The sequence below is a fragment of the Chryseolinea soli genome, from assembly GCF_003589925.1.
Classification (GTDB): domain Bacteria; phylum Bacteroidota; class Bacteroidia; order Cytophagales; family Cyclobacteriaceae; genus Chryseolinea; species Chryseolinea soli.
On the sequence record NZ_CP032382.1, the window covers coordinates 6,685,987 to 6,743,657 of the forward strand.

Consider the following 57,671-nt stretch of genomic DNA (forward strand, 5'->3'; position numbering starts at 1 on the left):
CTGTGACAAGCACCACGTCATCGCCAAGCTTCTGCGCCCGCGTCGTAACCGGCATGGGGCTGCCATAGCGAACGTGGGTGAAGAACACCGGCTTCTCCACATACCGGCGCACCTGCTGGTCGATGTCCATCATCTCGTCGTCTGAGATTTCGGGGGGACATTTGGTGACCACCACCACATCGGCCCGCGTGGCGCCGTGACGTGATTCCCTGAGTCGGCCAGCCGGTAAGAGCAGGTCCTCATAAAACGGACGGCTATAGTCCGACAGGAGAATGTTCAGGGAGGGTCTCACCTTCCGGTGCTGGTAGGCATCGTCGAGCAGGATGATCTCTGTGTCGGGATGATCTTGAAGAATGTTGGGGATAGCCAGCGCGCGTTCTTCGCCTACGGCAACGGTGACGCGGTCGCCATATTTTTGGTAGAACTGTGTGGGTTCATCGCCCAGGGTGGCGGCGTTGTCGCTGGGGCCGGCGATGCGAAAGCCGGTGGTCGTCCGACCATAGCCCCGGCTTAGAGTGGCCACCTTACGGTTAGGGGCCAACAACCGGATGAGGTATTCGATCAGCGGCGTTTTGCCCGTACCGCCAACGGTAAGGTTGCCCACATTGATCACGGGCAGCTCGAAGGTGACGGAAGGCTTTAGCCCGCGATCATACAGCCGGTTGCGCAGACCGGTGATGAAGTTGTAGGCCATGGCCATGGGATAAAGCAAAATGCGGAGAAGGATCATGGCAGTCAAACTGATTTTTTAGAATTCATCACTGCTTACTTATTGACCGGAAGAAGCTATTTTTAACCCCTAACCCATGGCGTCCGAGTGTCGAAATTCATGAACGCAAGTATAAAAATAAAAGACGTAACCATAACGCTCGAGGCCCTGGCACCCCGCGGATACCAGGAAAACTATGACAACGCAGGCCTCCTCACCGGCAACGCGAACGCCGATTGCACGGGGATCCTGGTCACACTCGACTGCACGGAAGCCGTCGTGCAAGAGGCCATCCAACAGGGATGCAACCTCATTGTGGCACACCACCCCATCGTCTTCAAAGGATTGAAAAAGCTCACCGGCAACCACTATGTGGAGCGGGTGATCATCGCCGCCATCAAGAACGATATCGCCATCTATGCCATCCACACCAACCTCGACAACGTCATGGACGGGGTGAACCGGAAGATGTGCGAGCGCATTGGCCTGAAAAACCTGAAGATCCTGGTTCCCAAGACCGACACCTTGAAAAAGCTGGTCACCTTCATTCCCAAAGAGCATGCCGACGCCGTGCTGTCGGCCCTCTACCAGGCTGGGGCGGGCCAGATCGGCAACTATCAAAATTGCAGTTTCCAGGTGGCGGGCATGGGCACGTTTATGCCCGGCGAGGCGGCCACACCGCACATCGGAAAAACGCACGTCCAGGAAACGGTGGAAGAGATACGGGCGGAGGTGATTTTCCCCGTGCCGCTGGAGGGTGCGGTATTGGCGGCTTTGCGAAAAGCGCATCCCTATGAAGAAGTGGCTTATTATTTGAGCGTGCTAACCAATGAAAATCAAGAAGTTGGCTCGGGGATGACCGGAGAGTTGGAGACGCCCATGGAACCTTTGGAATTCCTGCAAGGTTTAAAAGTACGTATGGAAGCCCAAGTGATCCGCTACACCGCATTCTCCCGCCCTTTGATAAAAAAAGTGGCCGTTTGCGGAGGATCAGGCAGCTTTCTGCTTTCGAAGGCCATTCAGGCCGGGGCGGACATTTTCATCACTGCCGACTTTAAATATCACGAGTTTTTTGATGCCGACGGGAAAATTATCATAGCCGACATCGGGCATTATGAGAGCGAAGCTTTCACCAAAGAACTTTTGCAGGAGGTTTTACGGAAAAAATTTCCTACTTTTGCGATCAATTTTTCAAAGACTGTCACGAATCCAATAAGCTACCTATAAAGAATGGAAAATCAATCAGTTGCACAGAAGCTCGAAGCGCTTGTTAAACTCCAATTCATTGACACAAAGCTAGACGAACTTAAAAAGCTCCGGGGCGACCTTCCCGACGAAGTCCAGGATTTGGAGGACGAAATTGAGGGGTACAAGACGCGCCAAACGCGATACGAAACTGATCAGAAGGACATTGAAGAAGGTATCAAAAAGTACAAAGAAGGTATCAAGGAAGCCGAAAAGCTGATCAAGAAATACACCGAACAACAGAAAAACGTTAGAAACAACCGCGAATTCGACGCCATCACCAAGGAAATAGAGCTTCAGGAGCTGGAAATCCAGATCTGCGAGAAAAAGATCAAAGAAGGCAAAGACCAGATCGGCGACAAAAAAGACGAGATCGAAAAGATCAACAACCAGATCAAAGAACGCGGCGAACACCTCGACAACAAGAAAAAAGAACTTGACGGCATCCTGGCCGAAAGCCACGAAGAAGAGAAAAGACTGTTAGCAGAACGCGAAAAGGCTACCAAGAAAATCGAAGACAAACTCCTCAAATATTACGAACGCCTCCGTACCAGCCTCACCAACGGCCTTGCCGTAGTGCGCGTGGTACGCGGTGCCGCCGAAGGATGTAACATCGTGATCCCTCCTCAAAAGATCGCCGAGATCCGCGAGAAAAAGAAAATTGTGATCGATGAGCATTCCGGTCGTATCTTAGCGGACGTTGACATGGACTCTCTCGATGAAGGTGACAAGCCAAAAACTGCTAAAGTGGCTACTCCAGCCCCTACCAGAAGAAAAAAAGTTGAATAACCTTTTCATATCTCATTGCCAAAAGGCAGGCGCTCTCGTCTGCCTTTTTTTGTGGTGTGCCACCGCCGTCGCCGCCCCTCCCGAGGAATGGAAGTTTGATGCCATTTCTCAAAAGGCCTACGACCTGGTGCTCAATCTTCAAACGGTAGAGGCCTATGCCATGCTGCCCAATCCCAAAACCCCCCAGGAGCATTATGTGCTGGCCCTGGGTGAAGCGCTGGAGTTGCTCATCACCGAAGACGGTGAAAAATACACCGAATACGAAGACCACTTCGAGGAGCGCCTGGAGCGCAAGATCAAACTGAACTCACCCGACGAGCTGTTGTTGCTGGCCGAGATCCGCGTGCAATGGGCCTTCGTCTATTTAAAATACGGTCACGAATTCGATGCCGGCCTCAACCTGCGCCAGGCTTTCCTCACAGCGAAGGAATTGAAGAAACGTTTCCCGGAATATCAAGCCATCAAAAAAACGGCGGGCATGCTCGAGGTGATCATCGGCTCGGTGCCTGAGCAATATAACTGGGTGCTGAGCCTGCTCAGCATGGACGGCTCTATTGGCGAGGGCATGGCCGAGTTGGAATCCTTCACCAAAGCGGGCCATCCACTGAGCTTTGAAGCCGGCATGATCTCGGCGCTCGCCAAGGGCTTGTTGTTGCAGCAAACCGACAGTGCCGTAACCGAGGCACGCCAGTTGTTGGCCGGTCATCCAGGCAACCGGCTTGCCTTGTTTCTGGGTGGTGCCCTGGCGATAAAAAATTCACAAAGCGAAGAGGCCTTGTTCCTTCTGAACACCTTGAGTACGAAACACTCGGGGTTGCCCATCTACTACGCCGAATATCTGAAAGGTGAGATCTACCTGCACAAAGCAGAATATATGGAGGCCATGGCCGCTTATCGTTGGTTTATCAACCACTACAAGGGACAGAATTTCATCAAAGACGCTTATTATAAAGTGGGGTTATGCTACTACCTGAACGGGAGCAACAACGATGCGCTGCAGGTCTTCAAACAAGCCCGAACGCTTGGCAAAGAAGCCAGCGAGGCCGACAAATACGCTGCCCGCAGCCTGGCCGACAGTGAGCTTCCCCACATGCAACTCACAAAAGCCCGCTATGCCACCGATGGCGGCTACTACGACAATGCCCGCAAGATCCTGGAATCTATAACGCCGGCGCAAGTTCCCAGCAAGCGCGACCAGGTTGAATTGATCTATCGCAAAGCACGCCTGGAGCATAAAACCAACCATCTTTCTCAGGCCAAGGAATTATACAAAGAGACCGTAAAACAAAACGGCCAGGAGCCCTGGTACTATGCACCCAACGCCTGCCTGCAGCTGGGCTATCTCGCCTGGGCCGACAACGACCTGGAAGGCGCGAAGACCTTTTTCACACTCGCCCTCTCCTACAAGAAGCACGAATACAAGAACAGCATCGACAGCAAAGCAAAGTCTGCCCTCGCGCAGTTAAAACGCAATAGTGGGATTGGGTTGGTTGATCAACGCAGGTGAGCCGTATCGTTGTATAACTCAACGGTAAAGAACGAACCACTATAATGCAATAAGTAGAGCCCGAGGTTCTCGTGCTCGAACATGTCCATCGATTTCAGGGGATAGTTCAGGATGATGCACATCAGGATGCGGATGGCGCGGCCGTGCATGCAGATGAGCACCGTCTTTTCGTCGGGTTGGTTCATGATGTGCTGGAGCACAGGCTTCATGCGCTTGACCACTTCGTCCGGGCTTTCGCCTCCTTCAATGCGCAGCGTGGTGTCGCCCAGTTGCCATTGTTTGAGCATGTAGTGATAATACTGGTCTTCTTCGGGCGTGATGGGAAAGCCTTCCTTGGTGCCCCAACTGATCTCGTTCAGCCCCGCAAATGACTCTACGGGTAAACCCAGATCGATGAAGGATTGCACCGACTCGCGGGTGCGTTTCAGGGCCGACGTATAGACCTTGTCGAACGGGATATCCTTGTATTTGTTAAAGAAAGCCTGGGCCTGGGCGCGGCCCCGGTCGTTTAAGCTGCTGTCTACCCCGCTGCCCTGGACGATGTTCTGGAGGTTGAAATCCGTCTGGCCGTGGCGGACGAGGTAAATTTTTTTGCTGCTCAATTTTGCGTTATTTTGGGCGCAAAAATAAAGAAATAGTCCACCTTCGGACCCGCCTTTCATGGGAATTTTCAAAACTACTACCACCGTCGAAGCCTTGAACAAATGGTCGGCCAATACCCTGGCCGAGCAACTGGGCATTTCTTTCACCGTGATCGGCGAAGATTACCTGGAGGCCACCATGCCCGTAGACCGCCGTACGCACCAGCCGTTGGGCTTGTTGCACGGAGGCGCCTCCGTGGCCCTGGCGGAAACCATGGGCAGCGTGGCCGCTACTTTGTGCGTGGATGGAACAAAACACTACTGCGTGGGGTTAGAAATCAATGCCAACCACATCAAGAGCGCACGCGAAGGTTTTGTGACCGGGGTGGTGAAACCCATTCACGTCGGAAGAAAAACTCAGGTTTGGGAAATCCGTATTAGTAACCAGATCGGTGAATTGGTGTGCATCAGCCGGATCACCATGGCAGTGTTGGACAGACAAAATTGAGGCGAACCCGGATTTAGCATGGATACTACGACATCAGTTTCATCACCCAGGATTGTTGAAACTGACTATCTTTCTTTTCTCATCAACTATGCCGTCGACCAGAATTTTTCCGTAGCCGTCTGGCGGCTTCCCAACGACAACACCAAGCACCTCATCCTCTCGCGCGAACACGAGCTTCTCAAGCCCGACGCCGCGCTGGAAGAGCTTCCCACCGGGTTTATCTTTGCCCCCTTCGACACGGCAGGCGACCGGATCTTTCTGAAAGCTGATTATTCCTTCTCCTTTACGGACGATACGCTGAAGCCTCCCGCGACAACGCTGGAAACCGCATCAGCCACCTGGCTTCAATCGAAGCTCGGTGACATCAAAAGAACCAAAGCAAGACATTACGCCCAGGAACATGCCCTGGGCAATCCTGAAAAGGATGCCTACATCGCGCTGGTATCCAAAGGCATTGCCGAGATCGAGCAGGGCGTGTTCGAAAAAGTGGTTCCTTCCCGTAGCAAGTCCGTTGATCTTCCGTTGGATTTTGACATCGTGACCTCGTTCCTGAAACTGTGCCACGCCAACCCGAACGCGCTCATCTCATTCGTGAGCTCGCCGGAAACCGGAAGCTGGCTGGGCGCTACACCCGAGTTGCTGGTGAATGTCGAAGATGGAACCACATTCAAAACCATTGCCCTGGCCGGCACACAGCCCTATCGTGAGGGCATGAACCTGAAGTCGGTGGCCTGGACCCAGAAAGACATCGAGGAGCAGGCTTTGGTTGAGCGCTATATCATCAGCTGCTTCAAGCGCATCCGCTTGCGCGAATATGACGAGCACGGGCCAAAGACCGTGGTGGCCGGCAATGTGCTCCACCTCAAGTCGGAGTTCACGGTAGACATGCAGGCCACGGATTTTCTGCAATTGGGCACCATCATGCTGCAGTTGCTCCACCCCACCTCAGCCGTTTGCGGCATGCCGCTGAATCCGGCCGTGGATTTTCTGCGAAAATATGAGGGCTATGACCGGCAATTTTACGCTGGCTTCCTGGGACCGGTAAATTTTAAGAACAACATTCATATTTTTGTCAACCTCCGTTGCGCGCAACTGATGGAAACAAAGGCCATTCTGTATGCGGGCGCCGGGGTCACCATCGACTCCGTGCCGGAGCAGGAATGGGAAGAAACAGAAATAAAAATGAACACGCTCTTAAACGTTATCAGTCCTTCAAAGAACGCATGACCCAACCCCGCCAGCAGCCCCTCTACGACATTGCCGAGCTTTGCGCAAAAAAGCGTTTAACACAGGCGGTCCTGTGTCCGGGTTCCCGGTGTGCGCCGCTCACGTTGTCGTTTGCACGGCACCCGAAAATTCAGACACGAACCATCAGCGATGAACGCAGCGCAGGGTTTATTGCGTTGGGCATTGCGCAGCACACCAAACTTCCTACCGTGCTGGTTTGCACGTCGGGAACGGCGGCCTATAATTTTGCTCCCGCCGTTGCAGAAGCTTATTTCAGTGAAACTCCCCTCCTGATCTTTACCGCCGATCGCCCAGCAGAATGGATCGCCCAGCAGGATGGACAAACCATTCACCAGCCAGGGATCTACGGACAGCACGTAAAGAAAACATTTCAGCTTCCACAGGAATATGAACACGCCGATAGTAAATGGGCCATCAATCGGATCGTGAATGAAGCCATCAATCTTTCTTTGCAGGAGCCGCAGGGTCCGGTGCATATCAACGCGCCGTTTCGCGAGCCGCTGTATCCTCAAAAAGATGAAGTCATCGCGTTTAGCGGGAACGTTCGGGTGATCGAAGATTTCGCGCCGTCATTTGGTTTAACGGAAGAACAAAAGAGAACTTTGTCGGCCGCCTGGCCTACGTTCAACAACGTGCTGATCGTGGCGGGACAACAACACGACGACACCAACGGGGTGAGCTCTCTGGCGAATTTCTTTCATACGCATAACATCCCCATCGTGGGCGACATCATCTCCAATGTTCACGTCATCGAAAAGGTGGTGCGGCATGCGGATGTGTTTCTCGGACAAGCGTCTGCTGCGGTGAAGAAAACGTTGCAGCCCGATTTGCTCATCACCTTCGGGCAGTCGGTCATATCAAAAAATCTGAAACTTTTTCTTCGCGACTTCGCACCAAAAGCGCACTGGCACATCCAGCCGGCGGGGATCGTGGCCGATTCGTTCAAGAGCATCACGCAAGTATTTCATACCACGCCTCCCTCCTTCTTCAATTTCCTCAGCACGCTGCAGTCGACGGATTCTTTCAAGCAACAAAAGCAAGAGAACTTCAACAAGTTTTGGGAAGTGGAAGAGCGACGTGCCGTCCGGACGCTGGACGAATTCTTTCCGCAGCAAGAGTTAGCCGAATTGGAAGTGGTTCGCGAGGTCATCCAGCAACTCCCGCCCGATGCCAACCTGCACCTGGCCAACAGCATGAGCGTGCGCTACGCCAACTTCATCGGCTTGACGGCGGCGCAAAAAGATATCCACGTGTTTGCCAACCGCGGCACGAGCGGTATCGATGGGTGCACCAGTACGGCCGTGGGCCATGCGCTGGTGAGCGCGCGACCCAATGTGCTCATCACCGGCGACCTGGCTTTCTTTTATGACCGGAATGCCTTCTGGCATAATTATGCATTGCCTAACTTGCGCGTCGTGTTGTTGAACAATCACGGCGGCGTGATCTTTAAGATGATCGACGGACCGGGCACCATGCCGGAGTCGGACGAATATTTTATCACCCAACAAAAACTCAACGCCCGCAAACTCTGCGAGGAGTTTGGGTTCGAGTACCTGAAGCTGGACAACAAGCGCAAGTTCAAAAACCTGTTGAAGGATTTCTTTGAGCCTGACGGAAAAACCAAAGTGCTGGAACTGGAAAGCGACGGCGTGTTGAACAAGGCCATCTTCGACCATTTGAAACAGAAAATACACAAGAGCTATGAGCTATAAATTTCCATGGAAGCCCGTTAAGGAATACAAGGACATCTTGTTCCACAAATACGACGGCATCGCCCGCATCAGCATCAATCGCCCGCACGTTCACAATGCCTTCACCCCGTTGACCGTACAAGAAATGATCGACGCCATGCACCTCTGTCGCGAAGACAACGACGTGCGCGTGATCATTCTCACCGGCGAAGGCGGCAAAGCTTTTTGCAGCGGCGGCGACCAGAGCGTGCGCGGGCATGGCGGCTATGTAGGCGAAGACACGACGCCCCGCCTCAACGTACTCGACCTGCAAAAAATGATCCGCTCCATTCCCAAGCCTGTGATTGCCGCCGTGGCAGGATGGGCCATTGGCGGAGGGCACGTGTTGCACGTAGTGTGTGACCTGACCATTGCAGCCGAGAATGCGCGCTTCGGCCAGACCGGCCCTAAAGTGGGCAGCTTCGACGGAGGCTTTGGTGCATCGTACCTGGCCCGCATCGTGGGTCAGAAAAAAGCAAGGGAGATCTGGTTCCTGTGCGATCAATACGACGCCCAGGAAGCCATCGACATGGGTCTTGTGAACAAGGTCGTTCCCTTGGAAAAATTAGAGGAAACCTATGTGGAGTGGGCCCGCAAGATCATCGCCAAGAGCCCGTTGGCCATCCGCATGCTGAAGAGTTCGTTCAATGCCGAATTGGATGGACAGGCCGGGATACAGGAATTGGCCGGCAACGCCACCTTGCTGTATTACCTCAGCGACGAAGCCAAAGAAGGCAAGAACGCCTTCCTCGAGAAACGCGATCCGGATTGGTCAAAATATCCCAAGTTCCCTTAAAAACAAATCCAATACATCGCGGTATTATTTCTATATGGACATCGAGAAAAGAGAAATCTACAGATCCATCGCCGAGCTGGCGTATGTCATCGCCATTGCCGACAAGGGGTTGAGCGCGGAAGAACGTTTTGCGTTTACCAAGATCGCCGAAGAGGAACTCGACTTTGAATCGTGGGCGGCCCAAAGCCGCTTTGAGTTGCTGGATGAGGTGATACAGCCTTCGATCGAGAAAGCCTACAAAGACGCGCTTCATGATCTGAAGAAACACAAAGATCATTTCACACCGGAGATGAAAGAAACGGCCATCCGCGTGATGCACAAGGTGGCCAAGGCCTGCAGCGGCTTTAGCCCTAAGGAGGCGACCATCATCGACCGGTTCAAGAAAGACCTGGAAACGCTCTAAGCCCACAAGCGGAACGCATCATGAGCCCCTACCCCTTCGATACATTACTGGTGAATGCGAGGGAGGTGAGTCTGAACGATGTGTTGCAACAGCAGGCGACATTCCACGACGCCTTTGAAGACGCGTTGTTTTCATTTATCCGCGAATGGCATTCCGGTGTGGAACAATTTTCACAACACACCAGCGGGTCTACAGGAACGCCAAAAACCATTTCCGTGACCCGCACGCAAATGACCACCAGCGCGCAGCTCACGGCCGAAGCCCTGGGCTTGAAGGCGGGCGACACCGCTTTGCTTTGTCTGAGCCCTGATTTTATTGCGGGCAAAATGATGGCCGTGCGCTGTTTTGTTAGCGGAATGAAAATGATCGCCGTCACACCTTCTGCGAATCCGCTTGAACACCCGGGCCCAGAAACGATCGATTTCACGGCCATGGTTCCCTACCAGGTGCACGACATTTTACGTTCCGCTCATCCCGAAAGACTTCAACAAATTGGTGCGCTCCTCATCGGCGGCGCGGCCCTGGATGACGAAAGCCTGGCCATGCTCCAGCCGTTTCGTTGCCGGTGCTATGCGACCTATGGCATGACGGAAACCGTATCGCACATCGCCCTGAAGCGATTGAACGGCCCCGATGCCATAGACGATTACAAGACCCTGCCCGGCATCGTTATCTCGCAGGACGAACGGGACTGCCTCGTGATCGAAGCACCCCATTTCGAGGGCAAGATCGTGACCAACGACGTAGTGCAGATCAAGGATGCGCATACCTTTGCGTGGCTCGGGCGCTGGGATAACATCATCAACACCGGGGGCATGAAGGTGATGCCGGAAGACCTCGAGGCGGAGATCGGAAAATTGTTCCGGGGTCAAAAAATTAACAACCGCTTCTTCGTTGGCAGCCTTCCGGATCGTAAATTGGGGAGCCGGATCATCCTGATCGTAGAGGGCCATGTGCCAGCACCTTTGCGCGAGACGCTCATGACCCGTTTGCGGGAGCAACTGCCGGGCTATAAAACGCCAAAGGAGATTTTTGTGGTGCCGCGTTTTCAATATACCGGGAGCGACAAGATCAATCGAAAAGAAACCCTGAAAGGGCTTGCCGGATTGTAACGATCGCAGTGCTATCTTAGCATTCAACCCAAACCAACCAAAACCGTGTCCGAAATCCACCCCGAAATCATCAATGCGTCCGCTGCCGACATTGCCCTTATTCAGGACATTGCCGAAAAGACCTGGTGGCCGACTTACTCCCCTATCATCACGGATGTGCAGATCCGCTATATGCTGGATGCCATCTATTCTACCGAGACCCTGTTGAACGTGATCCAGGGCGGATCGCAGCATTTCATCTTGATTAAGGATGAGGCTGGTGTGCAGGGGTTTGCCTCCTATGGCCCGCGCCCGGACGAGCGCAACGTCTACAAGCTCCACAAGATCTATGTGCTGCCCGACAACCACGGAAAGGGCTATGGCGCCCAACTCGTCGCGGAGGTCAAAAGAAGACTCAAGATGCAGGGGATCCACACCCTGGACCTGAATGTGAACCGGCATAACAAAGCCCGGGAGTTTTACGAAAAGCTGGGCTTCACGGTGATCCAGGAAGAAGACGTTCCCATTGGCCCCTATTGGATGAACGACTATGTGATGCGCCTCACTTTTTAGTGTCCGGGCCAACAATATGAGCAACCGCCGGTTTGTACAGAATAGGTATTGCAGAAACCCTTTGTGAAGTGTTAATTGCCATTTATAAACTGACGGAATAGTGCTTTGGTATCGTGAATTTGGAGTAACAGAATTGATCTTCATCGCGGCATTCGCCGTGTTGTATATCCTGTATTTTATCCGCATCATCCGCATCGCCACCCGGTTGAAGTCGTCCTACAGCCATGTGTTCATCAAGCTGTTTTTCAGGACGTTTTATTTTGCCCTGTTCATCGTGGCGTTGCTGGGACCTTCGTTTGGAGGATCGAAGAAAGAAGTGAAATCGGTGGGCAAAGACATCATGATCTGCGTGGACCTGTCGAAGTCCATGGACGCCTTCGACATTCAGCCTACGCGGTTGGAGAAAGTGAAGTACGAAATGAAGAAAGTCGTGGCCGCCTTCAACTCCGATCGCATCGGCATCATTATCTTCTCATCGGAAGCCTTTATGCAATGCCCCCTGACCTATGATCAGAATGCGCTCAACCTCTTTATCGAGACCATGAACAGCGGACTTGTCCCCGCCTCGGGCACCGACTTCGGCCCGCCCCTGCGGCTGGCCCTGAAAAAATTGGAGGAGGATGACACCGCACCCAATGAGCAGGCCAAATCCAAAGTGATCATCCTCATCAGCGACGGCGAAGATTTTGGGGAAGACACCGACGACGTGGTCAACGAAATCGAGAAGCGAGACATCAAGCTTTTCACACTCGGTGTGGGCACGGAAAAAGGAGGAAATATTTATGCGGGCAATACGTTAAAGACCAACCGCAATGGCCTGATCGTAGTGACCAAACTAAACCCAAAAGAGCTGGTGAACCTGGCCGACAAAACCGGGGGGCAATATTTCGAGATCAACGACTCGAAGAACGACGTTACCCGCCTTATCAACACCATCGGCAAAATTGAAGGCGAGCTGCGCGACGCGCGCTTTATTGACGTGACGGCCAACAAGTATTTTTACTTCCTGGCGTTTGCCGCCTTGCTTTTTCTGCTGGATGTTCTCATTAACGTACCGACCGTGAAAATATGAAGTACCTGCTGGCTGCCCTTCTTGCTGCATTGCTCATCGATCCGGGAAAGATCGCACGCGAAAATCGCGCGAAGTCCGAAGCGCGCGAGGCCTACACGTCGGGCGACTACAAGAAGGCACTGGAAAAATATAAGTACCTGGCCGATTCCCTGGGTGTGCGCGAAGACGAAGTGCTGCTGAACCTGGGCCACACCTATTTTCAAACTAACGACACGACCAACGCCATCTCCACCTACCAATCGCTGGTGGGCAGCATGAACGTGGCCGTGCGCTCCAAGGCCAACCAGCAGCTGGGTATCCTCCACCACCGTCAAGGCAAAATGGAAGCCGCCCTGGCCGATTTCAAGGCCGCCGTAAAGGCCGATGCCGCCAACATCGACGCCCGCTACAACTACGAGATGCTGAAGCGCAAACTGGACGAAAAGAAGAAGGAAGACGAGAAAAAGAACCCTAAAAACAAGCCCCCGGAACCTTCTGCCTATGCAAAGAAGTTAAAAGCACAGGCGGATGCCCTCGTGGCCCAATTCCGCTTTGGGGAAGCCAATACGCTCATGACCGAAGGGGCCAAAAAGGACCCCACCGTCATGCATTACCAGGATTTTATGACACGCCTGCAAGACGTGACCACCATAAACAAACCGAAATGAAAGCAACGCTCTGTACGCTATTTTTCCTCATCTGCGTGGCCATAACCGGCTTTTCGCAAGGAGCCCAGACGTATTTCAACACCTCGGCCAACCTCTACGTGAATGGAAAGAACCCGGAAGCCCTGGCCTCCGTGACCGCCGGTCTGAAAAAATTTCCCTCCGATGCCAAACTGAAAGCCCTCTATGACAAGCTGAACCAGGAAAAGAAAGACCAGGAGAAGAAGGATCAGCAACAGAAAAAGGACCAGCAAAACAAAGAGAAGCAAGACCAGGAGAAAAAGGATAAAGAAAAGCAGGAACAGGACCAGCAGAAAAAAGATCAAAAGGACCAAAAAGAGGATCAAAAAGATCAGGAGCAGAAGGACAAAGAGCAGAAAGAAAAAGAACAAAAAGAAAAGGAAGGCAAAGAAAAGAAGGATCCGCAGGACGAGCAGCAACAAAACGAAGACAAGAACAAACCCAAACCTGAAAAGTCACCCCAACTTGACGAGAAGCTTCGCGACATGAAGATCAGCGAAGAAAAAGCCAAGATGATCCTCGAAGCGATGAAGAACCAGGAGGTTCAATACCTCCAACAAAACAAACGCAAAGCCACCAAACCCAAAGACAAAAGCAAACCCGACTGGTAGTGGTTTGCATTTCTTTGCTTATCCGTCGTAGCTTTAGCGAAGACGGGTGCCCTTGGGATTAACACATTTGAACAACTACAACACCATGAAAGAAGTATACATCGTCTCCGCCGTACGCACCCCCATCGGAAGCTTCGGTGGCAGCCTCAGCTCCCTCACCGCGGTGCAACTCGGCGCCATCGCCTTTAAAGCCGCGGTACAAAAAGCAGGCATCGACCCCAAGCTGGTACAGGAAGTTTTCGTAGGCAATGTCATCGCCTCCGGCCTCGGCCAGGCACCCGCCACGCAAGTAGCGGCCGGCGCGGGACTGGGTTTCGAGATCCCCTGCACCCTGGTGAACAAAGTCTGCGCTTCGGGAATGAAGGCCGTGATGCTCGGGGCACAATCCATCATGCTGGGGCAACAAGACGTGGTACTCACCGGCGGCATGGAAAGCATGAGCAACATCCCTTACTACCTGGCCAAAGCCCGCACCGGTTACAAATTCGGCAACGGCGAACTGTTGGACGGCCTTACCTACGACGGCCTCACCGACATCTACAATCAGGTAGCCATGGGCGTTTGCGCCGACAACACCGCGAAGGAGATGAACATCTCGCGTCAAGATCAAGACAACTATGCGATCAACTCCTACAAACGTTCCGCTGCTGCGTGGAGCGCAGGCAAGTTCAAAGACGAAGTCGTGCCCGTAGAGATCGTTGACCGCAAGGGAAACAAGACGATCTTTGCCGAAGACGAAGAATACAAGAATGTGAACTTCGACAAGATCCCCAGCCTGAAACCCGCCTTCACCAAAGACGGCACCGTGACCGCCGCCAACGCCTCCACGCTGAACGACGGCGCATCTTCTATCCTGCTGGTGAGCAAAGAAAAAGCGGAGGCCCTGGGGCTGAAACCCATCGCCAAGATCCTCGGCTTTGCCGACGCTGCACAAGATCCCATGTGGTTCACCACAACGCCGACGATTGCCATTCCCAAGGCGATGAAGAACGCCGGTGTGGACAAAAAGGACGTAGGCTACTATGAGATCAACGAAGCTTTCTCGGCTGTGGCACTGGCCAACAGCCAGAACCTGGGTCTCGACATCAACAAAGTGAACGTGAATGGTGGCGGCGTGGCTCTGGGGCACCCGCTGGGGTCGTCAGGGTCGCGCATACTGACCACGCTCATCAACGTGCTGAAGCAAAACAACGCCGGCATTGGCGTGGCTGGCATCTGCAATGGTGGTGGCGGCGCCTCAGCGATTGTGATCGAAAATGTTTGAGTCGTTTCTGAACAACATCGAAAATAGCCTTGCGTTATCTGCAAGGCTATTTATTTTTATAACGTGAAGCATCTTATCGCTATTTTATTCCTTCTCGCTACCTGCGTCGTTGCGCATGCACAAAAAGAAGTGCGCACCTACTACGACGCTCCCAAGCAACATGTACAGGAAGTCTACTTTGTCTCAAAAGACGATCCCGAAAAATATGTGGGCCACTATCAGCGCTACTACGAGAACGGCAACATCATGGTCGACGGCACCTTCAACGACGAGGGCGAGAAATCGGGACTCTTCACCGAATACCACGACAACGGTAAGGTTGCCCGCAAGATCACCTTTGTGAACGGGCTGCGTCACGGCGTGGTGCAGATCTATGATGAAGATGGCAAACCGTTTCAAAAGGCTTACTATCAAAACGACATCCTCACCGACAGCATCCAACTCTATTTCGACAACGGCGTGGTGAAGCGCGAGACCTTCTTCGTGAAAGGCAAACCCGAAGGCATGGTGCGCGAATATTACCCGAACCACAAAGTAAAAAAGGAGCAGCAATACGAAAAAGGCAAACCCAATGGCATCGCCCGTTCCTTCTACGCCGACGGCAAAATTGAAACTGAAGCCAACTACAAAGACGGCATCCTTACGGGCTTCTATAAAACCTACTATACCAACGGCCAACTGCAAACCGCCTCCACCATGGCGAACGGCACCAAGAACGGCCAATTCAAAAGCTACGACGAACAAGGCCACCTCGTGCTGGACGGCAACTTCCTCAACGCCAAACTCCACGGCAACAACACCGGCTACTTTGCCGATGGCACGGTGCAACACAAATACCAATACAAGGAGGGCAAGAAGGTGGGCACCAACTATGACTACTACCCTTCCGGAAAGATCAAGATCAAAGAACAGGCATCTTCCAGTGGCGTGGATGCCTCGATCGAGGAGTATGACGAGAACGGCGCTGTTCTGTCGGAGAAGAAATTAAAAAATGGGGTGCTTGCAGGGACCAGTGTTTACTACTATCCCGGTGGCAAGCCAGTGAAACTGAAAGAGACATTTGAGGCGGGGAAGCTTAGTGGGATTCGGTATAGTTATTATCCCTCCGGGAAAATCCAAAAAGAGGAGACTTTTAAAGTGAACTTGCTGGCAGGGCCGGTGAAGACGTACTATGAGACAGGGACTTTAGAGTCTACTACAGAATACAAAAATAATCGGCGTCATGGGCCTTTTGTGGCTTATCATGATAATGGGAAGATGAAAGAGCAGGGAGAGTATATTTCGGATAAGAAGTATAAGGAATGGAAGACGTTTGATGCGAATGGGAATGTATTGAGTAGTGTTATTTACAAAGCAGGCGTACCCGTGAAGAATTGAGATTCGTTCACAAATAATCCGCATCTGCATGATCTCCACCGAAAAAATTACCAACAAACTTTAACCATCACCAATCTAAATCTCATGAAAAAGCTGTTACTCCCCTTCCTGTTGTTTTCTTCCATGGCAACCTTTGCCCAAAGCGAACCCCAAAGAATAATTGACGAGTTTTTCTACCGTTATAAATACAAAACTCCCGACGAGGCAGTAGACTACCTCTTTGGCACAAACAAGTACATGGCCAAATCCACCGAGCAAGTCGAAAACGTCAAGTATAAATTAAATAGCGCCATCACCCTGATGGGGAAGTACTACGGTTACGACCCACTCAGGAAGAAGACCGCAGGGGAGAATCTGGTCATCTACACTTTCCTGGTGCGCTATGACCGGCAGCCCATTCGTTTCAATTTTACCTTTTACAAGGCCAACGATCAATGGGTCATTTTCCACTATAGCTTTGACGACAGCATCGCCGAGGAGTTAAAAGAGGCTACCAAAATTACGTCCCTAAAAGATAATCTGGATCGATAGTCCATTGAATTCTCTCTGAGAATCCATGGTCAGCATTATTGGACGAAGGATTGGCTAGGGCAATCCTCGTCCCTTTCGTTGTGTTTTAAGATTTGATTCACGGCTGGCACCTATGTGATCGAGCATCTTAGTTAAAGCATAGAATTGTATTCGGACTATCACTGCAAAGTCCCTGCCCCGGACGCTTTGTATATTGATCTATCTCACCATCTATCTCAGCATATCCATATTGCAGTAACCTCAAATCTGCACCACTAAAGTCGGACTTTCTGATAAAGTTGAAATACAATTCGGCACTATCAAACCTCGCACCGCGAAAATTATAATCATACAAAGAGTCGTACCTGAAATCGTGCTCTGACTTTCCTTTCACTAGTGCGATCAGTACTTTTTTGCTCAGATCCATACACTCAGCATTCCGGGTTTGCTGGATGCGCTCCAAATCAAACGCATTATAGCCCACCTTTCCGCTGCAACTCTCGCATTTGCCCGTGGCAGAATTGTAACTAAACTGATCCTGTGCGCTATCAGAACAGGCGTGATCTTCCTGGCAAGACAAACAGAGGACAAGAAGTCCAATGCATAAAAACAATAACTTGGGATGCTTCATACTTTTGCATGGGTTTGACCATCTTTTATTTACTCGCTCTTCCGGCAAGGATATATACACTACCCTGACTGCAGAACCAAAAAAAATTAAAGTGACGCATAATAATTAAACACCAAGATGTAATCCTTTACATCGCTCTTGAGTTTAATACCATTCGTTTTCATATAAGCCTTCACTTGATCCGATTTGCTTTTCATCAGCGCCATAGCTTCCGCTTCGTTGAGCTCCCGAAGGGTGCCGGTATGTACATCCAATAAAAAATTCAAATCTACTGGCACAACCTCTGTGAGCGAGTTGAACAGGTTGCCCCCCAAGCGCACAACACGCCGGCTGAGAATGGCCATGTCGGCATTTTCGTAAACATGCTCCAGGAAGTATTCCCGGGTTATCGATGCGTTCTCATCATGGACGGGCATGCTATAATAGCGCCGGGTTTTACTTTTCTCGGTGTCGAAATAGAAAAAACTCGTTACGTCCTTCACGGAAAGGGTTAGCATACCTTCGCCATCTTTCACCTGGAGCAGGCCTTCCTCCACGGCGGGATTGTAGCTCATTTCACAGGGCACAGTATCGCCGGTCACCAGCACGACTGAGCCCTGCACCCAATGTTCCAGATTCTTTGCCAATCGGACTCCCGATGAAAGGCCCGGCGTACCCGACAGTGGCGGTGTGGAATAGACCTGCGCGCATACACCGTGCGAGATGCCCATTATCAGCCAGAGCACAATATTGCACAACCCGTTTTTCCGGACCATAAGCCTAAACATTAGATAACAATTTATAGAAATTTCAAATGACTTAAAAGCCCAACGCCTTCTGCTCCTAATTCCCAAATTCGCCTGTTATCGAGGCATGATAACGATCACCCCGAATCGTCTCCTGACCCAATGTATAGTCGATAACGATCTCGTCACGTGAAAATTTTCGTGGGCCTGGATCAAAACCTGTCGCCCCTTCGTTTATCTGTCGTTTATAGGCCTCCTCAAAACCTCTCGATTTGTTGATCAGCAAATAGGCCTCGTTCATGGAGATACCCGGAATAAAATAAAAATCGGTATACCATGCTTTTTCCTGGCCACGCTCGAACTCGTGCACTATCCCTGTTTTATAAATAATCCTTCTATACTCTGTCTGGTTGTCAGAGTGTTCCATGGTTTGGAGTTGTCCATATGCTCTGTTAAAGTAATCATCCAGTGGCTCTTTATTGTGCATGGGAACTAACCGGGAAAGGAATCCATCAAAAATAAATCCCTCCAGGCCTTTGTATCGAACCTTCACAAATTTTCCAAACACGCTAATTCCAGGTCTCGTTATCCTGCTACCCTGTATTTCATTCGTCACTACAAACTCCAATTCATTGCTGAGCGTCTCCATCACGACAATTGCCGTCCCATAGTCCAACTTCTCAATGGCTGGCGACGCAAATCCCGGCTCCTTCCTCATGCGCAATCCGTCATTGGCCCAAACATACAATGTATCACCACGGAAAAACTCTCTTGCGATTGCAGATGTACTAGGGCCTTGCAGTAAAGTCAATAAAGCTGTTACCAAATATCTCATTTATCAAAAATTTTTAAGGGAAATGGGCAGGTTAAAGTCTAATCGGCTTGGTCAAGAATTGTTCGGCACAAGTCAAGGCCGCCCTCATGCCTGAAAACTCAACATCTTTTCGTCTTAATTTCCAAATTCGCTTAGTATAAATACGTGACCGTGATCAACGCGAATGGTCTGTTGACCTAATTCATACCCGATAACGATCTCGTCAGGCGCAAATTTTTCGGGTCGTTGATCGAAATAGGTTGAGCCTTCGCTTATTTGCCGTTTATAATTTCTCTCAAACCCTGTCGCTTTGTTTATCAACAAATAGGCCTCCTTCAAAGAGATGCCCGGGATAAAATACAAATGCGTAAACCAATTTTCCGGACCTCCTTCAAACTCAGAAACTATCCCTGTTTTATAAAAAATTCTTTTAAATCTATATTCCGAATCCGGCTTTGATCGGTCTATCGTCTGCAACTGTCCGAATACTCTGCCGAAATAATCATCCAACGACTCCTGGTCATGGAGGGGAGCGAGGCGGGAAAGAAATCCATCAAAAATAAATCCTTCCATCCCTTTATAGTGGATCTTCACAAATCCTCCAAATATACTAATCCCGGGCAATGACCTTTGATTGTGTTTCATGGCGCGCGCCACCACAAATTCCGCCCCAACTCCCGTCCTTTCCATTACCACAATGGCCGTCCCATAGTCTAACTTCATGAGCGAAGGAGATTCAAATTTCGGTTCCTTTCGCATCAGCAAACCATCATTTGCCCAAACGTATAACGTGTCGCCAATGGAATTTTTTTTTGAGGCTGCATAGGCATTGAGGCCTTGCATCAAAATAATCAAAGCTATTACCGGATATCTCATTTATTAGAATTTCTAAGGGGATTGATAGGTTGCGGGCTATAACGTTAATTAGAATTGTTCACTACGGGTGCCCTTATCGAAAAAAAAACCTAGGAAGGGTATGAAACTAATGGCTGCGATCGTCTTTGCTAGTCTCTTTCGGCAGCCCAAAGGCATCCAATTCCTTTTGGGGTATCTAGCCTTTTCTATTGCATGGGGGTCGTTTTCAATATTCCAAATCCAGTCCCGAATAAACTCGTTCGTGACGTTTCTTTTTCGCTTCTTGTTTGACTTGACGGTACCCATATCCCACCAAGGTCTTATAAAGTTAAATCATTTTTCAGAATGGAGCACTAAAAAATCTTGCAGTTGACCCCGAATCACACCGGATCCACATCCACAATCACCCGCGTATTCCGATGCTCCTTCTCCTTCAACAACTGCTGTATGCACTGCATCAACGCCTGCTTCAACGCCCCCAACTCACTACTTCCCCGGGGGATCTTCACCAAAATGCTCATCAAAAACTGATTCCGTATTTTCGAAACCATCGGCTCACCCGGCCCGAGCAACTTCGTACCTGGCATAGCACTCCGAAACAATTTAAACAACGCATCAGCCCCTTCCCGACACACCTTCTTATCCACGTGCTTGATCGTAACATCTATCAAGCGGCTAAACGGCGGGTAACTGTGTTGCCGGCGGTCTTCCAACTGATCACCATAAAACTTCTCCATGCTGTGATTCAAGATCGTTAGCAACAACGGATGATCCGGACTGCTGGTTTGTATCACCACCGTACCGGGCACCTCCCGCCTACCCGCACGACCACTCACTTGCGTGATGAGTTGATACGCTCGCTCATAACTCCGAAAGTCAGGAAAATGAATCATACGATCCGCATTGAAAATACCCACCAAACTCACGTGATCGAAGTCGAGACCTTTCGTCACCATTTGGGTACCTACCAGGATGTCGGTTTCTCCTCGCTCGAAATGATCGAGGATGGATTCGTAACCGGATTTAGAACGGGTAGTATCCAGATCCATACGTTGAATGCGGGCGTCAGGGAAATGAAGCATAAGTTCCTCCTCTAGTTTCTCCGTACCATAGCCCACCGTCTTCAGCCGCGTAGATGAACACGTGGGACAGTTCTGCGGCAACGCCTCACGATAGCCACAATAATGACACACTAAAGCATGACGATATTGATGATAGGTAAGACTCACCGCACAATTCACACACTTCGGCACCCAACCACAGTCCTCACAGTTCACCATCGGCGAATAGCCCCGGCGATTTTGAAAGACAATGACCTGTTCTTTTTTAGAGAGCGCATCGCCAATGTTCTTCAACAACAATCCGGAGAACTCTCCCTTTACCGTTTTCTGCTTGCGCTCGCGACCCATATCGGCCAACACAAGTGTAGGCAGCCGGGCTTCGCCAAAGCGTTTATCTAGTTTCACAAAACCGTATTTCCCTTGCAGCGCCTGGTAGTAGGTCTCCACAGCCGGGGTAGCCGACCCCAGCAGCACTTTGGCGTGATGCAACTGCGCCATCACCACGGCCACATCACGGGCGTGGTAGCGCGGGGCAGGCTCCTGTTGTTTGTAGGACGAATCGTGCTCCTCATCCACAATGATCAACCCGAGGTTGTCGAACGGCAGGAAGATGGAGGAGCGAACGCCCACCACAAATTTGAAACGGCCGTTGAGGATGCCGTTCCAAACTTCCACGCGCTCGTTGTCGCTGAACTTGGAGTGGTAAACGCCCATGGTCGTGCCGAAGATCTTGCGTAGCCGTTGCACGATCTGCGTGGTCAACGCAATTTCGGGGAGCAGATAGAGCACTTGCGAGCCGCCCTCAATGGCCTGCTTGATCAGGTTGATATAGATCTCTGTCTTGCCGCTGCCGGTCACACCCTGCAATAGTGTGGCACTATGCTCCTTGAAGCTGGCCAATATCTCCTGTTGCGCCTGATGTTGTTCTTCACTCAGTTGAATAATGTGCTGATCCGGCAACGGCTCTTCCTCAAAGCGCGACACCACTACCTCGAACTCTTCGAACACGCCGTTCTTGATCAGCGTGCGCAACGAAGACTCCGACAACGTATCGTCGTTCATCAACTGCTTCTGCGCCAGGCCATGTTTGTTCGCCTCGACATGACTCAACACCGGCACATCCTGCAGATATTTTAGCACAATGGCTTCCTGCTTTGGCTTCGTACCGATCGTTTCGAACAACCCCTCCAACGCGGACGCTACCGCATAGACTTCTGTTAACCGGATGCGCCGCTCCGTGCGGGGTTTATATTTTTCTTTTACTTCCTCATACAAAATAATAGCACCCTTCCCCACCAACGACTTCAGCAAGCTGTACACCGTCTTCACGCCCAGGAACTTGCTGATGGCCGAATACTCCATCGACTCCCCCACCAACCGCTTCAGCAACATCCGCTCCTTCTCCGAGAAATCAAAATCCGACTCCTCCAGGTTAAACGCCGGGTTCAGTTGCACCATCGACTCGCTGGAGAGCTTCAGACCACTGGGAAGGGCTGCGTTCATCACCTCGCCGGTGGAGCAGAGATAATAATCGGCCATCCATTGAAAGAGCTTGAACTGCAACTCGGTGACGGACGGGAAGTCGTCGAGCAGTTCGAGGATGTATTTCGCTTCGTACTGTTTCGGTGGTTGATCCGTAACAGACACCACCACACCGGTAAGGATCTTGCGATCACCAAAGGGAACGATAGCGCGCTGCCCCACCATGATCTTGTCATTCAGCGGAAGGGGCACGCGGTAGGTGAACAGTTTGGGCACAGGAATAGGCAACATCAACTCTGCGAAGAGCGTGATGCGTGATTCCGTACCGGGTTGTTCGAAAAGTTCCACTTTGTTTTAGAGTTGGTCGTATAAAAAACATTTAACCGCAAAGGCGCAAAGGCGCAAAGAAGACGCAAAGCACTGGAAGCCGAAGGCCTTTGCGCTGACTTTGCGCCCTTTGCGTCTTTGCGGTTCAAAAAACTTAGATGGGATCCTTCTAAAAGAACCCCTTACTCCCATGCGAAGCCTCCTCCGAAATACGCTCAGCATACTCCTTCCCCAGATACCGGTCAATGAGCCCATGTCCAAAATAAATCAAAGGCGTCAATGCAATGGCCACGACGAACTTATAGATATAATTGGTGATCCCAATAGCAACGATCTGATCATTAGTAAACGTTCCCGCGAAAGCGATATAAAGCACCACAAAGCTATCCACAAACTGCGACACCAACGTAGACCCTGTAGCCCGCAGCCACAGCATCTTGCTCCCTGTCACTTTCCGCAGTTGCTGAAACACAAACACGTCCACCAACTGGCCGAGGATGAAGGCCGTGAGCGATCCGAGGATGATGCGCTGTCCTTGCCCGAATATCTTGTTGAAAGCGTGGTGCATGTTCACGGCGTTGCCTTCCGAGTCCGTGCCGTTCACCCAGAAGTCGGCGGGTGCAAGCCGAATAGAGATGAAGATCACCACAAACGCATACGTCACCAGCATCGCCGTGAAGTAGCTGATGCGCTTCACGCCGGGTTTGCCGAAGTACTCGTTTATCAAGTCGGTGGTGATGAACACCACGGGCCAGATCACCACCCCAGCCGTGAGGTTGAAGTCCATCGTGAAGCCGAGGATGTTCAGGTGGGCGGGCTGCAGCCCCAATGTGGCTTCGGCGCTGAAGATCTTCACCCCGATCATCTCGGCCAACACGGTGTTGGTGATGAAGATGCCGGCCAGAATGATAAACAAACGGTGGCGTTTGTCGGGTTGCGTATTTTCCATGGCGATAAAAATAAAGGATTAATCCGAAAGCGTGAACACATCGCCCTCCACCGCCAGGTGCGCGTTCTCGAAGGTGGCGTGGGCTTCTTTCAAGATCGGCGACAGATCTTTGTAGCGCGCGCTGAAGTGGCCCAGCAACAGGCCTTTGGCGTTGGCCTTCAGGGCAATGGTGGCCGCCTGGCGGGCTGTGCTGTGGAAAGTTTCGGCCGCCTTCTGTGCTTCTTCTTCCTCGAAGGTGGCCTCGTGATAGAGCATGTCCACATCGCGGATCTGGTCGATCATGGCTTCATTGTAGGCCGTGTCTGAGCAGTAGGCATAGCTGCGCGACTTCCGCGGGTCGAAGGTGAGCTCGGCGTTTTTGTAGAGGATGTTGCCGTCGGCGTCGGTGATGTCGTGGCCTTTCTTGAGGTTGGCCACCTGCAGCAGCGGCAGGCCTTCAGGCAATTTGGTCTTGTCGATGCGCCGGGGTTTGATCTTCTCCTTGAAGAGGAAGCCCGAGCAGCGGATGCGGTGTTTCAGGGGAATGGTCTCCACCGTGAGCACGTCGTCTTCGAAGATGACCTCGCGCACGTCCTTTTCCAGGCGGTGGAACACGATGTTGAAGTTGGGCACCGACCGCGAGTAGCGAAACTGGGTGGTGATGATCTCGTCCAGGCCACGGTGGCTATAGAGGTGGAGTTCGTTAGTGCGCCGTTGCAGATGCATGGTGAAGATGAGGCCCATCAGCCCCAGGAAATGGTCGCCGTGCAGGTGACTGATAAAGATGTGGTCGATGCGGTGGAAGTTGGCCTGCAGCTTCATGAGCTGCATCTGGGCACCCTCGCCACAGTCCACCAGGAAGTGGCGGTTCTGGATCTCCACCAACTGGCATGACGTGTAGCGACCATAGGCGGGCAATGCGCCACTGGAGCCGAGAATGGTGATCTTAAAACTCAACGTTTACAGGGGTTTGACATATTAAAAATAAAAAAAACCAAAGCTGGAGGGCTTTGGTTTCCGGTTATGTAACCTTCGTTTAATTTCCGTCAGAATCTTTCAGGTCCTTTTCGATTTCGTGCATGAACACGGCGTCGATGGCCTCTTCCACCTTGGGAAGGATGTTGAGCACGCTGTCCAGCTGCGAGATCTTGATGAGCTTCAGCGTGTGGTCCGACAGTGTGGTCAGGATAAATATGCCGCCGTCCTCCTGGACAATGCGGTTGCCTACCAGCAGGGCGCTGAGGCCGGAGCTGTCGGTGTATTTCACTTCGCCCAGGTCCAGCACAATGTTGCGCACACCCTCGGCATGGAGGGTGATCAACTCGGACTTCAGGCCAGGAGCCACGCTGGAATCCAGCTTCTCTTCGTGCAATCGCAACAAACTGTATTTCTCCTGCTTGTCAATCGTATACTTCATAGGTCAAATAGGTCAGTTTTTCTTGGCTTGTAAGTTAGCGGAATTTATCGAATTCAGGATGCTTTGCTCGATTCTTTGGGATAGCCGGCCATAGTCCACCGCCCCCAGCGCCTCCCCCCGCACGTGCTCATAGAGCTCTTTATAACGGGCCGAAATCTCGCCCACCTTGCTCTCGGTCATTTCGGGCACTTTCTGCCCTTCTTTGCCCTGGAACCCGTTCTCGATCAGCCACTGGCGCACAAATTCTTTCGAAAGCTGCTTCTGCGTCTCCCCTGCCTTCTGCCGCGCCTCGTAGCCCTCGGCATAGAAGTACCGCGACGAGTCCGGCGTATGCACCTCGTCAATCAAATAGATCACACCGTTGTGCCTCCCAAACTCATACTTCGTGTCAACGAGAATCAACCCCCGCTCGGCGGCCAATTCGGTACCTTTTTTATAGAGCTTCAGGGTGTATTCTTCCAGTTTCTTATAGTCCGCCTCCGAAACAATGCCCCGCTTCAGGATCTCCTCCCGGCTAATATCCTCGTCGTGGCCTACTGCCGCCTTTGTTGTAGGGGTAATGATCGGGTTGGGAAGCTTGTCGTTCTCTTTCAGTCCCTCAGGCAGCGCCACACCGCACAGGGTGCGCTTGCCCGCCTTGTATTCACGGGCCGCATGCCCAGCCAGGTAGCCGCGCACGACCATTTCCACGGCAAAGGGCTCGCATTTGAAGCCGATGGTCACATTCTGATCCGGGGTTTCCAACACCCAGTTGGGCACCAAATCCCGGGTAGCCTGCAGGTTAAAGGCCGCGATCTGGTTCAGCACCCGCCCCTTGTCGGGGATGGCCTTGGGCAGGATCACGTCAAAGGCCGAGATGCGGTCGGTGGCCACCATGGCCATGAGGTCGCCGAAGTAATATACGTCCCGCACCTTGCCGCGGTAGAACCCGGTTTGGCCGGGGAAGTTGAAGTGGGTTTCTTTGATGGCCTGCATGAAATGGGTTTGAGGGTGCAAGGTAAGGGATGGGAGGGTTTTGGCAAAGGGGCTTTTAGGGCAAAAGTTTATTCCCCTTGGGTACACTTGGCGGCCGCCCTCGGAGGCCTCGGGCCCGGGCTATCCATTCCAAGTCCGGCTGCGCGCGAGGCCGGCGCACTTCGGGCTTTCCATTGCTATCCCTGGCCGGGACTCTCTTGAATATCTCCCAACAAAATAACAGTCTGTTCCGGCAACAAAATGTACGGGCGTCATAGTTTAGTGTTTGCCTGTATCGTTAGCCTCGCTACTCGACACCGTAACAGCAAATACAACTTCCTTGTCTTTGATCCTGTACTCTCTAATCTCTCTTAGTACATAGTTTTTGACAAATTCAAAATGATCGCCCTTCTTGGGAATATACTTGAAATCAATGATGGAAGATTTCGCAGCAAGCAATTTCTCACTTGACGATGTAATGTCCCAACTATAATATATGTACCCCTCTTTCTTTTCAATTGTCATCCCCCCCGTAAAACTTCCTTCTTCATTCTCCATTTTATAACTTCCTGAGACACTGAACCTAGCATAAGTTTTCGATCGCAATTCTTCGGGGTTCAACGCTTCCGGCTCCAACGGGTAGGTTTCCGTCCATCTGATTTCGTTGTCCAAAAACTTAAGAAACACAATTATAGCGGAGTCGGGCGGCAAACGCCGCCCGCCGTCGTTTTGCTCCATACTAAATCTCTCAATTTCAACGTCAAAAACTTCATCATTCCTGTTATCGACAAATGACGCTGCCATGTAGTTCGGCTCGTCCATTTCAATTCTCTTGAGGGTGTTTATGTAATCGAAGAGATCGTCAACCGTTTGTCGGCCGACAAATGAATAGGCCTTGTAGCGAAAGCGTGCATGTGCAAAGTTTGTCCTTGTGAATACATAGCAGCCCTTTTTCTTTTTCAATATGAAGGTATAATATGTCCACAAAGGACCTTCAGGTCCAAATTGAAATGCGAGTTCCGTGTTGTCTGAGTTTTCGTAGAAACTTTTGAAGTCGGCGTGTGACGTATGGAAATTATTATCATGATAGTCATCCCAGAGTCGAGTAAATTGCGTTGAGTCTATTCTCTCGATTTCAGCAAACCAACGTCGCCGATTTTCTGCTTCATTCTCTTTGTAAAAATTAGCGACTTCAGCGGCAGGAGTAGACACAATAGGACGCAACTGCGATTTAAGCTTCACGGTATCACAAACACATTCTGCATTGGTATTTTTTTTCACCTGGCAACAAAAGGCCAGCAAACACACATTGATAAGTAAAAAGGCTCTCATCATCAGATAACGGGTTTTATTTTGTCCTGGTATTGTAAGAATTGATGAATATTTTGTAAGAATCTAATAAAATAATCATCCGTCTAAATTATCTATTTCATAGGCCGGTCTATAAAGTCACCCTCACCACCGCCGACGACAGGCTTGAACTCGGATGGTTGAGCGCGGGAATTTATTTCTTCGAGGCGGTTCAGGCCGATCAAAGGGGAAGATCGTTCAATTTGTCAAAACCAACTAACTCAAAGATCAGCATCTTTCTGTTAAAGCTGCGATGGTTAATCCGGCAAAATCACTGAAAGACGAGTAAGCTTCAAAAGCCAAGTTACAACGCCGTGCGAGATGAAGAGCACAAATCGTGCGGTAGGCGACGCAGGTAGACACGTTCCCGATTGCGCACGGATGCAGTGTGAAGGTGCGCGCCAGACTGCATTCCTCACGCTTATTTCCCCTCCTTATAGGATTTACAGGTGTCGCCTTGTCCAATGAGAACGATGTCCCAGAAAAAGTTACAATAGAATACGTTGTAAAAGACCTCAATAATGCGTTGATTAGTTTGCCTTTTACCGACGTAAACCACAATACCACTCGCGATGAATCGCTTTCAATTCCTGTCGTTAACTTTTCAGGCAACATGGCTTGGTTCTTTAGCAGTGACCCATGCGTATCCGGCGTTCAAACCTGTTCCGCAAAAGCAAGGCGATCCCGACCTCGATCAACTTCTCCCCCAACTCTTAAAAGATTGGAAAACACCTGCCGTATCCGTAGCCATCATCAAAGATGGAAAGATGTCTTGGAACAAAGCCTTTGGTGTAAGGGATACCACTACGAACGAGAAGGTTGATGTGGACACAACTTTTGAAGCCGCCTCGATAAGCAAAACGGTATTCGCCTATGCGGTGATGAAGTTATGCGAGAAAAAGATCATGAATCTCGATACTCCATTGGCCACGTATTACCCCGAACTATTCGCTAAAGGCGATGCGCGACTTCAGGTGATCACTGCGCGACAAGTACTTTCCCATCAATCGGGGCTGACCGAATGGCGACAGTCTCCATCACCCACTTTTCAATCCGATCCCACGAAGGAATTCAACTACTCTGGTGAAGGATACTATCTGTTGCAGACCGTCTTGACCCATCTTGTTGGTAAAGCATTTACACAACCTTGTGAAACGTTCGAGTCAGACTATCCGGTATGTGCCACCGACTTTGCCGATTATATGCAGCGAACGATCCTCGATCCGTTTGGCATGACTTCAAGCAGCTATCTGTGGAGTGAGAAACTGGCCAGGAATCACGCCAGTGCGCATGATGTGCAGGCCAAATCGTTCGTCAAGAAACATCAGCAGGCTGTTGACATGGCACGCTACGGGTCCGCCGGTGGACTCCTTACGACGGCGAAGGACTACGCCAAATTTTTGATAAGTCTTTTCGAAGGGAAAGACAACGATCCGTATCGACTAAACTCGTCGAGTCTTCAGGAAATGCTTCGTCCACAGATAAAACTTCGCGACGATCAAAAGGTTGACGAATGTAACGCATGGGCGTTGGGCTGGGGAATTCGTGACTTACCCGCGGGCAGGGTAGTTATACACTCCGGTGGCCAATCGGGATTCAAATCCCTTGCCATCGCATCTATTGACAAGAGATCCGGTTTCGTCGCGCTAACGAATGGAGACAACGGTGGACACGTGATCTATCGATTGGCGGACGCATTGGGATACCCTTATTCGTGATCAGCTAGGCAGTCCAATCGCTCTTGGCGCAGCGCACCGATACACGCCAAAAAGCCCGAAGCATCGCTCCTGACTTTCCAATGACGCGTGGTCTACGCTGCTCCGTAACCCCTTACGGAATTCCAATTGAAGGTATCTTCCGCCGGTGCATGCATAGACTACAGGCATCATCGCCGCGAGAACGTTTTGGCTATTTGGCAATTGCGGAATAGACGAATGGCTATAGCGTGCGCCCGTACCTATTCAAAAGTTCATCCAGCCTATTTGAAATTTAATTACCCCCAGTGTAACCATTTCAAAAACGGCAAGTTGTCCCTAAAACTAACCCTCCGCCACATGCTACAACACAACATCCTCCTGATCTGCAGAAGTTTCAAGAAGTATTACGGCACGTTCTGCATCAACTTAATCGGCCTCTCCACCGGGCTAACCGCCGCACTTTTCATCTACCTCTGGGTACACGACGAGCTAACCGTTGACACATTTCACGAAAAAGACCGTCAACTTTTCCAGGTATTGAAAAACACTCCTACCGAATCCGGGATTTTTACAATGGATGGCACACCCGCCCGATTGGCGGAGGCCTTGGCGAAAGAAATACCGGAAGTGGAGTATGCCGCGTCCGTTACAAACTCGGATTGGTCTTCGGGGAAAGGCCTCATTTCCTACAACGGCACGCGGATCAATGCGGAAGGTCAGTTTGTGAGTAAGGATTACTTCAATGTATTTTCCTATAGTTTTATTCAGGGAGATCAGAAAACAGCACTTTCGGATAAGTATAACATTATCCTTTCGGAAAACTTGGCGATGAAGCTCTTCAACACAACAGACGATGTCGTCGGCAAGATCGTTGAATGGAAGCATGAAGGACTCGACGGGCTCTTTACGGTTTCCGGGATCTACAAACAGCTCCCAGCAAATTCATCCATCAAGGCTGATATGCTACTTAACTATGAATTGTTCCTCGAGAAAAATCCGAAGCTGGAGGACTGGCGTAATAGTGATCCCAGTACTTATTTGGTGTTGAGAAAAGACACCGATGTCGATCGGTTCAATACTAAAATTTCCGGGTTCATAAAGAGCAAGAATAAAAATTCAGAGGCGACTATTTTCCTTCAGCACTATTCCGAAAAGTATCTCCACAACCGGTATGAGAATGGGAAACCCGCGGGCGGGCGAATGGCATATGTAACGTTATTTTCCATTGTTGCCGTGTTCATCCTGCTCAATGCCTGTATCAATTTTATGAACCTGTCGACGGCGAAGGCCATGAGGCGATTTAAAGAAGTCGGCGTGAGAAAAGTGATGGGAGCCAAACGAAGGACGCTGATCTTTCAATTTCTCCTGGAATCGATGTTGATGACTTCACTGTCCTTTATCGCGGCCGTTGTTCTGATCAGATTGCTTCTCCCCTGGTTTAATGAAATTACGGCAAAACAACTCTCGCTTAGTTTTGATCCAAGACTGATCATGGGCGCTTTCGGGATAGCCATTCTCACGGGAGTGGTTTCTGGCAGCTATCCATCGCTTTACCTATCAAATTTCAATCCGGTGGCGGCACTGAAAGGCAAGTTGAACTCGCACATCGGGGAGCTTTGGACGAGAAAAGGGTTGGTTCTTTTTCAATCCATGATATCGGTCATCTTGATGATCTCTACCTGGATCGTGTACAAACAAATTGAATTGGTGCAGACCAAGAACCTGGGCTACAACCGCGACAATATTGTCTATTTTGAAATGGGTGCGAACGATGCCATCAAGGACAATAAGGCCTTTGAATCCGATCTTGAATTGCGCTTACAGGAAGTGAAAAGGATACCCGGAGTGTTAAACGCCTCCAATTTCAGACACAGCATCACCAACCGCCAAGGTGGAACCACAGATGTTAGTTGGGAGGGCAAGGATCCAAACAACTCCATTGAATTCACCGACCTGGCTGGCGGATATGATTTTATTGAAACGCTTGGCATCGAGATGAAAGCGGGTCGCTCCTATTCGAGAGATTTTGCTGCCGAACAATCAAAAGTGGTTTTGAATGAGAAAGCTGTCGAAGTCATGGGGCTTAAAGATCCGGTGGGCAAAGTGATCAGGATCTGGGGTGAAGATCAGGAAATTATTGGGGTGACAAAAAACTTCCATTTCCAATCGCTTTATGAAGAGATCAAGCCGCTCTTTTTTGATTTAAGCGTGAACAGAAGGGTTTCCAAAATTATGGTGAAAATCAAAGCGGGGAGTGAACGGGAAACGCTTGAACAGCTTGGCAAACTCTATGCGGTGCACAATCCTGGAGTTGCCTTTGAGTATGCGTTCCTCGACAGCGACTACCAGGCACTTTATGAATCTGAAAATAGAGTGGCCGCGCTGTCCAAATATTTTGCGGGCATCTCCATTGTCATTTCGTGTCTGGGCTTGTTTGGGTTAGCGGTGTTTACGGCGGAGCGAAAGAAAAAGGAAATTGGGATCAGGAAGGTGTTGGGATCGAGTGTGTTCAGGATCGTTTATCTTTTGTCGGGTGAGTTTTTTAAGACGGTCTTTGTGTCCCTTTTGATCGCCTTCCCCATTAGTTATATGGTGACCAGGAAATGGCTTGACAGCTTTGCGTATAAGATTGAATTGAGTTGGTGGCATTTTGTGGGAACAGGGATCTTAGTGCTTTTGGTGACGGGGTTAACGATTGGGGCGCAGGCTGTTAAGGCCGCTTTGGCTAATCCGACAAAGTCATTAAAAGAAGAGTGAGGTTTAGACGCTAGGGGCGACACACGCCAAAGCGCGACGTGAGGCTGAAGCGCAAATTATGTGCAGGCAACTTGCATGGTAGCTCGCCCGATTGCGCACTGATGCAGCGCGAGGGTGCGCGCCAGAACCATGCGAAGTTCGATGAGGGTTTCCTATGGCGCTCCTTTTCGTTCACCCTTTTTTCCCCCGGGTTTCACCCGGGGTTATGGTGGGAAACCCCTATCGGGGTTATGGGTAGCATTGCATACGCAAAGACTCAATCAAGAGATTCAGCTATAAGAAAGTTAGCTTTTCCGGACCTCTGTGGGCTTTCTAAACCTGAAAAACAAAACGGTCATAACTATCAAAATCAACACACAGGCACAGAGCGTAATAAAAAAATAATAAAATTCGCCCAAATAGCCGCCAGCCACGCTGATACTTATTTCCCCACCCCTGGCGAGGTCTTCAAGTCTCATCACCAGCTCAGGATTTTCATCTTTGGGAACCTTATTTATGAGTTCCCGGCCTATATCAATGTTATCTCGAATAGTGGTAGAAAGACTTGTGTATTGAGCCACCAGCATTTCAATTCTTACGTAGAGCAATAGCGTCGCTATGATTATGATCCCGAAAATGATTTTATTTCTCATGATCGTCTCGTAATGAAGTTCAAATTATTTTGCGGTTATTTCTTACCGAGATCCCTCACCTTCTTATCCACGCGCAGTAGAAACAAAACCACCCCCGTCAAGATCACCACAAGTCCGATGACGACCGTGTAGATCTTTCCGTTGCTGCGAAGGGTGTCGGCCATTTCTACTGATGCCTCTGCCTGGCAAAAGGATTGATAGCACGAGAGTGCAAGGACAAAAAATAAAATCAGTTTACTGTATTTCATCGCGAAGACGGTTATAGGTTTTTATGTGGAGTAGCAAGGTGGTGAGCCACCAGCCCAGCAGGCAAAACGCGAGGACGGCGGTGTAGAGCACGAGTTTTAGGTCGTGTGAGGTGTCGAACAGGCGGAAGCCGGGGTTGCCGCCGTTGCCGGGATGGAGAGAGTCCTGCATGCGGGGGAGAATGAAGATGAGGGGAATGAGGATGGCGAAAGCAAAGATGTTGTAGACGCTACTCAACCTTCCGCGCTGCACTTCATCCTGCACGGAGCCGCGCAAGACAAAATAAGCCAGGTAGATCATCAGGGCAATGGCGGTGTTGTTTAGCTTGGGGTCGCTTGTCCAATAGGTTCCCCAGGTGGCCTTTGCCCATAGGCTGCCCGTGGCCAAGCCCAGTATGCCAAAGAACAACCCAACTTTGGCGGACTCGGCGGCATAGTCGTCGGCCGCAATGTTGCCGGTTCTTAGATATTTGACGGACGATACCACCGAGATAATGAAAAGCAAGAGCATGGCACACCACATCGGGAAATGGAAATAGAACAGGCGGATGCTTTCATTCAGGATCGGCAGCCGCGGCACGGGCAACAGGAAACCGCCGATCACGGTATAATATAAAAGGATGATGGTGAGAATTTTCCACCACTCCAGGCGAGATTTCTTCATAGGCGATCCCTCAATCTTTGGAACGTTGCATCGAAAAACAGGCCCAAATATAGGAGCAAAACGGGATCAGGAGAATGCCGCTGCTGTAAAGAAAATGGATGAGGCGGTCGTTACGTGGAGTTGAACTGCCGTCTTTTAAAATACACGCGGAAGGTGGTGCCTTCATTTACGCGGCTCTCCACTTCAATTCTGCCCCCAAGGGCCGTCACCTGGGTTTTTACGAGGTACAATCCCATGCCCTTGCCCTCTACATGAAAGTGGAAGCGTTTATAGAGCGAGAAGATATTCTGCCGTTGCTGGTTGACATCGAATCCCAATCCATTGTCGGATACGGTGAGGCAAATAAATTCTCCGTCCGGTTCGGTCTTCAGGTCGATGACGGGCACCTTGTCGGGGTTCCGGTATTTGATGGCGTTGCTGATCAGGTTCAACAGGATGCTGTCGACGTAGGGTTTCACGGATAAAATAATGGGCGCATCGTCAAACGAAGCACGAATGCTGGCGTTGGTCTCGACGATCTCCCTGGCCAGGTTGGAGCGCACCAACGTCAGCTCATCGTATAGATTGACGGACGTGAAGTAGTTGCTGTTGTTGCTTTTGATCTCCAGGATGACATTCAAATCTTTGATCACCGTATCCATTTCTGCCGTAGAGGCGACCAGCCTTCTGATGATCGCCCGCTCCTCGTCCTTGTTGTCTTCCGAAAGTTCGAGCACCTTGCCCAGCCCCAGGATGCGCGCGGCGGGTGCCCTCAGGTTGTGGGCAGCGATGAAGGCGAATTGCTCCAGTTGCTGGTTGTATTCCACGAGCACTTTTGTGCGTTCTTTGATGTCCTCCTCCAGCGAATCGTTCTTGGCCCGTATTTCTTTATTCTGACGCAGGATGATCTCCTTCGCCTGGTTCAGCTTCTTATTCTGTCGCGCCAGCAGGTCGCGCTGTGACGAGATCTCTTCTTGCTGCGATTTCAGTTCTTCGTTTTGGGCTTCAATTTCCCCTTGACTGTGCTGCAGGGCAATGTTCTGTTGATGTATTTCGTGCGTGCGTGTAGCCACGAGTTTCTCGAGCACATCATTTTGTCGCGCCAGAATGGCCACCCTTTCACCTTCCAGTTCACGAAGCCTCACCTGCGTTTTCAGTTCGCGGTTGGTATGAAACGCGGTAAAGATCAACGTGGGCACGCAGATCAGCAACAAGATCAGTTGGATCGTATAGTTGCTGCTGAGGGCAGCACTGTATTTTGCCTGGGCCTGCGCGTTGATGGTGTTCTCGAAGCGGTTGATCGACTGCGACAGCCGGTCATATTGCAGCCACAGTTTGTAGCCATTGTCCAGGTCGGCCAACCGGTTGAACTCGTCCTTCTGATTTTCATCGAACAAGATCTTCATCTTCACGCATTGGGTGGCATAGGCCTCGGTGGAATCTTCAAACCGGTCGAATTCTTCCAACGGGAATTTCTGCTCTTCCAGGAGCCGGCGCACGGAATAGAAAAGGGAGTCTTTATCCCGCAAGGCGAACTTCATGGGGAACAAGTATTTGTCCTTTCCAAACAGGGCATAGCCCCTCAGCCCCAGGTCCAGGTTGTGAATGATGACGATGGCAAACTGCGAAACGGTTACCTTGATTTGTTCGGTTTGCTGCTGGAGCAATTTGTTTTCCTCGATGATCTTATTGTTGCTGCGGGTGATGAATATGTTCAGAATAACCAACAAAATGATACTGGCAGTGGCGATGTTTACCCAGCTTTTGGGAATAAAAGTTGTTGTCATGTTTCGTGATCTGACGGTCTAAACATCTATTTCGGATGCTTCAATGCCTATGTGCAGGTATGATTGCTGCACATCAATCCATACCAGCCTCTCTGTTCCCTCTGGCTTCACCAAACATTTCGCGCGAAAACGGGCCCCATTTTCGAAGTAAAACTGTTCGCAGTTTGCAGTCGTTGAATAAAGAAATCGAGTGATTTTGGTCTTCTTAAGATAGCAATTCCTTTCGAGCTATCAAATCGCCGGGGCAGTGGAGACATCGATCGGAATACGAACCCCCACATTCCCCTGTCCCTCCTAACCCGCGTCAGCGGGTGCCCCATCATAACTCCGGGTAAAACCCGGGAAGACAAATGGAATGAAAAGAGTGCCATAGGAAAGTGCTGATCGAACTTCTAGCGATCTGGCACGCACCTGCACGTTGTATCCGTGCGCTGCGATGGGTGCACCATGAACGTAACGAGCCTTGATTTTCATGCGTACGTGGCGCACAGTTGCCTTCGCCTTTTTACCCCGGGTTTCACCCGGGGTTATGATAGGAAACCCGCTGACGCGGGTTCGAGAGTGGCTAGTAAATTACAAATGTTCACTAGAATATTTCGCGCGCGAAAAGGGCCTCTATCTTCGAAGTAAACTGTCGCAATTTTTTGCACTCGTTGAATAAGAAATCAAGTGCCTTTGATCCTCCTAAAATAGCAAACCTCTCCAGCCCATCAACCCGCTAAAGACAGCCAAAACATTGTTCGGAATACGAATCCACATTCCATCTGCATCCATAACCCGCGTCAGCGGGTTCCCCATCATAACCCCGGGTGAAACCCGGGGAAACGAAAAGGAATAAAAAAGAAGTGCCATAGGAAAGTGCAGATCGAACTTCCAGCGATCTGGCACGCATCTGCGCGTTGTATCCGTGCGCTGCGACGAGCGCGTCATGAACGTAACGAACCTTCAATTCATGCGCGCGTGGTACAAGTTGCATTTGCTTTTACTCACTACTATCCACTGGGCCATCTGAAAGAAGATTGCGCCAAGGGAGAAATTCCCTTCTTAAAATCTCCATAAAAGTATTAGTTTAACCCCTGCAAAATCAGACGCATCAAAACAGCCAAACCAAGGCTATCAAAATGAATATAAAATACACCGAAGGCGACGCCACCGCTCCTCTCGAAACCGGCAACAAAATTATCGTCCATGTCTGCAACGATATCGGTGGCTGGGGCAAAGGTTTTGTCATGGCGATCACACAGCGGTGGAAAGCTCCGGAGGAGGAATACCGGAAGTGGTTTAAAAGCAAGCTTGACTTTGCGTTGGGAGAAGTGCAGTTTGTCCAAGTGGAAAAAGACCTCTGGGTCGCCAACGTGATCGGGCAGCGCGATGTCAGAAAGGACGCGGAGGGAAATGTTCCCGTGCGATATCCCGCCATCCAAAAAGGCCTTGCAAAGGTCAGCGCATTTGCCCGCGAGAAAAACGCCTCAGTTCACATGCCTCGGATCGGCTGCGGGCTGGCGGGCGGCAAGTGGGAAAACATTGAACCCATCATAGATCAGGAACTGATTTCCCTCGGTGTTCCCACTACCGTCTACGATTTCAAGCCTTGAAACAATTTGCATCGAGGCAGAAATCTCAATGATCTCCTGATCACTAAAAAAAATCACCCCTGCTCTATGGATATCTACAACGAGATCATCATCCACAAACCCATCGAAGAAGTCTTCAACTTCCTATCGAACTTTGAAAACTTGTCGAAGTGGAATTATTATGTTGTGAAGGTGAGCAAGATCACCGAGGGACCCATCGCGACGGGTACCGTCTTTCACCAGGTGCGGAAGACGGACGAACAGGATTTCAAGATCATCGCGCTCGAATTTCCAAAGGTGGTGGCCATCGAAACGCTGCCACCGGAACGACATCTGGTGATGCGCTTCAACCTCATTGCGCAAGAAAACCACACTAAGGTTGAGGACGCGTGGCAGGTGAAAATACCAAGGATAGTGGGGTGGTTTGCAAAAAAGAAAATCCAGCCCGCCGTGATGGAGAATCTGCAAAAGCTCAAGACCCTAATGGAAGCCGGTAAGGTCACCTTACAGGATGGTCGCGTTGAAGTACTCCCCGCACGTTAGCATGACCCGGCATTACAAAAAACATTTTTAGCGTATCGCATACGCGAAATTCAAACGCGACTTCATACTTTTATTCCTTAACTTTTTCTCCATGTCTCGCCTGTCGCTATACCCCACCCTGCTATTTCTGTTTATTGTCTCGATGTCCTTCGGCCAGAAGGCGACCACTTCTTCCAATGCGCACAGCGACTGGACACAACCGTGTGAGCCTTTCCGGATTGCCGGAAACTTGTATTATGTGGGCACCTACGATCTGGCGTGCTATTTGGTCACGACCTCGCAGGGGAACATTCTGATCAATACCGGGCTGGCTGAATCGGCGTCCATGATCCGCTCGAATATAGAAGCGCTGGGTTTTAAATTTTCCGACGTAAAAATACTCTTGAACACGCAGGCCCACTACGATCATGTGGCCGCCATGGCAGCGATAAAAAAACAAACCGGGGCGAAGATGATGATCCATGAGGGCGACGCGCAAGTGCTTGCCGACGGAGGAAAATCTGACTTCGCCCTGAAAGGCAAGGAAAACTACTTCGCACCCGTCAAGGCCGACCGGTTGCTGCACGATGGCGACACGATCCGGCTAGGCGAAACCACCCTGGTAGCCCTGCACCATCCGGGCCACACAAAAGGATCGACGAGCTTCCTGCTGACGGTGAAGGACGAGAACCGGTCCTGGAAAGTGTTAATCGCCAACATGCCCACCATTCTCCCACAAACCCGGATCATGGGCATGCCGGCCTATCCAAAGGTGGGCGAAGACTATAAATACACACTCGACGCCATGAAAAAACTTCAATTCGATCTTTGGGTCGCCTCCCATGCCAGCCAGTTCGACTTGCACGACAAACGCAAACCCGGCGACGCATACAATCCGGCAGTTTTTAACGATAGAGCCGAATACGATGCCCAACTCGACACGTTGACCCAAGCGTATCTGAACAGGCTGAAGACTGAAAAGTAAAGGAACCTGCCTTTACAGCGTTTTCTCTTAAATGCCAGGAGCCTTTGCCGGTGCAAAAGCCGAAGCAGTCCGTTCAACCGGATGCGTTAAGCGCTGTTTGTGTGCTATTTCCTTCGTGTAAACCCGTAGTGAATGCATGCGAAGAATACGGGTTAATTTTTATGCTGCTTTCATTTTTAGTTCTAAGAATTCATCACATTTTTGCTGCCCAATACCCATCCGTGGCGTCACGTAATTTTGGAGTAAGATTTATACGTTTAAGGTAATATATCCGATAGATAAACAAAGGTTGTTCAAAGATCCCCTCGCCATCTGTAAACCAAATCAACATTTTTTGTCAGCAATGAAAAAGTACAGCATGTACCTGTGGGTTGCCCTGATCGTTATCAGTATGCCCGTTACACTCAAGGCTCAAATGGGCATGGGAAAGATCGAAGAGATCGAGGCGGTGAAAGGCCGCAAGCTTATTGTCATGATCGAAGAGCCCCGCGAGCGCATTTTGAAGCGCATCGAGAAGAAACCCAAACTCGGTTCGGTGGAAGACTATAAAGCCGATCTTGCCAAATACAACGCCAACATCAAAGAAGTTGTAGAAAAATTCTGGCCCTACGACAAAACGGGCATTCAATACAAGACCTTCGACGAGATCCGTGCGCTGGCCAAGACCAAAACAACGGAGTATGCCGTGCTCGCCTGCATTTCCATGAAAGCGAGCAACTATCACTCCGGCTACGTGCTCAACAATGGTCTGCATTGGGTGAAAGATATCAAGGAGGATTTTGAAGACCGCAACGACAAGATGTTCACTTCCATCCTGGTGAACACCATCGAAGACTTTGGCGGCGCACCCGTTTACCACACACCTTTGTTCGACGTGTTCCCCTCCAAGGCAGGCCTCGTTTATGGTGTACGCGCCATCGAAGGCTATTTCACCATGCGCATCAAGAACAAAAAGGACGGTGAAAAACGCAGAGACCTCAACGAACAAGCCATGGCCGCCATGGCTGCCCGCGCACCGCAGATCGCTAACAAAACACTGATCGTCCGCTCGGAGTGGCTTGATGAAGACCTCACGGAATCAAACATAAAGAACGTTTATCCCTATCCCTACAAAGTGGTGGATCGCGAAGAAATGGACCGGATCGTGATGAAGCAAGACGCGAAGTATGCCTACGCGGTGGTGTTACCCTACGTGGTCTCGAGCAGTCATACCAATTTCGTGCTTTACTTCCACTATATCATGGACGCCGCCGACAGCCAATCCTCCGCCTTCGTAAAACCCAGCCAGGGTGCAGCCATGGGCGCGGCCTATTCCGGTAAAGCAGGCCACACCAACTTCACCGAAAAGATCTTCACCAAAATGACGGAGCAGATCCAAGGCAAGAAATAAGCGCATCCACAAAAAAAAGCCGGCGTGGGTTTTCTATAACCACGCCGGCTTTTTTATATACGGACTATACGCCAATAGAATCGAGATATTAAATAATGTCCCACAACTCGTTCAACACCGGCAACGCCTGGTGTGCCGTCAGATCAAACTGGCACGGCACGACGGAGACATAGTTGTTGGCAATCGCCCATTCGTCGTTGTCTTCGCCTTTGTCGAAGTTCACAAAGTTGCCGGCCATCCAGAAGTAGCGGCGGCCGTTGGGGTCGTAGCGCTCGTCGAATTCCTCCACCCACTTGGCGTTGGCCTGGCGGCAGAGGCGGATGCCTTTGATGGCCTCGTTGCGCTTAGGGGGAAAGTTGACATTGAGGGCGATGCCTTTGGGCAACCCCTTATCGAGCACTTGCTTAGTTATTTTACGAATGTATTCTTCGGCATGCGAAAAGTCGGCATCGTGCGAAAAGTCGCAGAGCGAAAAGCCAATAGCAGGAGTTCCCTCAATGGCCCCTTCGATAGCAGCCGACATGGTACCCGAATAGAGTACGCTGATAGAAGTGTTGCTGCCATGATTCACGCCGCTCACCACCACGTCGGGTTGGCGTTGCCCTTTCAACACAAAGTGGCGGGCCATCTTCACACAATCGGCCGGTGTGCCGGAACACTCATAGGCCTTGACGCCCTCGAAGATAAAATTCTCTTCCAGCCGCAACGTCTCCCCCACTGTAATGGCGTGACCCATACCGGATTGAGGACCGTCGGGTGCCACCACGATCACGTCGCCGAGGGTCTTCATAACATTGATGAGGGTGAGGATGCCTTTGGACGTAATGCCGTCGTCGTTCGATACCAGGATCAGGGGCTTCATGGGTGAGGGTTGTGTGTTGTTGCCTGAAAAAAAATACCCGCTTACATCAGCGAGTTGTAATAGGCCACAATTCTAACAAAATCGGAGCGATCTTCATACCGCAGCTTGTTGGCTTTCATATATTTTTCGACCTCTTCCGATTTCTTTCCCATCAGTTGCAACAAGTCGGCCTTGTTGCCCGTGAATTCGGTGATGTTGCCATTCTCGTCGAGCACGTAATAAGTATACACCAACACTACGCGTGAATATGACGACATCGGGCTGTAGAAGCCGCCATAATAAGGCGAGCTATTATAAATTCTGGTCTCCAGCGATTCGCGCGACAGCAGGGTGAGTGCGCCTTCGGTGAGGAGTTCGAAGAATACCGGTGTTTTATAGTCGGCACCCGAGGCGGCGCCCACATAAGGCAACGCAAAGAACTGCCGGTAGCGGCGCACCGACGCGTCGAAGATCTCGAAGAACAATACTTTGCGGGCGCTGAAGGCTTCGATGCGCTTGTCGGCCATCGTGTATTGCACCAGGTTTTGGGAGAGGTCGTATTTCACCAGGCCACGCAAGGTGTCGCCTTCCACCAACACGATCTTTCCTTCGTGCCAGAGCTCGGAGGGGAACTGAGCGTGGGCGATGCCGGTGCTCAGCAAGGTTAACAATATTAAAAGTCCTCCCGCCATCCGGGGCGAAAGACTTCTCTCTTCTTTGCGCATGCCAACTAATGAAAACAATCTCATGTATGCTTTAAAATGGTATGACCCAGCTTATCGCGTTTTGTCAATAAATACTTTTCGTTATGTGGATTGGGCACAATTTCGATGGGCACATTGTCAACGATCTCCAATCCGTAGCCCATCAGGCCTACACGCTTCTTGGGGTTGTTGGTGATGAGTCGGATCTTTGTTATACCCAAGTTACGAATTATTTGTGCACCTACGCCATAGTCGCGTTCGTCCATATCAAAACCCAGTTGCAGGTTGGCTTCCACGGTGTCGAGCCCTTGTTCCTGCAACTTGTAGGCCCTCAGTTTGTTCAAGAGCCCGATGCCTCTTCCCTCCTGTTTCATATAGAGCACCACGCCTTTTCCTTCGCGGTCCACCATTTCCATGGCCTTGTGCAACTGCGGTCCGCAATCGCAACGGCACGACCCGAAAATGTCGCCCGTCACGCACGAAGAGTGCACGCGCACCAGCACGGGTTCGTCCTTTTCCCAGGTTCCCTTTACTAACGCTAAATGTACTTCGTTGGTATTGAGTTGGTCAAAAGCCACCAGGTTAAAGTGGCCGTGTTCCGTGGGCATATCCACCTCGATCTCGCGCTTGATCAGGGTTTCTTTTTTGATTCTATATTCGATCAGGTCTTTAATGGTCACCAGCTTCAACTTGAAACGTTCGGCCACTTTTACCAGGTCGGGCAGGCGGGCCATGGTGCCGTCTTCGTTCATGATTTCAACCAATACACCGGCGGGTTTGAACCCCGCCAGTCGCGCAAAGTCTATGGCGGCCTCGGTGTGGCCAGAGCGACGGAGCACGCCGCCGCGTTTTGCTTTCAAAGGGAAAATATGGCCGGGGCGGCCCAGTTCTTCGGGCTTGGTTTCGGGATCTACCAGGGCGCGGATGGTTTTGGCGCGGTCGTGGGCGGAGATGCCGGTGGTACAGCCGTGGCCGATCAGGTCAACCGATACGGTGAAGGCCGTTTCGTAGACGGCCGTGTTGGTGCCCACCATCATGTGCAGACCGAGTTCATCACAACGGTCTTCCACCAGCGGGGTGCAGATGAGGCCGCGGCCGTGGGTGGCCATAAAGTTCACGATCTCGGGGGTGATGCACTCGGCGGCGCAAATGAAGTCGCCTTCGTTTTCGCGGTCTTCGTCGTCCACCACGATGATCACTTTGCCGTTCTCTATATCTTCGATGGCCTCCTCAATGGTATTCAGTTTTATAGCACTCATAGTCGTTGTTTCCTCTCGTTTTAAACCGCCTTCTGGTGGGTCAGCATAGTAACAAAAAAGTTCTTTTGCGCGTTCCTGGCTATCCTTTGTTCACTACAATGCCGAGCATGACCGCCAGTTCTTTCTCTGCATTTTTTAATTGTTCGTGGATGGTGAAGTGCTTATCCTGGTCTTCTTCGGTGGTAGCCTTTCGCCATTCTGCTTTATTGTCTTCGACCAGCTTCTGTATCATTCTGAATTTCAGGCGCAATACGTTCGTATAGGCCAGGTCATGCAAAACTTCCTTTTCGTGGGGGAAGAAGATATTCTTTTCCGGCCAGTGCTTGCTCACTTCATAGCGGGGTGTGGTGAGTTCGGCCACGACGCCTTTCACGGCGGCACTGCCATGCTCCATAAAGTACATCGTGTCCACCACTTCGCCCCGTTCGGCGCCGTCTTTGAAGCCCTGGTATATTTCTTTTAGTATGGGATCGGTGAACTCCACATCATCCAATTCGGTGAGCATGAAATCGACAAGGCGTTGCTCGTCATAGCTATTTTCAGCATAATTCAGGAGCAGGCGTATCGACTCGCGTTCCTGCAACTGCACCATCGTGTTTTCGTCGGCTTTCGTTTCCGTTACCGGCGGCTCGTTCATGAAATCGGGAGGTGGCTCCTGGACTTCGCGGCCGCGGTCCTGGTCTTTCTTCTTCCGCTCGCCGATCACGATCTTGTTCATCTCCGAGAGCAACACCGTCTCCGACATGCGCAGGAGCTGGCTGGTCTCCTGGATATAGACCGACCGTTTGATCGGGTCCGGGATCAGTGAAATGGTGCTGACGATATCGCGGATGGCCTCTGCTTTCTTGATGGGATCGTGGCCCGCATCTTTGGCGTGAAGGTCGATCTTGAAGGAGATGAAATCCTGCGTGTGGTCTTTCAGGTATTGCTTGAAGGCCGTGCTTCCCATCTTTCGCGAGAAGCTGTCGGGGTCTTCGTTGTCGGGGAAGAGCAACACGCGCACGTTCAACCCGCCTTTCAGGATCAGGTCGATACCGCGCAACGCCGCTTTCACACCGGCGGCATCGCCGTCGAAGAGCACCGTCACGTTTTCCGTGAAGCGGCGGATGAGTTTGATCTGTTCTTCGGTGAGCGCCGTACCCGACGAGGCCACCACGTTGTCGACATCCGACAGGTGCATGGAGATCACGTCCGTGTAGCCTTCCACCAGATAGCAGGAGTCTTCGCGGCGTATAGCGTTCTTGGCCTGATACATACCATAGAGCACCTGGCTCTTGTGGTAGATCTCCGTTTCGGGAGAGTTGATGTATTTCGGTTGATCTTTTTCTTTCGTGAGAATGCGCGCACCAAAGGCGATCACCTTCCCGGCCAGGTTGTGCACCGGGAAAATCACCCTTCCGCGAAAGCGGTCATAGAAACGACCGTCGTCGCGTTTGATGATGAGGCCGGCTTTGTCCAGCATCTCTTCGCGGTAGCCTTCCTGCAACGCCCGCTTGTTGAAATCGTCCCAGGCGTTGATGGCATAGCCCAATTCGAACTTCTCGATGGTGCGGTCGTTGAAACCGCGTTCGCGGAAATAGCTTAAACCAATGCCGGTGCCTTCGTCGGTGTGGAGCAGGCGCTGTTTGTAGTGCTCCTTGGCATAGTTCATCACGATGTAGAGGCTGTCGCGCTCCGTGGCCTGGAGGGCATACTCCTGCGACTGGGCTTCCTCTTTGATCTCGACACCGTATTTCTTGGCGAGGTAGCGGATGGCCTCCATGTAGTTCATCCCCTCGTGTTCCATCACGAAGGTGATGCCATCACCGCCTTTGCCGCTGCTGAAATCCTTGAAGATCCCCTTGGAAGGAACCACGTAGAACGACGCCGTTTTTTCGTTCGTGAACGGGCTGAGGGCCTTGTAGTTCTGGCCGGAACGCTTGAGGGTCACAAAATCGCCGATCACATCGACAATGTCGACCCGGTTCTTTACGTCGTCTATGGTCTCGCGGGAAATCACCTTTTATCGTTGCTTGGGGAGAAGTAAAAAAATAAGGCCTCCTCCTCAAACTTTGCGTCAAAGATAGGGGTTCGGATAATACGCGAATAACTTTTAACCATTAACAGTTTACCGCTAACTTGCGGCCACTTTAACACGACGGAATTAGATGAGTTTTACCCAAGCCGACATTCTCAAAGCCCTTTCGACAGTAGAAGACCCCGATTTCAAGAAAGACCTGGTGACCCTGGGCATGATCAAGGATGTAACCGTAAGCCCTGAAAGCGTGAGTTTTACGGTGGTTCTGACCACCCCCGCCTGCCCCCTCAAAGAGAAGATCCGCCAGGATTGCGAGGATGCCGTCGACAAGGTTGTAGGGGCCAATGTGGCCATCAACATCAAGATGACCAGCTCGGTAACTACCCTCCGCGACAATGCTCCCCTGCTGCCGGGCGTAAAAAATATCATTGCCATCGCCTCCGGCAAGGGCGGCGTGGGCAAATCGACCGTAACGACCAACCTGGCCGTGGCGCTGGCGCAATCCGGGGCCAAAGTGGGGCTGATCGACGCCGATATTTCGGGCCCTTCCATCCCGGTGATGTTCAATTGCGAGTTTGAGCAACCCTCTGTGAAACAGGTAAATGGGAAGAATATCATCATTCCCATCGAGCAATATGGCGTAAAACTGATCTCCATCGGCTTCCTCACCCCGCCCGACAGCGCGGTGGTGTGGCGGGGTCCCATGGCCAGCGCCGCCCTGAAGCAGTTCTTTAGCGACGCCGACTGGGGCGAACTGGACTACCTCCTCATCGACCTCCCTCCCGGCACCAGCGATATTCACCTCACCCTGGTGCAAACCGTGCCTGTGACGGGTGCCGTGATCGTGACCACACCCCAAAAAGTAGCCCTGGCCGACGCCAACAAAGGCATGTCGATGTTCCGCCAGCAACAGATCAATGTGCCCATTCTGGGTGTTATTGAGAATATGGCCTATTTCACTCCGGAAGAATTGCCGGATAACAAGTATTATATCTTTGGAAAAGGCGGCGGACAGAACCTCGCGGAGAAATACAACGTTCCTTTGCTAGGACAAGTGCCTTTGGTGCAGAGCGTTCGCGAAAGCGGCGACAGCGGACTCCCGGCCGTATTGAAGGAAGGCGTTACCGCCGATGTATTTAAAGACTTGGCCAAAACATTGGCACGTCAAATTGCCATAAGAAATGCTAACTTTACACAAACGCAACGCGTTGAACTGAAAGTCTGATGAGCACGATAGAAGAACTTACCCTGAAAATTGAATCTTCACTCGATTCCATCCGTCCCTATCTCAAGGCCGACGGTGGCAACGTGAAGGTCAGTCACATTTCGGACGACCATGTGGTGCAACTGGAGTTCGTGGGTGCCTGCGGCAATTGCAGCATGTCTACCATGACCTTTAAGGCTGGTGTGGAAGCGGCCATCAAGCGCGACGTTCCCGAGATAAAAGCCATCGAGGTGATCAACCTCACCCCGGTAAACCATTAGGCGTTGTCGTCATATCCCCGCCAATGATCAATTTCTTTCCGGCATTGGTCTACGCATACATATTACTTTCTGCCCGGCCAGCGTTACGCTGTTACAAAAGGGTTACTCTTTACTATATTTGAAAGATTAATGATGCAGGTATTTAACCAGGATCTCTGTGCGGATTGACTCCTCTTACTTCAAAATTATATTCCTTCAATGCCTCCTCGTTGTGGTCTCCTGGACGGCATTTTCACAGGAACGCTGCGGCACCGTAGAATACAACAACAAGCTGCTGAGCGACAAGCTGAAGCTGGAAAACAATCCCCAGTTCGAAAAGTGGCTGCAACAAAAGATCAGCGCCAGAGCCCGTACCCAAAGCGCGCAACGAGACCAGACCATTACCTACACCGTGCCCGTGGTGGTGCACGTGATCCACAACGGTGAGGCCTTGGGCGTGGGCCGCAACATCCCCGACGCCCAGATACTTTCGCAGATCGACGTACTCAACAAAGACTATCAACGGCTCAACACCGATGCGTCCCAGACCCCGAGCGAATTTCAGTCCGTGGCCGCCAGCTTTAATGTGCAGTTCGTGTTGGCCAAGCAAGACCCGGAGGGGTTGGCCACCACCGGCATCAACCGCGTGCAAGGCTCCAAGACCTCGTGGAGCATCAACGACAACTATGACCTGAAAGCCCTGAGCTATTGGCCGGCCGAAGACTACCTCAACATTTGGGTATGCGACCTCACCTCCCTGCTGGGCTACGCGCAATTCCCCGTGTCGAACCTCGACGGTCTCGAAAACTCTTCCACCAACCGGCTGACCGACGGCGTAGTGATCGCCTACGATGCCTTTGGCTCCAATGATTATGGCAACTTCAGCTTGTTGGCCAACTTTGCCAAAGGACGCTCGGCCACGCACGAGATCGGCCACTTCTTTGGCCTGCGCCACATCTGGGGCGATGACGGCACCGACTGCAGTGGCACGGACTATGTAGACGATACACCGAATCAATCCGGCAGCACCAGCGGTTGCCCCACGCAGCCGCACGTAACGTGTAGCGTAGACGCCATGTTCCAAAACTATATGGACTACACCAACGACGTGTGCATGAACCTGTTCACCGAAGGCCAGGTAGCCCGCATGACGACCGTGATCGAAAACAGTCCCCGCCGCCTGAGCCTGCTCACATCGCATGGCCTGAACGACCCGGCGCCCGTAGTAAACGACCTGGGCATCAAGACGGTGCTGGCACCTTTGTCGGGAGAATGCAGCACGCCGGTGTTGCCCACCATCGAGATCCGTAACTATGGGTCCAACACCATTTCATCGGCCCGGATCCAGATCAGTGAGAACGGCAGTGTGGTGGAGACAAAAGATTTTACGTTTGCCCCGGCGCTGGGCACACTGCAAAGCACCACGGTGAGCTTCTCGCCGCTCATTTTCCTCGTAGGCTCCAGCCTGGTCACCTTCAATGTACTGAAAACCAACGGCACCACCGATGGCCAGTCCAACAACAACAATGGACAGCAAGTGGTGGAAGTGCCCTATAGCATTGCCTTGCCTTTCCTGGAACCCTTCAACACCATACCGAGCACCTGGAAGATCGAGAACCCCGATCAGAAAGTGACCTGGGCGCTGGCCACCACGCCCGTGAACGGCTCGAACAAAGCCATGGAGATGGACTTTTTCAATTATGAAGACAACCTGGGCGAGATCGATCCCCTGCTCACGCCCACGTTCAGCCTGATCGGCGCGCCAGCGGCCCTGCTCAAATTTGACGTCGCCTATGCACGGTTTCAATCCAGCAGCGATGGCCTCAAGGTTGTGGTGCTGACCAACTGCAGCGCCGACATCACACAAGGCACCGTCGTGTATGATAAATCAGGTGCTACACTAGCCACCACCAACAGCACGGGCAGCGCCTTTGTGCCCACCGCCGACCAATGGCGCACGGAACAGATTGACCTGAGCAGCTATGTTGGCCAGCAAAATCTGCAGATCGCTTTTGTGGGGGTGAACGATTGGGGCAACAACCTGTACATCGACAACGTGTCGCTCACCACCACGCCGATCTATGACGCCACATTGCAAAAAGTGCTTTCGCCTTATCCCGTCACCTGTCTGCAAGGAACGGTTCCGGTGCTGCGGGTGAAAAATTCGGGCACCCTGATCAATTCGCTGAAGGTGACCACCACCCTCAACGACCATGCCTACACGCAGGTGATCACCGGGCTGTCGATTGACGGCGGCACCACCAAAGACATTACCTTGAACTCGCTGCCGTTGGCCGACGGAGAAAACGCCATCCATTTCGAACTCTCCGAACCCAACGGGCAACCGGACTTCAACACAGCCGACAACGCGATGGATATAAAAACCGTCGTCAACCAATCAGAGGACTTCATTCCCCTGCGTCAAAACTTCGAGGGAACCTTCACGCCACAATGGACCATTGTGAACCCGACCGACGGAATGATCTGGCGCCCCATCGACCTGACCGGCAACAAGGCCGTTTACTTCAACGCCTTCGACAACACGGTGGCCGACGACCAGGCCTGGCTGGTGAGCCCGGTGCTCGACTTTGGCGACGCCACCGAAGCGAGCGTATCGTTTGACGTTTCCTATTCAGCGAACAGCACCAAGAACGACGTGCTTCGCATCCTGGCTTCCCGCGACTGCGGCAATACCTACCAGGACACACTCTTCACTGCCAACAGCGCGTCGCTGGCCAGTGGCCGCGCCACCACCTCCAGTTGGAAGCCCTCCACGACTTCAGACTGGACGACAAAAACCACTACGCTGACCAGCCTGGCCGGCCAGCCCGAAGTGCGCATCGCCTTTGTGGTGACCAATGGCCACGGCAACAACCTGTACCTGGACAACATCGAATTCTTTGTCACCGAAACGCACATCAAGGCCACGGAACCGTTCACGGTCTATCCTAATCCAGCGGCCGGGGGCAACGCCAACATCACCTTTAACATCTCGCAAAAAGGACCGGTCGAATTAGAGGTGGTGGATACGATGGGCAAGATCTTGATGACACAGACCCTGTCGGATGTGCTCAACCAAACCTATCCCCTTTCGCTTTCCTCCGTGGCCACGGGTGTTTACCTGGTGCGGGTGACGTCGGGATCGGAGACGCACTTGAAGAAGCTCATCGTCATCAATTAGAATTTTCGCTCTCATCGACGCTTTTCTTCGCTCAACGGCACGCGTTCCTTCCTCTATTATTCACTATCTTTCGGCATTGAAAACCTCGCCTTCATGCCAAAAAAGAAGAAAGTAGCCATCCTCTATGGCGGCCGCTCAGTGGAGCACGCCGTATCGGTCAATTCGGCCCGCAACATTTTTGAGTTCCTCGACAAATCCAAATTCGAACCCCTGCCCATCGGCATCAGCAAAAGCGGCCAGTGGTTTCTCACCGAAGGCGTTAGCAAAGACATTCAGAAAGGACAAACGCTTGGACTTTCACTGAATGCCGGCAAGCCCACCTTCCTGCTGGAGAAAAGCGGCGAAAAGTTTTCCGTCGACGTCCTCTTCCCTGTGCTGCACGGCACCGATGGTGAAGATGGCAGCATCCAGGGGTTGATCAAAGCGATGGACCTGCCCATGGTGGGCACCGGTGTGCTGGGCTCATCCCTATCCATGAACAAGATCGTGGCCAAGCGTCTCATGCGCGAAGCCGGTTTGCCGGTGACGGACTTTGTGACGTTCCGCTATGACGAAAAAGATAAGATCAGTTTCACCGCCCTCTCGAAAAAACTCGGACTGCCCTTCATGGTGAAGGCCGCCAGCCTCGGCTCGTCCGTGGGTGTGGCCAAGGTGAAATCGAAAAAGGATTTTGCCGCGGCTGTGGAAGAAGCCTTCAAATACGATGACGAGATGTTGGCCGAACAATACATTACGGGGCGCGAAATAGAATGCGCCGTGTTGGGCAACAGCCCGCCGGAAGCTTCGCAGCCCGGTGAAATTGTGATCAGCAAAAATTACGAATTCTACACCTTCGATGCCAAGTATGTGGACCCCGATGCCGTGCGCATCGACGTGCCCGCCAAGTTGCCCAAGGCCATTGCCGAAAAGATCCGGAAAGCGTCTGTGAAAGCCTACGAGGCCCTGCATTGCAAAGACTTTTCACGCATCGATCTTTTCCTGGATAAGAAAGGAAATATCTACATCAACGAGATCAACACCATCCCCGGCTTTACCAATTCCAGCATGTATCCCATGATGTGGAAAGAGCGCGGCGTGAGCTTTGCCGAACTGATCACGCGGCTGCTCACCCTGGCCCAGGAGCGTTACGACCGGGGCAAACGCATAGAGCGCGATTTTCAATCGTCCCTCAAATTCTGATGTGTATATTTGTATAGTGCGGATACCCTAAACACGAAAACCACCCGGATGCCGTCTACTTTTGTCGTCGCCGCCGGATATACAAGCCTATGAGATTCGATTTCCTGAAATTCAAACGCGATACGTTGGGCGGCATGCTTCTTCAGCTGTTGCTGGCGTTCTCGTCGCTTGTGGTGGTCGCTCTCCTGTTTTTTAATGTGTATTTGCCGGAGACCACCCTGCATGACCGGAGCTTAACCGTGCCCAACGTGGAAGGCATGGCGATCAGCCAGTTGGATGAACTTCTGGGTAAACGCGCCCTCCGCTATGGCGTAAACGACTCCACATATTCGTCAGCGCATCCTCCTCTCACGGTACTGCGCCAATATCCGCCCGCCGGCTCCAAAGTGAAGGCCGGCCGGATGATCCTGATTTCTATAAATCGTGTCGACGCACCCACCGTTCCCGTGCCCAACCTGGTCGACGCATCGGTTGTGAACGCCGACGCGTTGCTGAGCGGCAATGAATTGAAGCGCGGACGGATCGAATATGTTTCGGGTCCGTTCCGTGTGGTGAAAGAAGTGAAATACAGAGGACGCACTTTGGCAGCAGGCGAACGCGTACCGAAGGGATCGACGGTTGATCTGGTGGTGATGGATGGTGAAGGCGAGTTGCCCGAAGATTCCGTGGGCCTGGAAAATGAATAACGACTAAACTACCGGGTTGCCCATCGACCAACGTTGTGGCACCCGCTTATAGAAGCCTATGAAATTCGATATCCTGAAATTCAAACGCGATACGCTGGGCGGCATGCTCATTCACCTGCTGCTGGCCTTCGCGGCCCTGTTGCTGATCGCCATCTTGTATTTTTATGCCTACCTGCCCAGCAGCACCAATCACGGCATGAGCATCACCGTTCCCGATGTGGAGGGTATGCAGATCAGTCAGCTGGAAGATTTTCTGGTGAAGCGCAATCTCCGTTATGAAGTGAACGATTCGTCGTACTCGTCGGATTATCCGCCGCTGACGGTGTTGAGACAATATCCGCCGGCGGGCGCCAAGGTGAAGGAAGACCGGAAGATCCTTATTTCCGTGAACCGCATCGACCCCCCCACCGTTCCCGTTCCCGACCTTGTGGACGGCTCCGTCGTGAATGCTGACGCCGTGTTGCGCAGTAACGAACTGAAGCGGGGAAGGATCGAATTGGTGGCGGGTCCCTTCAACGTCGTAAAAGAAATGAAACACCGGGGCCACACCGTGGCGGCAGGCGAACGCGTGCCCAAGGGCTCAACGATCGATCTCGTCGTCATGGATGGCGGAAACGACCCCTTTGAGGTGCCCGACATGATGGGAAAAGACCTGGAGGATGCCAAATTCCTCATTTTAGGGACCAACCTAAGCCTGGGAAGTGTGTTTGTAGTAGGCGATACCACGGGGGGAACCGGCGTGGTCATCAAACAAAAACCTGACCTCAATGAAAAGGTAAAGGTAGGTGACGTCGTTGATCTGTGGATAGGCCAACCAGGGACCGAAATACCCGATGAAAACGGTGAGAATTGAAAGACAAAAAATAACAACCAATCTCCCTCGCGGGCGATGGCCTTTAGCCTTAAAGACCATCCTGGTGTTTGCTGCCCTCATGGTGTTCTTTGAACCGGTGGTGCAAGCCCAGTGGCAAACCTTTCCCCTGCCGAAAGCAGCAAAATCATCCTTAAAAAAACGCCCCAATTCCGCGGCACGGCCGCAAGCTGTGGAGCCCTTGTCGCTCCCTTTCTTTGATGACTTCTCGTTTACGACGCTGGATGATCCGGACGACACCCTGTCCAACATTGCGATAGATTCGCTGTGGCAGAATGTGGTGAACGACAGTACCTACAATAAGACCGTGTGGATCAACAACGGAATGGGCATCAATCCACCGTCCATCAATGTGGCGACGTTCGACGGCCTGGACGGTAATCACGTGAAGTATTCCGAAGTGGTCATCAATAATGGTTTGCGCGACAGCCTCGTGTCGCAGCTCATCAAACTGGGCGACCCCAGCGTGGCGGTCGCGGAACGCAACACCGTTTATCTCAGTTTCTTTTTCCAGTGGGCGGGCAATGGGGAACCGCCGGATGCTACCGATTATCTGCAGGTGGAATTCAAAAACAGTTCGGGCGTTTGGAAGCCCGCCATGACCATCTACCCCACCCCCAGCATGCAGGCTACGGTCTTCTATGACACGCTGGTGAAAGTAGACGGCGACGAATTCTTTCACGACGATTTCCAGTTCCGCTTCCGGAACTATGGCCGCTTGTCGGGACCATACGACACCTGGAATGTCGACTACGTCTACCTCAACAAAGGGCGCAACGAGAACGACACTTCGTTTCCCGACCGGACCATCGCCAGCCAGCCCACGAGTCTTTTGGGCAACTACCGGGCTATACCTTACGATCACTTCAAGCTGGTCAATGCGCTGCAGGCGCCGAAATTTGACGTGTATAATTTATTGGAATATTATCCCGTTGATCACGCCCCCGGTTTCACTACCGTAAGTTTCCGAACCGAAAAAACATTCACGAACTATGTGGATGGCGTTGCCAGCATCACGACCACGCCGGCCGACACCGCCGCCATCAACTGGGAAAATAACAACGACGTAATCGGGCCGCTGGAAAGGAGAAACATAACCATAAAATATCTCCCCGACGGAAGCGACCCCGCCCAGTTCGATCCCAATGCAGACTCTGCGCGGGTCCGTCTCAACATACGGCTGCTGACCGGTGACACGTTCAATAAAAATGGCGACTATGCAGACGACTACTCCGCCAATTTTATTCCCATCGATTTCCGTTTGAATGATACGCTGACCGTGCAGTATTTCATGAAAGACTATTATGCGTACGACGACGGCGTTGCCGAATATGCCGCCGGCCTCACGCAAGCCGGCAACCGTGCCGCCTTTGAGTATGAAATGGTGACGGACGATCCGGATACACTCGTCGGCATAGACCTGTATGTACCCGACTACGGCTTGACCAGCAACCTCACCGTTGACTTCTTTGTCTACAAGGATGCCGATGGTTTGCCCGGCGATATTTTGTATACCCTCCCCAGCGTCACCATTCAACGTAAGGGACTGAATGTATTTCAACGCGTGCGGATTGTCGAGCCTTTCCTGGTAAACAAGAATTTCCACATCGGCTGGAAAGCGCCCGTGGGTGGAACGCTAAAAATTGGACTTGATATGAGCAGCAGTCACGGCGACAAGATCTCGGTGAACACCAACGGCACCTGGGTGCCTGGCGACATCGACGGTTCCCTGATGATCCGGCCCGTATTCGGCAACGGCGACGTTAAAGTCGGGATCCCGGAAGACCTGGATGCATTTAGTGTGTATCCCAATCCAAATAGTGGGGAGTTTTATATTCAGGGCCGGTATGATAAACTCACGGTACTGACGATCACTGGCCAGACCGTGCCCCACGCAGCCCAACCCAGCGGCGACCGGCAGAAGATCGTGATGAACACGGCGGCCGGGTTGTACATTCTGAAGATCCAGCAGGGCAGCACGATCACTACGCGCAAGATCATTGTGCGATAGAAATTGCCTTTTTACGGAAGGGATCATGGTGATGCACGGCATCCACTCCCTCGATCATACAAGTTCTGGCGAAAGTAATATCTTAGCGTTTTAAGGAAACGGAACACTCTATACATGGCCGAGATTTTACCCATTCGCCCCTGGCGCTATAACCCTGAAGTCACTCCCCCAATCGATACGCTGACCTCGCCGTTGTTTGATGTGGTGTCGGAAAAGCAGCGTAAAGCGCTCTACCAAAACCCGCTCAACAGCATCCACCTGTCGGTGCCCGAACCACCCAACGCGTCCGACCGTGCCGCAGCATTGCTCAAGGCCTGGAAGACCGACCATGTGCTGCTGCAAGACAAGCTCCCGGCGATCTATGTCTATTATCAATACTTCAAACTCGCCGGCTCTCCGAAAGAATATTGCCGCAAAGGTTTTATTGCACACATCCGCGCCTACGACTGGGAAGACCAGGTAATCCTGCGCCATGAGAACACGATCCCGAAGGCAGTGAACGACCGCATTGAGCTCTTGGAAAAAACAGAACTCCACGTCAATCCAACACACGGATTGTTTACCGATCCGGATTTTACGCTGGAGAAATACATGGACGAAGCCATCCAATTTCCGCTTTATGAAACGGAGGATTATCAAGGCGTGCGCGATGTGATGGCTGTGATCCACGACGGTGCCGTCATCCGCCGGTTCATGGAGGTGATGGAAAGCAAGACCATCATTTTGGCCGACGGCCATCATCGCTATGAGGGGTCGCTGATCTATAAACACAAGCAGATGGCTGCGAACCCGCATCACCGGGGCAACGAGGGCTACAACTTTCACCTCATGTACTTCACCAACACCGAGGCCGGCGATCTGCGGATCTTACCCACGCACCGGGTCATCACAGGCCTGCCGGGTTTCGACGAGACGGAAATCCTGCGAAAGCTGGAAAAATATTTTGTCATCAAGCCCGCCGACGACCCTTGTAGCCTCGACGAACTTATCATGGGAAAGTCACATGCCTTTGGATTGCTGTTCCGCGACAGCGCTTACAAAGTTCGGCTCCGCCCCGAGGTCCTGGCCACCATGACGTGGCCGTTCCCCGACCCCATCAAAACACTGGACCTCACCGTGATGCACTATTTCATCATCGAAAAGGTGCTGGGCATTCCCGGCAAAGAGCAGCGCGCGTCGGAATACATCGACTTTGACCGGAGTTTTCCGGATTGCCTCAAGCGTGTGGTAAAAGGTGAAGCGGACATGGCCATCATTACCAACGAAGTTTCCATTGAAGAGGTGAAGGAGGTCTGCCACAGTGGATACACCATGCCGCAGAAGTCCACTTACTTTTATCCCAAAGTGGTAGGTGGTTTTTTGTTTACTTCCATCCACCAAGGGGAATTTGAGCTGCCGGTTTATGGGCCGTTCTGATTATATTGAAGAGAAAATAACCCTATAATGAACCCTTTCACCCGCAAACTCGTGCTGGCGTCAAGCTCGCCCCGGCGACAATACCTGATGAAAGAATCCGGCTTCACATTCACCACCGAGAAGCCCGGCGTGGACGAAACCTTCCCCGACACCTTACCCGTGGAGCAAGTGGCCCGCTACCTGGCCGAGAAGAAGGCCGAATTCTTCCGTCTGAACATGAAAGACGAGATCATCCTGGCAGCCGACACGGTGGTGATCCTCGACAACACCATCATCAACAAACCCGAAGACCGCGCCGAGGCCATTCGCATGCTCACCGCCCTGTCGGGAAGAACCCATCGCGTGATGACGGGGGTTTGCATTATTTCGAAAGAAAAAGAAGAGAGCTTTGACGAAACCACCGAGGTAACCTTCCAAACCCTCACGCCACACGAGATCGAATATTATGTAGACCACCACAAACCCTACGATAAAGCCGGCGCCTATGGTGCCCAGGATTGGATTGGGATGGTGGCCATTCAGAAAATTGTAGGTTCCTATTTCAATGTGATGGGGTTGCCGATCCATAAAGTATATCAATACCTCCGTCACTGGTAATGTACACCCGCCATCTTCCCTTTTTGTTTTAAGCCTTTCGCATGAAGAAGATCTGGAAATTTCTGGTGCATCATGTGAAAGAAGATTTCAACGCGCGGTCGTACGGGCTCATCTTCCTGTTCCTCGCCGCTTCCGTGTATGTGAACTATCGGTTTGATTTCGAGGACACCTACCTGGACACTCAAAAGGGATTCATCAAGTTTTTCGCGTATTTCCTGTTCTATGGCTTCGCCTATTTCTCGGCGTTGCTGATCCTGTACTTCTCGCGGAAAGGAAATACGTTTCTAAAAAACCGCGACTTCTGGATCCGCAGCTTGCTGGCGATCGGACTGCTGAGTTTGGATGGAAGCCAGCCCTTTCTGCACGAGGCCATCAATGCGTCGTTCAGTGTACAGGTACAGTATTGGACCTATAAGGTGCTGACCAACCTGGCCGGGCTTTTTTTTGTCACGATCCCGCTGCTCGCCTTTCATCATTATTACGATCGCCGCGAAAATTATTATTACGGACTGCGACCGCATCAATTTGATACACGGCCTTACTTTCAATTGCTACTGCTGATGATGCCACTCATCATCGGCGCTTCTTTCAATGATGGCTTCTTGCGACAATATCCGATGTATAAAGTCACCCAGGCCTATACGGTGCTGGGTGTACCCGAGTGGGTAACCGTGGGGATCTATGAAGCGGTCTACGGCATGGACTTTGTCAATGTCGAGCTCTTGTTCCGCGGCTTCCTGGTCATCGGCATGATCGCGGTGTTGGGGCGGCAGGCGGTGCTGGCCATGGCGGTGACGTATTGTTATCTACACTTTGGCAAGCCTGCGGGGGAAGCGATCAGCTCCATTTTCGGTGGTTATATTCTCGGGGTGGTGGCGTTTGAAACCCGTAGCATTTGGGGGGGCATCATTGTGCACATGGGCATTGCCTGGTCCATGGAGTTGGTGGCCTTTATTCAGAAGTCGCTGTAAGAAGCATCACGCTGCATACAGTGCCATGATGTTGCGCGCGATATTCTCGGGATTGAATTGCGCTGTAAATTTTTTTCCTTCCACGATCATTTGGTGCCGCAGCGTCTTATCCACCACTACCCGGCTCAGTTGGAAGGCCAACTCCTCACGGTTCGCCGGATCGATGTAGAGTGACCCCGGTCCTGCCGCCTCACTGAAACACGAATCCACTGAAGTGATCACCGGAACACCGGACTCGATGGCCTCCACCAGCGGAATGCCAAAGCCCTCAAACCGCGAAGGGTACACAAACACCTCTGCGCCCTGGTACAGGGCTGGAAATTCATGGAACGGAACCTGGTGTAAAAAGATGATCGAATCGGCTACTCCCAATCGCTCTGCTTCTTCCACCACTTGTTTCTTATAGGCCGTTTCCTTTCCAACAACAACCAATGGCAAGCGCGTTTCCGGCGACAACAAGGCCAACGCCTGTACAATTAACATTACGTTCTTCCGTGTTTCGATCGTCCCCACATTCAGAATATAACGGCCGGGAAGTTTGTATTTGCCTTTGATTTCCTCGATCCGTTCTGGGGAAACCGTTTGTTTGAATTGCGGATGACAACCTTGATATACTACGGTGATCTTTGACTCCGGCACCCGTAAAAAATCAATAAGATCCTCTGCCGTCTGCTGACTGATGGCCACTACCCTGTCCGCTTGTTGACAGGCCGCTTTCATCTTGGCTTTGTAGATAGCCACATCGATGCGGTTGTACAACTTTGGAAAGCGCAGAAAAATAAGATCATGAACCGTGACGATCTTCTTTACGGACGAAGGAAGATTTGCCGGCAGCTCCTGGCTCAGGCCATGAAACACATCCAGTTTTTTTGTCGTCGCATCTTTGGCAATGCCCCAGGTGCGCCAAAGACTGGTGGCCTTAAAGAACGTATACAACGACGGCGGCGTGATGACCTGCACTTGGGGCCGTTCGACAATGGGGGTCACCTCAGGATGTTTCCTGATCTTGGGAGAATAAA

At 51.5% G+C, this 57,671-nt stretch carries 53 protein-coding genes (2 of these 53 only partly in view); 32 read left to right on the forward strand and 21 right to left on the reverse strand.

Translation table 11 applies throughout. The features are described 5' to 3' along the window. A protein-coding gene (gene lpxK, locus D4L85_RS27865) for a tetraacyldisaccharide 4'-kinase (protein WP_119757386.1) crosses the window boundary here: on the reverse strand, positions 1 to 730 show its 5' portion. It extends 305 nt beyond the left edge of the window; 730 of the gene's 1,035 nt are visible here — the first part of the coding sequence; the start codon lies at positions 728 to 730; its stop codon lies off the left edge, out of view. A gap of 99 nt (positions 731 to 829) precedes the next feature. On the opposite strand from lpxK, the gene D4L85_RS27870 reads away from it, so the two are divergent. From D4L85_RS27870 to D4L85_RS27880, 3 genes are read left to right on the forward strand one after another with little or no spacing between them, the layout of a single operon-like run. Beyond that, complete coding sequence (locus tag D4L85_RS27870; protein ID WP_119758972.1) at positions 830 to 1,936, forward strand: Nif3-like dinuclear metal center hexameric protein; 1,107 nt, start codon at positions 830 to 832, stop codon at positions 1,934 to 1,936. A 3-nt stretch (positions 1,937 to 1,939) separates the two neighbouring features. Further along, positions 1,940 to 2,743 (forward strand): zinc ribbon domain-containing protein, encoded by an 804-nt coding sequence (locus D4L85_RS27875; RefSeq protein ID WP_119757387.1) that lies wholly within the window; start codon positions 1,940 to 1,942, stop codon positions 2,741 to 2,743. Positions 2,744 to 2,792: 49 nt separating this feature from the next. Beyond that, positions 2,793 to 4,250 (forward strand): tetratricopeptide repeat protein, encoded by a 1,458-nt coding sequence (locus tag D4L85_RS27880; protein ID WP_119757388.1) that lies wholly within the window; start codon positions 2,793 to 2,795, stop codon positions 4,248 to 4,250. On the opposite strand, the gene D4L85_RS27885 is transcribed toward D4L85_RS27880, so the two are convergent. Next, the gene (locus tag D4L85_RS27885) at positions 4,238 to 4,852 is read right to left on the reverse strand and encodes a histidine phosphatase family protein (protein ID WP_119758973.1); all 615 of its coding nucleotides are present in this window, start codon (positions 4,850 to 4,852) and stop codon (positions 4,238 to 4,240) included. The genes D4L85_RS27880 and D4L85_RS27885 overlap by 13 nt on opposite strands. Positions 4,853 to 4,910: 58 nt before the next feature. Between D4L85_RS27885 and D4L85_RS27890 the strand changes: the two genes are divergently transcribed. The 13 genes from D4L85_RS27890 (at position 4,911) to D4L85_RS27950 (ending at position 16,700) form a co-directional block, all read left to right on the forward strand. After that, positions 4,911 to 5,339: a hotdog fold thioesterase gene (locus tag D4L85_RS27890; RefSeq protein ID WP_119757389.1), complete on the forward strand. Its 429-nt coding sequence runs from the start codon at positions 4,911 to 4,913 to the stop codon at positions 5,337 to 5,339. 18 nt (positions 5,340 to 5,357) lie between these two features. Beyond that, positions 5,358 to 6,566: a chorismate-binding protein gene (locus tag D4L85_RS27895; RefSeq protein WP_119757390.1), complete on the forward strand. Its 1,209-nt coding sequence runs from the start codon at positions 5,358 to 5,360 to the stop codon at positions 6,564 to 6,566. Next, entirely contained in the window at positions 6,563 to 8,299 is a 1,737-nt protein-coding gene (gene menD, locus D4L85_RS27900; protein ID WP_119757391.1) for a 2-succinyl-5-enolpyruvyl-6-hydroxy-3-cyclohexene-1-carboxylic-acid synthase, read from the forward strand. The genes D4L85_RS27895 and menD overlap by 4 nt, the downstream gene beginning before the upstream one ends. After that, positions 8,289 to 9,113, forward strand: coding sequence for a 1,4-dihydroxy-2-naphthoyl-CoA synthase (gene menB / locus D4L85_RS27905; protein WP_119757392.1), 825 nt, complete (start codon positions 8,289 to 8,291; stop codon positions 9,111 to 9,113). Before menD ends, menB begins: the two co-directional genes overlap by 11 nt. Before the next feature lie 34 nt (positions 9,114 to 9,147). Next, positions 9,148 to 9,516 (forward strand): TerB family tellurite resistance protein, encoded by a 369-nt coding sequence (locus D4L85_RS27910; RefSeq protein WP_119757393.1) that lies wholly within the window; start codon positions 9,148 to 9,150, stop codon positions 9,514 to 9,516. A gap of 20 nt (positions 9,517 to 9,536) precedes the next feature. Next, positions 9,537 to 10,628, forward strand: coding sequence for an AMP-binding protein (locus tag D4L85_RS27915; RefSeq protein WP_119757394.1), 1,092 nt, complete (start codon positions 9,537 to 9,539; stop codon positions 10,626 to 10,628). A 45-nt stretch (positions 10,629 to 10,673) separates the two neighbouring features. Then, positions 10,674 to 11,180, forward strand: coding sequence for a GNAT family N-acetyltransferase (locus D4L85_RS27920; protein WP_228450652.1), 507 nt, complete (start codon positions 10,674 to 10,676; stop codon positions 11,178 to 11,180). A 100-nt stretch (positions 11,181 to 11,280) separates the two neighbouring features. After that, positions 11,281 to 12,252, forward strand: coding sequence for a vWA domain-containing protein (locus D4L85_RS27925; RefSeq protein ID WP_119757395.1), 972 nt, complete (start codon positions 11,281 to 11,283; stop codon positions 12,250 to 12,252). Then, a complete protein-coding gene (locus tag D4L85_RS27930; protein ID WP_119757396.1) occupies positions 12,249 to 12,899 on the forward strand; it encodes a tetratricopeptide repeat protein in 651 nt (216 codons plus the stop codon). The genes D4L85_RS27925 and D4L85_RS27930 overlap by 4 nt, the downstream gene beginning before the upstream one ends. Beyond that, positions 12,896 to 13,528 (forward strand): hypothetical protein, encoded by a 633-nt coding sequence (locus D4L85_RS27935; protein ID WP_160144047.1) that lies wholly within the window; start codon positions 12,896 to 12,898, stop codon positions 13,526 to 13,528. The genes D4L85_RS27930 and D4L85_RS27935 overlap by 4 nt, the downstream gene beginning before the upstream one ends. An 85-nt stretch (positions 13,529 to 13,613) precedes the next feature. Further along, the gene (locus D4L85_RS27940; RefSeq protein WP_119758975.1) at positions 13,614 to 14,792 is read left to right on the forward strand and encodes an acetyl-CoA C-acyltransferase; all 1,179 of its coding nucleotides are present in this window, start codon (positions 13,614 to 13,616) and stop codon (positions 14,790 to 14,792) included. 63 nt (positions 14,793 to 14,855) lie between these two features. Further along, on the forward strand, positions 14,856 to 16,169 hold the full coding sequence (locus tag D4L85_RS27945) for a toxin-antitoxin system YwqK family antitoxin (protein ID WP_119757398.1): 1,314 nt from the start codon (positions 14,856 to 14,858) through the stop codon (positions 16,167 to 16,169). Between the two features lie 84 nt (positions 16,170 to 16,253). Further along, entirely contained in the window at positions 16,254 to 16,700 is a 447-nt protein-coding gene (locus tag D4L85_RS27950) for a hypothetical protein (protein ID WP_119757399.1), read from the forward strand. A gap of 127 nt (positions 16,701 to 16,827) precedes the next feature. Here the strand turns inward: D4L85_RS27950 and D4L85_RS27955 are convergent, their stop codons facing one another. From D4L85_RS27955 to D4L85_RS28005, 10 genes are all read right to left on the reverse strand, one after another. Next, positions 16,828 to 17,310, reverse strand: a complete 483-nt coding sequence (locus D4L85_RS27955) for a hypothetical protein (RefSeq protein WP_160144048.1) — start codon at positions 17,308 to 17,310, stop codon at positions 16,828 to 16,830. An 86-nt stretch (positions 17,311 to 17,396) separates the two neighbouring features. Next, the gene (locus tag D4L85_RS27960) at positions 17,397 to 18,035 is read right to left on the reverse strand and encodes a DUF305 domain-containing protein (RefSeq protein WP_160144049.1); all 639 of its coding nucleotides are present in this window, start codon (positions 18,033 to 18,035) and stop codon (positions 17,397 to 17,399) included. Between the two features lie 97 nt (positions 18,036 to 18,132). Beyond that, the gene (locus D4L85_RS27965) at positions 18,133 to 18,870 is read right to left on the reverse strand and encodes a hypothetical protein (RefSeq protein ID WP_119757402.1); all 738 of its coding nucleotides are present in this window, start codon (positions 18,868 to 18,870) and stop codon (positions 18,133 to 18,135) included. Between the two features lie 114 nt (positions 18,871 to 18,984). After that, positions 18,985 to 19,494: a hypothetical protein gene (locus D4L85_RS27970; RefSeq protein WP_160144050.1), complete on the reverse strand. Its 510-nt coding sequence runs from the start codon at positions 19,492 to 19,494 to the stop codon at positions 18,985 to 18,987. Between the two features lie 590 nt (positions 19,495 to 20,084). Beyond that, positions 20,085 to 22,595 (reverse strand): replication restart helicase PriA, encoded by a 2,511-nt coding sequence (priA, locus tag D4L85_RS27980; RefSeq protein ID WP_335621953.1) that lies wholly within the window; start codon positions 22,593 to 22,595, stop codon positions 20,085 to 20,087. Positions 22,596 to 22,743: 148 nt separating this feature from the next. Beyond that, positions 22,744 to 23,523, reverse strand: coding sequence for a queuosine precursor transporter (locus tag D4L85_RS27985; protein WP_119757405.1), 780 nt, complete (start codon positions 23,521 to 23,523; stop codon positions 22,744 to 22,746). Between the two features lie 18 nt (positions 23,524 to 23,541). After that, positions 23,542 to 24,459, reverse strand: coding sequence for a ribonuclease Z (locus D4L85_RS27990; RefSeq protein WP_119757406.1), 918 nt, complete (start codon positions 24,457 to 24,459; stop codon positions 23,542 to 23,544). A gap of 79 nt (positions 24,460 to 24,538) precedes the next feature. Then, positions 24,539 to 24,919, reverse strand: a complete 381-nt coding sequence (locus tag D4L85_RS27995) for an STAS domain-containing protein (protein ID WP_073140746.1) — start codon at positions 24,917 to 24,919, stop codon at positions 24,539 to 24,541. Positions 24,920 to 24,931: 12 nt separating this feature from the next. Continuing rightward, positions 24,932 to 25,894, reverse strand: coding sequence for a phosphoribosylaminoimidazolesuccinocarboxamide synthase (locus D4L85_RS28000; RefSeq protein ID WP_119757407.1), 963 nt, complete (start codon positions 25,892 to 25,894; stop codon positions 24,932 to 24,934). 258 nt (positions 25,895 to 26,152) lie between these two features. After that, positions 26,153 to 27,208, reverse strand: coding sequence for a hypothetical protein (locus D4L85_RS28005; RefSeq protein ID WP_119757408.1), 1,056 nt, complete (start codon positions 27,206 to 27,208; stop codon positions 26,153 to 26,155). 587 nt (positions 27,209 to 27,795) lie between these two features. On the opposite strand from D4L85_RS28005, the gene D4L85_RS28010 reads away from it, so the two are divergent. Both D4L85_RS28010 and D4L85_RS28015 read left to right on the forward strand, forming a co-directional pair. Further along, complete coding sequence (locus D4L85_RS28010; RefSeq protein WP_119757409.1) at positions 27,796 to 28,941, forward strand: serine hydrolase domain-containing protein; 1,146 nt, start codon at positions 27,796 to 27,798, stop codon at positions 28,939 to 28,941. A 336-nt stretch (positions 28,942 to 29,277) separates the two neighbouring features. After that, entirely contained in the window at positions 29,278 to 31,677 is a 2,400-nt protein-coding gene (locus D4L85_RS28015) for an ABC transporter permease (RefSeq protein ID WP_119757410.1), read from the forward strand. Positions 31,678 to 31,961: 284 nt separating this feature from the next. Here D4L85_RS28015 and D4L85_RS28020 read toward each other — a convergent pair whose 3' ends face one another. The 4 genes from D4L85_RS28020 to D4L85_RS28030 form a co-directional block, all read right to left on the reverse strand. Next, entirely contained in the window at positions 31,962 to 32,309 is a 348-nt protein-coding gene (locus D4L85_RS28020; RefSeq protein WP_119757411.1) for a hypothetical protein, read from the reverse strand. 35 nt (positions 32,310 to 32,344) lie between these two features. Continuing rightward, the gene (locus D4L85_RS34555) at positions 32,345 to 32,557 is read right to left on the reverse strand and encodes a CcmD family protein (RefSeq protein WP_160144051.1); all 213 of its coding nucleotides are present in this window, start codon (positions 32,555 to 32,557) and stop codon (positions 32,345 to 32,347) included. Continuing rightward, a complete protein-coding gene (gene ccsA, locus D4L85_RS28025; protein WP_119757412.1) occupies positions 32,544 to 33,218 on the reverse strand; it encodes a cytochrome c biogenesis protein in 675 nt (224 codons plus the stop codon). Before ccsA ends, D4L85_RS34555 begins: the two co-directional genes overlap by 14 nt. A 110-nt stretch (positions 33,219 to 33,328) precedes the next feature. Continuing rightward, positions 33,329 to 34,984 carry a sensor histidine kinase gene (locus D4L85_RS28030; protein WP_119757413.1) on the reverse strand — a complete coding sequence of 552 codons (1,656 nt, stop codon included), beginning with the start codon at positions 34,982 to 34,984 and terminating at the stop codon, positions 33,329 to 33,331. Positions 34,985 to 36,105: 1,121 nt separating this feature from the next. On the opposite strand from D4L85_RS28030, the gene D4L85_RS28035 reads away from it, so the two are divergent. The 4 genes from D4L85_RS28035 to D4L85_RS28050 all read left to right on the forward strand — a co-directional run bounded on the left by D4L85_RS28035 (position 36,106) and on the right by D4L85_RS28050 (position 39,455). After that, complete coding sequence (locus tag D4L85_RS28035) at positions 36,106 to 36,579, forward strand: macro domain-containing protein (protein WP_119757414.1); 474 nt, start codon at positions 36,106 to 36,108, stop codon at positions 36,577 to 36,579. Between the two features lie 66 nt (positions 36,580 to 36,645). After that, positions 36,646 to 37,101 (forward strand): SRPBCC family protein, encoded by a 456-nt coding sequence (locus D4L85_RS28040; protein WP_119757415.1) that lies wholly within the window; start codon positions 36,646 to 36,648, stop codon positions 37,099 to 37,101. 100 nt (positions 37,102 to 37,201) lie between these two features. Beyond that, complete coding sequence (bla, locus tag D4L85_RS28045) at positions 37,202 to 38,065, forward strand: subclass B3 metallo-beta-lactamase (RefSeq protein WP_418219880.1); 864 nt, start codon at positions 37,202 to 37,204, stop codon at positions 38,063 to 38,065. Positions 38,066 to 38,408: 343 nt separating this feature from the next. Continuing rightward, entirely contained in the window at positions 38,409 to 39,455 is a 1,047-nt protein-coding gene (locus D4L85_RS28050) for a hypothetical protein (protein WP_119757417.1), read from the forward strand. Between the two features lie 88 nt (positions 39,456 to 39,543). On the opposite strand, the gene surE is transcribed toward D4L85_RS28050, so the two are convergent. The 4 genes from surE to dnaG all read right to left on the reverse strand — a co-directional run bounded on the left by surE (position 39,544) and on the right by dnaG (position 44,258). Further along, complete coding sequence (gene surE / locus D4L85_RS28055; protein ID WP_119757418.1) at positions 39,544 to 40,317, reverse strand: 5'/3'-nucleotidase SurE; 774 nt, start codon at positions 40,315 to 40,317, stop codon at positions 39,544 to 39,546. 41 nt (positions 40,318 to 40,358) lie between these two features. Continuing rightward, positions 40,359 to 41,045 carry a hypothetical protein gene (locus D4L85_RS28060; RefSeq protein WP_160144052.1) on the reverse strand — a complete coding sequence of 229 codons (687 nt, stop codon included), beginning with the start codon at positions 41,043 to 41,045 and terminating at the stop codon, positions 40,359 to 40,361. After that, entirely contained in the window at positions 41,042 to 42,259 is a 1,218-nt protein-coding gene (locus D4L85_RS28065; protein ID WP_119757420.1) for a bifunctional 3,4-dihydroxy-2-butanone-4-phosphate synthase/GTP cyclohydrolase II, read from the reverse strand. Before D4L85_RS28065 ends, D4L85_RS28060 begins: the two co-directional genes overlap by 4 nt. 79 nt (positions 42,260 to 42,338) lie before the next feature. Continuing rightward, positions 42,339 to 44,258, reverse strand: coding sequence for a DNA primase (gene dnaG, locus D4L85_RS28070; RefSeq protein WP_119757421.1), 1,920 nt, complete (start codon positions 44,256 to 44,258; stop codon positions 42,339 to 42,341). A gap of 148 nt (positions 44,259 to 44,406) precedes the next feature. On the opposite strand from dnaG, the gene D4L85_RS28075 reads away from it, so the two are divergent. The 10 genes from D4L85_RS28075 to D4L85_RS28120 all read left to right on the forward strand — a co-directional run bounded on the left by D4L85_RS28075 (position 44,407) and on the right by D4L85_RS28120 (position 56,652). Then, complete coding sequence (locus tag D4L85_RS28075) at positions 44,407 to 45,501, forward strand: Mrp/NBP35 family ATP-binding protein (protein ID WP_119757422.1); 1,095 nt, start codon at positions 44,407 to 44,409, stop codon at positions 45,499 to 45,501. After that, the gene (locus D4L85_RS28080; RefSeq protein ID WP_119757423.1) at positions 45,501 to 45,761 is read left to right on the forward strand and encodes a NifU family protein; all 261 of its coding nucleotides are present in this window, start codon (positions 45,501 to 45,503) and stop codon (positions 45,759 to 45,761) included. The genes D4L85_RS28075 and D4L85_RS28080 overlap by 1 nt, the downstream gene beginning before the upstream one ends. Positions 45,762 to 45,918: 157 nt before the next feature. Further along, positions 45,919 to 48,921 (forward strand): T9SS-dependent choice-of-anchor J family protein, encoded by a 3,003-nt coding sequence (locus tag D4L85_RS28085; RefSeq protein ID WP_119757424.1) that lies wholly within the window; start codon positions 45,919 to 45,921, stop codon positions 48,919 to 48,921. Between the two features lie 93 nt (positions 48,922 to 49,014). Continuing rightward, a complete protein-coding gene (locus D4L85_RS28090) occupies positions 49,015 to 50,100 on the forward strand; it encodes a D-alanine--D-alanine ligase family protein (protein WP_119757425.1) in 1,086 nt (361 codons plus the stop codon). 89 nt (positions 50,101 to 50,189) lie between these two features. Further along, positions 50,190 to 50,786 (forward strand): PASTA domain-containing protein, encoded by a 597-nt coding sequence (locus D4L85_RS28095; RefSeq protein ID WP_119757426.1) that lies wholly within the window; start codon positions 50,190 to 50,192, stop codon positions 50,784 to 50,786. Between the two features lie 58 nt (positions 50,787 to 50,844). Further along, positions 50,845 to 51,639, forward strand: a complete 795-nt coding sequence (locus tag D4L85_RS28100) for a PASTA domain-containing protein (RefSeq protein ID WP_228450653.1) — start codon at positions 50,845 to 50,847, stop codon at positions 51,637 to 51,639. Then, positions 51,620 to 53,668 carry a T9SS type A sorting domain-containing protein gene (locus tag D4L85_RS28105; protein WP_119757427.1) on the forward strand — a complete coding sequence of 683 codons (2,049 nt, stop codon included), beginning with the start codon at positions 51,620 to 51,622 and terminating at the stop codon, positions 53,666 to 53,668. The genes D4L85_RS28100 and D4L85_RS28105 overlap by 20 nt, the downstream gene beginning before the upstream one ends. 114 nt (positions 53,669 to 53,782) lie before the next feature. Continuing rightward, positions 53,783 to 55,084, forward strand: coding sequence for a DUF1015 domain-containing protein (locus tag D4L85_RS28110; RefSeq protein ID WP_119757428.1), 1,302 nt, complete (start codon positions 53,783 to 53,785; stop codon positions 55,082 to 55,084). A gap of 27 nt (positions 55,085 to 55,111) precedes the next feature. Further along, positions 55,112 to 55,681, forward strand: coding sequence for a Maf family nucleotide pyrophosphatase (locus D4L85_RS28115; protein ID WP_119757429.1), 570 nt, complete (start codon positions 55,112 to 55,114; stop codon positions 55,679 to 55,681). A gap of 41 nt (positions 55,682 to 55,722) precedes the next feature. After that, a complete protein-coding gene (locus D4L85_RS28120; protein ID WP_119757430.1) occupies positions 55,723 to 56,652 on the forward strand; it encodes a CPBP family intramembrane glutamic endopeptidase in 930 nt (309 codons plus the stop codon). 6 nt (positions 56,653 to 56,658) lie between these two features. Here the strand turns inward: D4L85_RS28120 and D4L85_RS28125 are convergent, their stop codons facing one another. Then, positions 56,659 to 57,671, reverse strand: partial view of a glycosyltransferase family 4 protein gene (locus tag D4L85_RS28125; RefSeq protein ID WP_119757431.1) — the 3' portion only. Its footprint extends 115 nt past the window's final position; 1,013 of the gene's 1,128 nt are visible here — the last part of the coding sequence; its start codon lies off the right edge, out of view — the gene reads right to left on this strand; the stop codon is at positions 56,659 to 56,661.

Coding starts and splice junctions, on each gene's coding strand:
- D4L85_RS27870 (WP_119758972.1), top strand. CDS start 830: ATGAACGCAAGTATAAAAATAAAAGACGTAACCATAACGCTCGAGGCC.
- D4L85_RS27875 (WP_119757387.1), top strand. CDS start 1,940: ATGGAAAATCAATCAGTTGCACAGAAGCTCGAAGCGCTTGTTAAACTC.
- D4L85_RS27890 (WP_119757389.1), top strand. CDS start 4,911: ATGGGAATTTTCAAAACTACTACCACCGTCGAAGCCTTGAACAAATGG.
- D4L85_RS27895 (WP_119757390.1), top strand. CDS start 5,358: ATGGATACTACGACATCAGTTTCATCACCCAGGATTGTTGAAACTGAC.
- menD (WP_119757391.1), top strand. CDS start 6,563: ATGACCCAACCCCGCCAGCAGCCCCTCTACGACATTGCCGAGCTTTGC.
- menB (WP_119757392.1), top strand. CDS start 8,289: ATGAGCTATAAATTTCCATGGAAGCCCGTTAAGGAATACAAGGACATC.
- D4L85_RS27910 (WP_119757393.1), top strand. CDS start 9,148: ATGGACATCGAGAAAAGAGAAATCTACAGATCCATCGCCGAGCTGGCG.
- D4L85_RS27915 (WP_119757394.1), top strand. CDS start 9,537: ATGAGCCCCTACCCCTTCGATACATTACTGGTGAATGCGAGGGAGGTG.
- D4L85_RS27930 (WP_119757396.1), top strand. CDS start 12,249: ATGAAGTACCTGCTGGCTGCCCTTCTTGCTGCATTGCTCATCGATCCG.
- D4L85_RS27935 (WP_160144047.1), top strand. CDS start 12,896: ATGAAAGCAACGCTCTGTACGCTATTTTTCCTCATCTGCGTGGCCATA.
- D4L85_RS27940 (WP_119758975.1), top strand. CDS start 13,614: ATGAAAGAAGTATACATCGTCTCCGCCGTACGCACCCCCATCGGAAGC.
- D4L85_RS27950 (WP_119757399.1), top strand. CDS start 16,254: ATGAAAAAGCTGTTACTCCCCTTCCTGTTGTTTTCTTCCATGGCAACC.
- D4L85_RS27955 (WP_160144048.1), bottom strand. CDS start 17,310: ATGAAGCATCCCAAGTTATTGTTTTTATGCATTGGACTTCTTGTCCTC.
- D4L85_RS27965 (WP_119757402.1), bottom strand. CDS start 18,870: ATGAGATATTTGGTAACAGCTTTATTGACTTTACTGCAAGGCCCTAGT.
- D4L85_RS27970 (WP_160144050.1), bottom strand. CDS start 19,494: ATGAAACACAATCAAAGGTCATTGCCCGGGATTAGTATATTTGGAGGA.
- D4L85_RS27985 (WP_119757405.1), bottom strand. CDS start 23,523: ATGGAAAATACGCAACCCGACAAACGCCACCGTTTGTTTATCATTCTG.
- D4L85_RS27995 (WP_073140746.1), bottom strand. CDS start 24,919: ATGAAGTATACGATTGACAAGCAGGAGAAATACAGTTTGTTGCGATTG.
- D4L85_RS28000 (WP_119757407.1), bottom strand. CDS start 25,894: ATGCAGGCCATCAAAGAAACCCACTTCAACTTCCCCGGCCAAACCGGG.
- D4L85_RS28005 (WP_119757408.1), bottom strand. CDS start 27,208: ATGATGAGAGCCTTTTTACTTATCAATGTGTGTTTGCTGGCCTTTTGT.
- D4L85_RS28010 (WP_119757409.1), top strand. CDS start 27,796: ATGAATCGCTTTCAATTCCTGTCGTTAACTTTTCAGGCAACATGGCTT.
- D4L85_RS28015 (WP_119757410.1), top strand. CDS start 29,278: ATGCTACAACACAACATCCTCCTGATCTGCAGAAGTTTCAAGAAGTAT.
- D4L85_RS28020 (WP_119757411.1), bottom strand. CDS start 32,309: ATGAGAAATAAAATCATTTTCGGGATCATAATCATAGCGACGCTATTG.
- D4L85_RS34555 (WP_160144051.1), bottom strand. CDS start 32,557: ATGAAATACAGTAAACTGATTTTATTTTTTGTCCTTGCACTCTCGTGC.
- ccsA (WP_119757412.1), bottom strand. CDS start 33,218: ATGAAGAAATCTCGCCTGGAGTGGTGGAAAATTCTCACCATCATCCTT.
- D4L85_RS28030 (WP_119757413.1), bottom strand. CDS start 34,984: ATGACAACAACTTTTATTCCCAAAAGCTGGGTAAACATCGCCACTGCC.
- D4L85_RS28035 (WP_119757414.1), top strand. CDS start 36,106: ATGAATATAAAATACACCGAAGGCGACGCCACCGCTCCTCTCGAAACC.
- D4L85_RS28040 (WP_119757415.1), top strand. CDS start 36,646: ATGGATATCTACAACGAGATCATCATCCACAAACCCATCGAAGAAGTC.
- D4L85_RS28050 (WP_119757417.1), top strand. CDS start 38,409: ATGAAAAAGTACAGCATGTACCTGTGGGTTGCCCTGATCGTTATCAGT.
- surE (WP_119757418.1), bottom strand. CDS start 40,317: ATGAAGCCCCTGATCCTGGTATCGAACGACGACGGCATTACGTCCAAA.
- D4L85_RS28060 (WP_160144052.1), bottom strand. CDS start 41,045: ATGAGATTGTTTTCATTAGTTGGCATGCGCAAAGAAGAGAGAAGTCTT.
- D4L85_RS28065 (WP_119757420.1), bottom strand. CDS start 42,259: ATGAGTGCTATAAAACTGAATACCATTGAGGAGGCCATCGAAGATATA.
- D4L85_RS28075 (WP_119757422.1), top strand. CDS start 44,407: ATGAGTTTTACCCAAGCCGACATTCTCAAAGCCCTTTCGACAGTAGAA.
- D4L85_RS28080 (WP_119757423.1), top strand. CDS start 45,501: ATGAGCACGATAGAAGAACTTACCCTGAAAATTGAATCTTCACTCGAT.
- D4L85_RS28090 (WP_119757425.1), top strand. CDS start 49,015: ATGCCAAAAAAGAAGAAAGTAGCCATCCTCTATGGCGGCCGCTCAGTG.
- D4L85_RS28095 (WP_119757426.1), top strand. CDS start 50,190: ATGAGATTCGATTTCCTGAAATTCAAACGCGATACGTTGGGCGGCATG.
- D4L85_RS28100 (WP_228450653.1), top strand. CDS start 50,845: ATGAAATTCGATATCCTGAAATTCAAACGCGATACGCTGGGCGGCATG.
- D4L85_RS28105 (WP_119757427.1), top strand. CDS start 51,620: ATGAAAACGGTGAGAATTGAAAGACAAAAAATAACAACCAATCTCCCT.
- D4L85_RS28110 (WP_119757428.1), top strand. CDS start 53,783: ATGGCCGAGATTTTACCCATTCGCCCCTGGCGCTATAACCCTGAAGTC.
- D4L85_RS28115 (WP_119757429.1), top strand. CDS start 55,112: ATGAACCCTTTCACCCGCAAACTCGTGCTGGCGTCAAGCTCGCCCCGG.
- D4L85_RS28120 (WP_119757430.1), top strand. CDS start 55,723: ATGAAGAAGATCTGGAAATTTCTGGTGCATCATGTGAAAGAAGATTTC.